49 protein-coding genes (1 of these 49 running past the window's edge) are annotated in these 57,671 nt (G+C 47.9%); 32 read left to right on the top strand and 17 right to left on the bottom strand.

What is annotated here, in order from left to right; translation table 11 throughout:
- The 11 genes from ygfK to ade all read left to right on the top strand — a co-directional run.
- Nucleotides 1-1,704, top strand: partial view of a putative selenate reductase subunit YgfK gene (gene ygfK / locus ACODJP_RS10910; RefSeq protein WP_422481413.1) — the 3' portion only. The gene continues 1,539 nt to the left of window position 1, outside the view; only the last 1,704 of its 3,243 coding nucleotides appear in the window; the start codon falls outside the window, past its left edge; it ends in the stop codon at nt 1,702-1,704.
- 14 nt (nt 1,705-1,718) lie between these two features.
- Nucleotides 1,719-3,056 (top strand): putative aminohydrolase SsnA, encoded by a 1,338-nt coding sequence (gene ssnA, locus ACODJP_RS10905; protein WP_422481411.1) that lies wholly within the window; start codon nt 1,719-1,721, stop codon nt 3,054-3,056.
- A 9-nt stretch (nt 3,057-3,065) separates the two neighbouring features.
- Nucleotides 3,066-4,343, top strand: coding sequence for a YgeY family selenium metabolism-linked hydrolase (locus ACODJP_RS10900; RefSeq protein ID WP_422481409.1), 1,278 nt, complete (start codon nt 3,066-3,068; stop codon nt 4,341-4,343).
- A 172-nt stretch (nt 4,344-4,515) separates the two neighbouring features.
- Complete coding sequence (locus tag ACODJP_RS10895; RefSeq protein WP_422481407.1) at nt 4,516-6,654, top strand: xanthine dehydrogenase family protein molybdopterin-binding subunit; 2,139 nt, start codon at nt 4,516-4,518, stop codon at nt 6,652-6,654.
- Entirely contained in the window at nt 6,651-7,127 is a 477-nt protein-coding gene (locus tag ACODJP_RS10890) for a (2Fe-2S)-binding protein (RefSeq protein WP_422481405.1), read from the top strand. The genes ACODJP_RS10895 and ACODJP_RS10890 overlap by 4 nt, the downstream gene beginning before the upstream one ends.
- Nucleotides 7,121-7,990, top strand: a complete 870-nt coding sequence (locus ACODJP_RS10885) for an FAD binding domain-containing protein (protein ID WP_422481403.1) — start codon at nt 7,121-7,123, stop codon at nt 7,988-7,990. The genes ACODJP_RS10890 and ACODJP_RS10885 overlap by 7 nt, the downstream gene beginning before the upstream one ends.
- 8 nt (nt 7,991-7,998) lie before the next feature.
- Nucleotides 7,999-9,387: an 8-oxoguanine deaminase gene (locus tag ACODJP_RS10880; protein WP_422481401.1), complete on the top strand. Its 1,389-nt coding sequence runs from the start codon at nt 7,999-8,001 to the stop codon at nt 9,385-9,387.
- Entirely contained in the window at nt 9,384-10,229 is an 846-nt protein-coding gene (locus ACODJP_RS10875; protein WP_422481399.1) for an FAD binding domain-containing protein, read from the top strand. The genes ACODJP_RS10880 and ACODJP_RS10875 overlap by 4 nt, the downstream gene beginning before the upstream one ends.
- On the top strand, nt 10,226-13,105 hold the full coding sequence (locus tag ACODJP_RS10870) for a molybdopterin-dependent oxidoreductase Mo/Fe-S-binding subunit (protein ID WP_422481397.1): 2,880 nt from the start codon (nt 10,226-10,228) through the stop codon (nt 13,103-13,105). The genes ACODJP_RS10875 and ACODJP_RS10870 overlap by 4 nt, the downstream gene beginning before the upstream one ends.
- 177 nt (nt 13,106-13,282) lie before the next feature.
- Nucleotides 13,283-14,482: a knotted carbamoyltransferase YgeW gene (gene ygeW, locus ACODJP_RS10865; RefSeq protein WP_422481395.1), complete on the top strand. Its 1,200-nt coding sequence runs from the start codon at nt 13,283-13,285 to the stop codon at nt 14,480-14,482.
- Nucleotides 14,483-14,636: 154 nt separating this feature from the next.
- A complete protein-coding gene (gene ade, locus ACODJP_RS10860; protein WP_422481393.1) occupies nt 14,637-16,361 on the top strand; it encodes an adenine deaminase in 1,725 nt (574 codons plus the stop codon).
- A gap of 68 nt (nt 16,362-16,429) precedes the next feature.
- Here the strand turns inward: ade and ACODJP_RS10855 are convergent, their stop codons facing one another.
- From ACODJP_RS10855 to ACODJP_RS10840, 4 genes are all read right to left on the bottom strand, one after another.
- Entirely contained in the window at nt 16,430-17,713 is a 1,284-nt protein-coding gene (locus ACODJP_RS10855; protein WP_422481391.1) for an NCS2 family permease, read from the bottom strand.
- Between the two features lie 217 nt (nt 17,714-17,930).
- The gene (locus ACODJP_RS10850) at nt 17,931-18,707 is read right to left on the bottom strand and encodes an ABC transporter ATP-binding protein (RefSeq protein ID WP_422481389.1); all 777 of its coding nucleotides are present in this window, start codon (nt 18,705-18,707) and stop codon (nt 17,931-17,933) included.
- Nucleotides 18,704-19,741 (bottom strand): FecCD family ABC transporter permease, encoded by a 1,038-nt coding sequence (locus ACODJP_RS10845; protein ID WP_422481387.1) that lies wholly within the window; start codon nt 19,739-19,741, stop codon nt 18,704-18,706. Before ACODJP_RS10845 ends, ACODJP_RS10850 begins: the two co-directional genes overlap by 4 nt.
- Nucleotides 19,741-20,856, bottom strand: coding sequence for an ABC transporter substrate-binding protein (locus ACODJP_RS10840; RefSeq protein WP_422481385.1), 1,116 nt, complete (start codon nt 20,854-20,856; stop codon nt 19,741-19,743). Before ACODJP_RS10840 ends, ACODJP_RS10845 begins: the two co-directional genes overlap by 1 nt.
- A 194-nt stretch (nt 20,857-21,050) precedes the next feature.
- Between ACODJP_RS10840 and ACODJP_RS10835 the strand changes: the two genes are divergently transcribed.
- From ACODJP_RS10835 to ACODJP_RS10820, 4 genes are read left to right on the top strand one after another with little or no spacing between them, the layout of a single operon-like run.
- On the top strand, nt 21,051-22,373 hold the full coding sequence (locus ACODJP_RS10835) for a glutamate-5-semialdehyde dehydrogenase (protein WP_422481383.1): 1,323 nt from the start codon (nt 21,051-21,053) through the stop codon (nt 22,371-22,373).
- Nucleotides 22,370-23,479, top strand: a complete 1,110-nt coding sequence (gene proB / locus ACODJP_RS10830; protein ID WP_422481381.1) for a glutamate 5-kinase — start codon at nt 22,370-22,372, stop codon at nt 23,477-23,479. Before ACODJP_RS10835 ends, proB begins: the two co-directional genes overlap by 4 nt.
- Nucleotides 23,469-24,380, top strand: a complete 912-nt coding sequence (locus ACODJP_RS10825) for a glycosyltransferase family 2 protein (RefSeq protein ID WP_422481379.1) — start codon at nt 23,469-23,471, stop codon at nt 24,378-24,380. The genes proB and ACODJP_RS10825 overlap by 11 nt, the downstream gene beginning before the upstream one ends.
- Entirely contained in the window at nt 24,377-25,159 is a 783-nt protein-coding gene (locus tag ACODJP_RS10820; RefSeq protein ID WP_422481377.1) for an N-acetylmuramoyl-L-alanine amidase family protein, read from the top strand. Before ACODJP_RS10825 ends, ACODJP_RS10820 begins: the two co-directional genes overlap by 4 nt.
- Here the strand turns inward: ACODJP_RS10820 and ACODJP_RS10815 are convergent.
- The 7 genes from ACODJP_RS10815 to ACODJP_RS10785 form a co-directional block, all read right to left on the bottom strand.
- Nucleotides 25,146-26,594 (bottom strand): nicotinate phosphoribosyltransferase, encoded by a 1,449-nt coding sequence (locus ACODJP_RS10815; RefSeq protein ID WP_422481375.1) that lies wholly within the window; start codon nt 26,592-26,594, stop codon nt 25,146-25,148. The two genes, ACODJP_RS10820 and ACODJP_RS10815, sit on opposite strands and share 14 nt — an antisense overlap.
- A 10-nt stretch (nt 26,595-26,604) precedes the next feature.
- Complete coding sequence (serS, locus tag ACODJP_RS10810) at nt 26,605-27,885, bottom strand: serine--tRNA ligase (RefSeq protein ID WP_422481374.1); 1,281 nt, start codon at nt 27,883-27,885, stop codon at nt 26,605-26,607.
- A 22-nt stretch (nt 27,886-27,907) separates the two neighbouring features.
- Nucleotides 27,908-28,807 (bottom strand): pyrroline-5-carboxylate reductase, encoded by a 900-nt coding sequence (gene proC, locus ACODJP_RS10805; protein WP_422481433.1) that lies wholly within the window; start codon nt 28,805-28,807, stop codon nt 27,908-27,910.
- Nucleotides 28,725-29,231: a tRNA (uridine(34)/cytosine(34)/5-carboxymethylaminomethyluridine(34)-2'-O)-methyltransferase TrmL gene (gene trmL / locus ACODJP_RS10800; RefSeq protein WP_422481372.1), complete on the bottom strand. Its 507-nt coding sequence runs from the start codon at nt 29,229-29,231 to the stop codon at nt 28,725-28,727. Before trmL ends, proC begins: the two co-directional genes overlap by 83 nt.
- Before the next feature lie 77 nt (nt 29,232-29,308).
- Nucleotides 29,309-30,472, bottom strand: coding sequence for a DNA polymerase IV (gene dinB, locus ACODJP_RS10795; RefSeq protein WP_422481370.1), 1,164 nt, complete (start codon nt 30,470-30,472; stop codon nt 29,309-29,311).
- Nucleotides 30,473-30,475: 3 nt separating this feature from the next.
- Nucleotides 30,476-31,612: a D-alanine--D-alanine ligase gene (locus ACODJP_RS10790; RefSeq protein WP_422481368.1), complete on the bottom strand. Its 1,137-nt coding sequence runs from the start codon at nt 31,610-31,612 to the stop codon at nt 30,476-30,478.
- Complete coding sequence (locus ACODJP_RS10785) at nt 31,602-33,122, bottom strand: Mur ligase family protein (RefSeq protein WP_422481366.1); 1,521 nt, start codon at nt 33,120-33,122, stop codon at nt 31,602-31,604. Before ACODJP_RS10785 ends, ACODJP_RS10790 begins: the two co-directional genes overlap by 11 nt.
- Nucleotides 33,123-33,140: 18 nt before the next feature.
- Here ACODJP_RS10785 and ACODJP_RS10780 point away from each other — a divergent pair, with 18 nt between their 5' ends.
- From ACODJP_RS10780 to miaA, 8 genes are all read left to right on the top strand, one after another.
- A complete protein-coding gene (locus ACODJP_RS10780; protein WP_422481364.1) occupies nt 33,141-34,865 on the top strand; it encodes a DNA adenine methylase in 1,725 nt (574 codons plus the stop codon).
- Nucleotides 34,855-35,949: a hypothetical protein gene (locus ACODJP_RS10775; RefSeq protein WP_422481362.1), complete on the top strand. Its 1,095-nt coding sequence runs from the start codon at nt 34,855-34,857 to the stop codon at nt 35,947-35,949. The genes ACODJP_RS10780 and ACODJP_RS10775 overlap by 11 nt, the downstream gene beginning before the upstream one ends.
- 71 nt (nt 35,950-36,020) lie before the next feature.
- Nucleotides 36,021-36,191: a hypothetical protein gene (locus ACODJP_RS10770; RefSeq protein WP_422481360.1), complete on the top strand. Its 171-nt coding sequence runs from the start codon at nt 36,021-36,023 to the stop codon at nt 36,189-36,191.
- 71 nt (nt 36,192-36,262) lie between these two features.
- Nucleotides 36,263-37,720, top strand: a complete 1,458-nt coding sequence (locus tag ACODJP_RS10765; RefSeq protein WP_422481358.1) for a UDP-N-acetylmuramate--L-alanine ligase — start codon at nt 36,263-36,265, stop codon at nt 37,718-37,720.
- 2 nt (nt 37,721-37,722) lie between these two features.
- Nucleotides 37,723-38,592, top strand: coding sequence for a YicC/YloC family endoribonuclease (locus ACODJP_RS10760; RefSeq protein ID WP_422481356.1), 870 nt, complete (start codon nt 37,723-37,725; stop codon nt 38,590-38,592).
- A gap of 13 nt (nt 38,593-38,605) precedes the next feature.
- Entirely contained in the window at nt 38,606-39,160 is a 555-nt protein-coding gene (gene cmk / locus ACODJP_RS10755) for a (d)CMP kinase (RefSeq protein WP_422481354.1), read from the top strand.
- A gap of 42 nt (nt 39,161-39,202) precedes the next feature.
- Nucleotides 39,203-39,400: a hypothetical protein gene (locus tag ACODJP_RS10750; RefSeq protein WP_422481352.1), complete on the top strand. Its 198-nt coding sequence runs from the start codon at nt 39,203-39,205 to the stop codon at nt 39,398-39,400.
- Nucleotides 39,384-40,298, top strand: coding sequence for a tRNA (adenosine(37)-N6)-dimethylallyltransferase MiaA (gene miaA, locus ACODJP_RS10745; RefSeq protein ID WP_422481350.1), 915 nt, complete (start codon nt 39,384-39,386; stop codon nt 40,296-40,298). The genes ACODJP_RS10750 and miaA overlap by 17 nt, the downstream gene beginning before the upstream one ends.
- Here miaA and ACODJP_RS10740 read toward each other — a convergent pair.
- The 3 genes from ACODJP_RS10740 to ACODJP_RS10730 are packed head-to-tail and all read right to left on the bottom strand — an operon-like array spanning nt 40,281 to nt 44,577.
- Complete coding sequence (locus tag ACODJP_RS10740) at nt 40,281-41,729, bottom strand: hypothetical protein (protein ID WP_422481348.1); 1,449 nt, start codon at nt 41,727-41,729, stop codon at nt 40,281-40,283. The two genes, miaA and ACODJP_RS10740, sit on opposite strands and share 18 nt — an antisense overlap.
- Nucleotides 41,717-43,201: an NFACT RNA binding domain-containing protein gene (locus tag ACODJP_RS10735; RefSeq protein WP_422481346.1), complete on the bottom strand. Its 1,485-nt coding sequence runs from the start codon at nt 43,199-43,201 to the stop codon at nt 41,717-41,719. The genes ACODJP_RS10740 and ACODJP_RS10735 overlap by 13 nt, the downstream gene beginning before the upstream one ends.
- The gene (locus ACODJP_RS10730) at nt 43,192-44,577 is read right to left on the bottom strand and encodes a bifunctional folylpolyglutamate synthase/dihydrofolate synthase (protein ID WP_422481344.1); all 1,386 of its coding nucleotides are present in this window, start codon (nt 44,575-44,577) and stop codon (nt 43,192-43,194) included. Before ACODJP_RS10730 ends, ACODJP_RS10735 begins: the two co-directional genes overlap by 10 nt.
- Nucleotides 44,578-44,791: 214 nt before the next feature.
- Here ACODJP_RS10730 and ACODJP_RS10725 point away from each other — a divergent pair, with 214 nt between their 5' ends.
- The 4 genes from ACODJP_RS10725 to ACODJP_RS10710 are packed head-to-tail and all read left to right on the top strand — an operon-like array spanning nt 44,792 to nt 49,226.
- Entirely contained in the window at nt 44,792-46,546 is a 1,755-nt protein-coding gene (locus ACODJP_RS10725) for an AMP-dependent synthetase/ligase (RefSeq protein WP_422481342.1), read from the top strand.
- A 9-nt stretch (nt 46,547-46,555) separates the two neighbouring features.
- Nucleotides 46,556-46,864, top strand: coding sequence for a YhbY family RNA-binding protein (locus tag ACODJP_RS10720; protein WP_422481340.1), 309 nt, complete (start codon nt 46,556-46,558; stop codon nt 46,862-46,864).
- Nucleotides 46,865-46,867: 3 nt separating this feature from the next.
- Nucleotides 46,868-48,040: an iron-containing alcohol dehydrogenase gene (locus tag ACODJP_RS10715; protein WP_422481338.1), complete on the top strand. Its 1,173-nt coding sequence runs from the start codon at nt 46,868-46,870 to the stop codon at nt 48,038-48,040.
- 22 nt (nt 48,041-48,062) lie between these two features.
- Nucleotides 48,063-49,226, top strand: a complete 1,164-nt coding sequence (locus tag ACODJP_RS10710) for an ROK family transcriptional regulator (RefSeq protein ID WP_422481336.1) — start codon at nt 48,063-48,065, stop codon at nt 49,224-49,226.
- A gap of 99 nt (nt 49,227-49,325) precedes the next feature.
- On the opposite strand, the gene ACODJP_RS10705 is transcribed toward ACODJP_RS10710, so the two are convergent.
- Together ACODJP_RS10705 and ACODJP_RS10700 are read right to left on the bottom strand one after the other, a co-directional pair.
- The gene (locus tag ACODJP_RS10705; RefSeq protein WP_422481334.1) at nt 49,326-50,075 is read right to left on the bottom strand and encodes a Rossmann-like domain-containing protein; all 750 of its coding nucleotides are present in this window, start codon (nt 50,073-50,075) and stop codon (nt 49,326-49,328) included.
- Between the two features lie 139 nt (nt 50,076-50,214).
- A complete protein-coding gene (locus tag ACODJP_RS10700; RefSeq protein WP_422481332.1) occupies nt 50,215-51,870 on the bottom strand; it encodes a diphosphate--fructose-6-phosphate 1-phosphotransferase in 1,656 nt (551 codons plus the stop codon).
- Nucleotides 51,871-52,005: 135 nt separating this feature from the next.
- Here ACODJP_RS10700 and ACODJP_RS10695 point away from each other — a divergent pair, with 135 nt between their 5' ends.
- Together ACODJP_RS10695 and ACODJP_RS10690 are read left to right on the top strand one after the other, a co-directional pair.
- The gene (locus ACODJP_RS10695) at nt 52,006-52,530 is read left to right on the top strand and encodes a YaiI/YqxD family protein (protein WP_422481330.1); all 525 of its coding nucleotides are present in this window, start codon (nt 52,006-52,008) and stop codon (nt 52,528-52,530) included.
- A gap of 141 nt (nt 52,531-52,671) precedes the next feature.
- Nucleotides 52,672-53,190 carry a helix-turn-helix transcriptional regulator gene (locus ACODJP_RS10690; RefSeq protein WP_422481328.1) on the top strand — a complete coding sequence of 173 codons (519 nt, stop codon included), beginning with the start codon at nt 52,672-52,674 and terminating at the stop codon, nt 53,188-53,190.
- Between the two features lie 5 nt (nt 53,191-53,195).
- Here ACODJP_RS10690 and asnS read toward each other — a convergent pair whose 3' ends face one another.
- Nucleotides 53,196-54,584, bottom strand: a complete 1,389-nt coding sequence (asnS, locus tag ACODJP_RS10685; RefSeq protein WP_422481326.1) for an asparagine--tRNA ligase — start codon at nt 54,582-54,584, stop codon at nt 53,196-53,198.
- Nucleotides 54,585-54,719: 135 nt separating this feature from the next.
- On the opposite strand from asnS, the gene ACODJP_RS10680 reads away from it, so the two are divergent.
- Genes ACODJP_RS10680 through ACODJP_RS10670 form a run of 3 tightly spaced genes read left to right on the top strand, consistent with a single transcriptional unit; the run spans nt 54,720 to nt 57,609 of the window.
- On the top strand, nt 54,720-55,058 hold the full coding sequence (locus tag ACODJP_RS10680; protein ID WP_422481324.1) for an arsenate reductase family protein: 339 nt from the start codon (nt 54,720-54,722) through the stop codon (nt 55,056-55,058).
- Complete coding sequence (locus ACODJP_RS10675) at nt 55,055-55,849, top strand: MBL fold metallo-hydrolase (RefSeq protein ID WP_422481322.1); 795 nt, start codon at nt 55,055-55,057, stop codon at nt 55,847-55,849. Before ACODJP_RS10680 ends, ACODJP_RS10675 begins: the two co-directional genes overlap by 4 nt.
- Entirely contained in the window at nt 55,846-57,609 is a 1,764-nt protein-coding gene (locus tag ACODJP_RS10670) for an AMP-binding protein (protein WP_422481320.1), read from the top strand. Before ACODJP_RS10675 ends, ACODJP_RS10670 begins: the two co-directional genes overlap by 4 nt.
- The last annotated feature ends 62 nt before the right edge of the window (nt 57,610-57,671 follow it).

Raw genomic sequence — 57,671 nt, 5'->3', positions numbered from 1 at the left:
ACACGACTCGACTACGAGGGAACTGTCCAGATCCGGGAGATGAAGAAGATTGCAGCGGAACAGGGGTTCGCCGAATATATTAAACGATGGGAAAAGCCTGAAGGCGCTACCGTGAAGGCCGCTGTTATTGGAGCAGGTCCCGCAGGACTCTCAGCAGCCTACTTCTTGGCTAGGGCTGGGTTTGCGGTTACTGTCTTCGAGCGTGAGGCGAACGCAGGCGGTGTTACCCGCAATGTTATACCAGGCTTCCGTTTCCCGGAAAGTGCTCTCCAGGCCGATATCGATTTCATTGCCAAGCATGGCGTCGCGTTTAAATTCGGCGTCGAAAGCTCCCTTGTCACAGTCGATGCTCTGCATGGAAACGGATTCGAACATCTGTTCTATGCGATAGGAGCTGAAGTCGATAACGAGATCCCTTTGCGTGGAGATCGTAGTAGGATCCGGCCATCATTGGAATTCCTCAATGCCTTCAGAAAAGATCCATCTTCCCTCTCATTGGGTAAGCATGTAGTAGTCGTAGGTGGCGGAAACACTGCAATGGATAGTGCTCGGGCAGCAACCAGGGTAGAGGGTGTGAAGAAAGTTTCTGTTCTCTATCGGAGAACCAAGAAAGAGATGCCAGCCGATCTTGAGGAATTCGACAATGCTGTCGATGAAGGGGTCGAGTTCCTCTTCTTGACCAACCCCGAGTCATATGGTGATGATGGAAAGCTTGTTTGTAGGAAAATGGAGTTGGGAGAACCCGATTCATCTGGAAGGAGAAGACCGGTTCCGACCGATGAAACCCTGAGTATAGATGCCGATACATTGATCACCGCTATAGGTGAGAAAGTCGACGGCGAGAAGTTGTCATGGTTTGGTGTTCCCCTTGATGCGAAGGGATGGCCTGCCACCGATGCCGCTACATTGGAGACCTCTGTTTCCGGTGTATACGTCCTTGGTGATGCACAAAGTGGACCCTCAACGGTAGTCCGTTGTATCGCTTCGGCCAGAAAGGCTGTCGAAGCCGCAATAGATGCTGTACTTGGTTCTATGGAGGATGATGGACACGAGCACCATCACGATGAGGATGGTTGTTCCTGTGGTCATGATCATGACCATGATGGCGATGACTGCTGTTGTTCTGCAGATGATGATGATGACGATGAACTTACCGACGAGGAAATCGACGGTATTGAAGCTGAAGAGGATGCATTCTTTAGCGAAATTCGGGCTAAGAAAGGAAAATATGTTAGCGCAGCATCACTCGGGAGCCCTATCAAAGCATTCGCTGAGCGAGAGGCTTCCCGTTGTCTCGAGTGTTCCTATATTTGTAACAAGTGTGTCGAAGTTTGTCCAAACCGGGCTAATGTAGCTATAGATATGCGATTCAGGAATGACCTGTTCGAGCATCCGTACCAGATTGTCCACCTTGATGCTTTCTGTAATGAATGTGGAAACTGCGCGACATTCTGTCCATGGGAGGGAGCTCCCTACTTGGACAAACTTACGGTCTTTAGCCGAAGTGACGATTTCGAGAATTCGGAGAATACCGGATTCTACTCGGAGAACGGTGCGGTTGTCGTACGGATCGATGGTGATACGAGCAAGCATACGATCCTCTCCGATGGTACGTTGGATGGAGATCTACCGGAAGAAGTCTCCTCGATCATTGAGGAAATAATTGTGAACCATGCGTACCTGCTCGGTACGGTGGGAGAATAAGGAGCGACATGCATATGGCTGTAACTGTATTTACCCATGCACGTGTCATGCAAACCATGGCTCCCTTCTCCGTTCAGGAGAATGTCGATGTCGTGGTAAACAATGATAGTATTGTGGCGGTTGGAAAGAATGCTGGTTCTCAGTATGCCGGGGCTAAGGTGATCGATGCTTCAGGCAAGACGATCATTCCTGGAATGGTCTGTTCTCACCATCATTATTATAGTGGTTTGTCCCGTGGTATGTTGGTCCAGGCAGGAGCTCAAGAGGACTTCATTCAGATTCTAAAGGAGTGGTGGTGGAGACTCGATAGGGCACTTGATGAAGAGGCTCTTTATTATTCCAGTCTCATCTGCTCCATTGATGCCATTGCGGCAGGTACCACTACCTGTATAGATCATCATGCCAGTCCTTCTTTTATAGAGGGATCGTTGGATGTCATAGCAAAAGGTATGCAAGAGGTGGGTGTACGCGGGGCAACCTGTTATGAAGTCACCGATCGCAATAACGGTATGGACGAAGTCAGATCAGGAGTCAAGGAGAATATCTCATTCGCCAAACAGGTCGATTCCCAACGAAAAGCCGGAAAGAAGCCACTTGTTGAGGCTATGATTGGAGGACATGCTCCATTCACCATTCCTAATGAGGGGCTGGAATTGATGAAGCAGGCCTGTGATGAGACGGGGCGTGGTATCCACCTGCATGTAGCGGAGGATAAGTACGATGTGGTGCATTCCCACCATACCTACCACAAGGATATCGTGAAAAGATTAGACGATTTCGGTCTTCTTAGCGATAACTCCCTCTTGGTGCATGGACTATGGCTCAATGAGCGCGAAATCGAGCTCATCAACGAACGCAAGAGTTATCTTGCCCACAATCCGAGAAGCAATATGAACAACCATGTAGGTTATTGCAATCGCCTCAGGTCGGTGGACAATCTTGTCTTGGGAACCGATGGTTGTGGTGGAAACATGTTCGAGGAGATTAAGATCGCATTCTTCAAGCATAAAGATGACGGTGGTCCATGGTGGCCAGGAGATTTCGCCAATGTCCTCGGTCGGGGAAATGCGCTATTGGAGCGGTACTTCGGCGAACGGTTCGGTCGGATCGAAGTCGGTTACAAGGCCGATCTCACTATTCTGGACTATAACAACCCGACACCATTGGTAGCTGACAATGCAGCTGGTCATATCGTTTGGGGAATGAGCAGCAATGCTGTTGAATCGGTCATGGTTGAGGGAAAGATGGTTATGGAAAACCGCTCTTTCGGATTCGATGTAAAGGAGATTTACGCAAAGGCAGCGGAAGTAGCCAAGCGGGTTTGGAAGAAGGTGGATACGATCACACCATAATTCGATCGGATGAATTACATACTGACTCCCGTGATTAGGGAGATAAGGAAAGCCAAGGAGCAAGCAATGGGTATTCAAGAAGACATTAGGAAGAAAGCGGCGGAATATCGCCAGTACACGGCAGAGAACCTTTCCAAGATGGTTAAGGTTAAATCCTATAGCAGTAAGGAAGAGGATGTCTGTCGTCTGATCGTCGAACTGTGCAAAGAGGCAGGATTCGATGAAGTCCGTATCGATGGATTGGGTAGCGTGATCGGCCGTGTAGGGTATGGACCGAAAGAGTTGGCTTTCGATGCACATATCGACACTGTCGAAGTAGGAAACCTCGACAACTGGAATTTTGATCCATTCAGTGGAGAGATCAAGGATGGGAAGGTTTTCGGTCGTGGTACTTCTGACCAGAAGGGTGGAGCAGCCTCTATGATCACCGCCGGAAGGATCCTCAAGGAACTCGGTTATGGTGGCGACTACAGTGTCTACTTTACCTTTACCGTAATGGAAGAGGACTGTGACGGCATGTGTTGGAAGTACCTTATCGAAGAAGAAAAGTTCAAACCGGATCTTGTAGTCTCGACAGAACCCACCAGCTGCCGTCTGTATCGCGGACACCGTGGTAGGATGGAAATCCGTGTATTCCTTAAGGGTATCAGTTGTCATGGAAGTGCTCCCGAACGTGGTGTCAGTGCCGCCTATAAGGCGTCTAGGGCTGCGTTGGCTATTGAGCAGCTGAACCAGGACCTTCAGCCGGATGAGGAAAATTTCCTCGGAAAAGGTACTATAACAGTCTCTCAGATGGATGTTCGCGGTCCTTCACAGTGTGCGGTTGCAGACTATGCAATGCTCTATCTCGACCGACGTCTCACATGGGGCGAAGATGCCGATCTGGCAATTGGCCAAGTCCGTGATTATATCGCAAAAGCAACCGGAGACGATCCCAAGGATATTAAGGTGGAGATGCCAATCTATGAGAAGCTCGGTTGGACACAAAAGGATTACCACCAGGAACTCTATTTCCCCACTTGGAAAATCGATGAAGACCACTATTTGGTACAAGCAGGTGTGGAAGCCCATAAGTCATTGTTCGACAAGGAACCCATCGTTGACAAGTGGACCTTCAGTACGAACTGTGTTGCCACGACCGGTAGACATAAGATTCCCGCGATCGGTTTTGGTCCTGGCGATGAGGCTCAAGCCCACGCACCCAATGAGATCAACAGGATCGACGATCTCGAAATTTGCGCAGCTTTTTATGCTATGTTGCCCTATAGTCTGGAGCAGAAGAACTAGAAACGCTCCTACTATCACGGTATACTAAAAGCATTCCGGATCTGGGAGACCTCAAGCTCCCGGGTCCGGCTCCTGCCATGATCACCTCTCCCATCATGGACGGGACTTCTCCAGGAGAGGCTCCACGGGGTACAGCCCCGGCGAATATGAAGAACGATCAGGAGGATCGCTGATGGCGAAAAAACCGATCGGAACTCCAATCCGCAGAACGGATGCCTTGGCCAAGGCTTCTGGAGCGGAGAGGTACCTGTCCGATATCCATTTCGAAGGCATGTTGCATGCACGGATGGTACGCTCCGGAATTCCCCGGGGAACCATAAAGAACATATCCCTTCCGCAGTTACCAGAGGGTTACCACTTCATCACCTATAAGGACATTCCCGAAGGGGGAAAGAATGAGTTGGTGATGATCAAGAGCGACTATCGTTGTTTCGCAGAACAGGATGTCCGCTATGTAGGTGAGACCATAGGGCTTTTGGTAGGGCCAGATAGAACTGTTCTTGCAGATCTGTTGGAGGCTGTTGAGATTACCTATGATGAAGGCGAGGCGGCTGTAACCATTGAAGAAGGACTGGCCTGTAAAGGCGGTGCGTTTGTCGGTGACAATAATCTCTTTTGTGACTTCACCATACATAAGGGTGAGATCGATTTAGTATGGGAACAAGCCGACCGTGTGGTCGAAGATGAGATAGTTACCGGTTGGCAAGAACATGTCCACCTAGAGACGAATGCAGCATTGGCTATGCCAGATGGCGATAAATTCGTCATCTACGCTAGCGCCCAATGCCCATTCTATGTACGCAAATCGATTGCAGGTCTTCTGGGTAGACCCTATGAAGATGTCATCGTACGACAAACCACCACCGGTGGAGCTTTCGGAGGAAAGGAACACTTCCCCGATGTACTTGCAGGACCACTCCTTGTAGCCGCTAATATCGTCAAGAGACCTATCCAGTTGATATTCGATAGGCATGAGGATGGTGCGTATAGTGTAAAACGGCATCCGAGTAGGACTCGATTCAAGACCGCACTCGATAAAGATGGAAATATCCTCGGGATGGACATCGATGTTGTCTACAATGCCGGCGGTTATGAAAGCTGTTCCTACGTTGTTCTCCAACGGGGCGTCTTCCATGCTACTGGTGTCTACAATATTCCCGTTTCGCGGGTACGAGGTAGGGCTGTAGCTACAAATACCTTCCCCAGCGATGCGTTCCGTGGTTTCGGAGCTCCCCAGACTCTCTTTGCTATAGAGACCCATATGTGCCATCTTGCCAGAGAAATGGGACTTGATCCTCTTGTGCTCAAAGAGCGCTATTTTCTCAAGAAGGGAGACCCTACAGTAACCAATGGACATATTTTCGAACAAGTAGTCCTTCCCGAGATGCTCGATCAGGTAAAGAAGGCCAGCGATTACGATCGAAAAGCATCCTCCTTTAAAAGAGGAAGTGGAAAGGGGATCGGCCTAGCATTCTACAACCATGGAGGAGCATTCACTGGAAATGGTGAGCAGATGATCATCAAGGCAAAAGCCCGACTGCACAAGAGGGCAGACGGTATGGTCGAGATTCTCATTGGTAGCACAGAGATGGGACAGGGCTTGCAGACCGCATTTACCAAAATAGTCGCCGATACCTTGGAGATTGATCCATCCAAGGTCCTTTATCCAAATCCCGATACCTCCCAGGTAGCCGATAGTGGTCCTACAGTTGCAAGCCGTTCTACTATGATCGTAGGTAAGATCCTCGAAAGAGCTGCCCAAAAGATGAAAGAACATTGGAGCGAACAAGAGGATTTCTTCACAGAAGATGAATATCAACATCCCGAGGGGCACCCATGGAATCAGAACACATTCCAGGGAGATGCCTATATTGCCTATGGTTGGGGTATTTGTGCTGTCGAAGTAGAAGTTGATCCCCTGACAAGAGAGGTGGTCACAAAAGGCATCTGGTCCAGTCATGATATCGGCGTACCGATCGATGAACTGGTGGTGCAAGGACAGATCAATGGTGGGATTATCCAAAGTCTCGGGTATGCCGCAATGGAGAAACTCGATTTCCATCCGAAGAAAGGTTTTAAACAGATTGGATTATCCGATTATATCATTCCCACGAGTATGGACTTCCCCGGCCAGAGTTGGGCTTTGGTGGAAAATCCCTATCCATATGGCCCTTCTGGTGCCAAAGGCATGGGAGAATTGGTCTTCAATGGAGCTTCCGCAGCATTCGTGGATGCTGTATCACGGGCAATCGATCTCGATATCGACTCGATTCCTATCCCCCCCGAAACTATTACGGAGCTGATGGCATGACAAGAGAAATACGATTTATATTGAATGGAGAAGAGGTCTCCATCACCTGTGATCCACTGAAGAGACTGCTAGATGTACTACGGGAGGATTTCGATCTTTTCGGTACGAAAGAGGCATGTGGAGAGGGTGAGTGTGGCGCCTGTTCGGTATTGAAGGATGGCAAGATCATAACCACCTGTATGGTTCCTATGGGAGCTGTCCAGGGTTGTGAGATTATGACCATAGAGGGATTGCGGGAGACTTTGCGTGGAAAGACCATCATAGAGGCTTTTGCCGATGGTGGAGCAGTTCAATGCGGTTTCTGCATACCTGGAATGGTTATTGCGGCGGAGAGCCTTCTTGCTTCCAATCCCCAACCAACCGATGATGACATTAGGCTGGGAATTTCAGGAAACCTGTGCAGATGCACTGGGTACGATCTGATCGTGGAAAGCGTTAAGCTGGCTGCGAAGCGGGGGAAAGGCTTATGGTAGAGACCTGTTATATTCCGAAAGATCTTGCAGAGGCATTGAGGATAAGGAAGGAGACGGGAGCCCGCCCAATCGCAGGGGGAACTGACCTCATGGTAGTTCATAGGCGGGGAACAGGTATCGTACCAACGTTTCCTTGGCCGGTGATGATTGTTACCCAACTTGATGAGCTAAAGGGAATTTTCGCCGAGGATGGACAGGTGAGTATCCTTAGCGGGAGCACCTGTCATGAACTGGAAAGTTCTGAACTCCTTCCTTATCAGGTCCGCAAGGCAGCAAGTCTGATGGGAGCACAGTCTTTGAGAAATCTAGCCACGATTGGAGGCAATGTGTGCAATGCATCTCCGAAGGGAGATCTGCCCGTTCCCCTAATCATGTTAGATGCTAAAGTCGAATTGGTCAGCGCTACCGGTAGCCGCCAGATGCTGCTTGATGAATTCATAACTGGGCCTAAGAAGACCGCGTTGCAAGATGACGAACTTTTATATCGAATTATTATTCCCACACCCAAACAACCATTTTGTTACCTCTGGTATAGGAAAATCGGTACCAGACGAGCGAATGCTATTAGTAAACTCAGTATGAGTGCAGCACTGACTGTCGATGAAAAGGGGAATATTATCGATTTCCGCTGTGCGAACGGTGCCTCAGGTCCAAAGGTCGCACGGAGCAGGAAAGTCGAAGAGATGGTGATCGGCACACATGTAGATGAACTGGAAGCAAAGTTGGAGTCTATACTCGATGCATACGATAGTATCCTTTCACCTCATGCTATGCCACAGTATCGTCGTTCTTCCACACGAAGGATGTTAGCCTATTTCTTGACTGAGGTTTCCAAGATGCCCGATCGGACGATTATCGAATAGGAGGATTCATGCACGACCAGATTGTGTTGAAACAGATATTTTGCCTTATGACCGACCCTGCCAAACCAACTCTTTCAGGAGCCGATATGCTCATCTCGGGCGGCATAGTCGAAAAGATAGCGCCTCAGGGAGGATTGGACATTCCACAAGGCGCTAGGGTGATCGATTGTTCCAAGCATGTGGTTATTCCCGGATTAGTAAATACCCACCATCATTTCTATCAGACACTCACCAGGAATCACCCGGCTGTTCAGGACGCCGAACTATTCGATTGGTTACGTTTTTTGTACAACGTCTGGAAACATATCGATGCCGACGGTGTCTACTACTCATCTCTGCTGGCGATGGGAGAACTATTGAAAACCGGATGTACCACTACGACAGATCACCACTACCTCTATCCACGTGGGTTCGAGGGTGATCTCATGGGTATCCAGTTTGAAGCAGCCGATACACTCGGTATGCGATTCAGTCCTACCAGAGGATCCATGTCCTTAAGCCAGAAGGATGGAGGTTTGCCCCCCGATTCCGTTGTGCAGACAGCTGACGAGATTCTTGCCGATAGTGAGCGGGTGATTACCCGATACCATGACAGTTCTCCAATGGCTATGCATAAAATTGTATTGGCACCGTGTAGTCCATTCAGTGTAACCAAGGAACTGATGCGAGATAGTGCACGACTGGCTAGAGCCCATGGGGTAAGATTACATACCCACTTGGCAGAGACTAGAGATGAGAATGACTTCTGCATAGAAATGTACGGTAAGCGCCCTGTAGCTCTTATGCAAGAGTGTGAATTGATCGGTCCCGATGTCTTCTACGCCCACGGTATCCATTTTAACGATGACGAGTTGCGTATATTAGCCGAGACCGGAGCCCACATAGCCCATTGTCCCTCCTCTAACATGCGGTTGGGAAGCGGTATCTGTAGGGTCCAGGAGATGCTGGGAATGGGAATAAATGTAGGGATTGCGGTCGATGGATCAGCCTCGAACGACTCTTCCGATATGCTTGGAGAGGTAAGAAATGCTCTCTTGCTACAGCGAGTGGAGAAAGGAGCGGCTGCATTAACTGCGAGGCAGGCTTTCGCCATGGCAAGCGAGAATGGTGCGAATATGTTGAATTTTTCCAATGTCGGTAAACTGGAAGAGGGTTGGGCAGCCGATGCCGCGATCTTCAATGTACATACATTACCTTATGCAGGCTCACTTTCTGATCCAGTTGCAGCATTGTTGTTTTGTGGCGATGATCACACTACCGATTACACCATAGTCCATGGGAAGGTAGTTGTGGATAACCGTCGCTTAGTCGGTATCGATGAAGAGGAGTTGGTGGTAAAGGCCAACGGAATAAGTAAGCGCATGCTCGCAAAGGCCGAGCGCAAGGAGGAGGCATGATTACTGAATTCATTCAAGCCAAATCGCCCAAAGAGGCATTGGAAGCAATACAAAAGGCTGGTGAGGGAACGGTATTCCTTGCAGGCGGAACAGAACTTAATAGGCTAGGCTCATCAATTACCTGTAGTCGAGTTGTTTCTTTGAAGAAATTAGGTCTCGATCGTATCGAAGAGTCCAACGGTGTCGTCTCGATTGGTTCCATGGTGACATTCCAACAGGCTTTGGAGAGCGACGTCGTTCCCGCTTATTTCAAGGAGGCTCTCCGATTCTGTGCATCGCGCACACGCCGAAATATGGCCACCATTGGCGGTAATGTAACCCTCAGTAGGGATGATTCCTATCTCTTGCCGACTTTAATTGCGGCGAAAGCACGATTGGTTCTTGGGGATATTACCCATGAAGGTAAATATAATGAAGAGGATGTGCCAATTCGTGAATACCACGCATTCCGTGAGCATTTTACAGGAAGTCTTATACTTAAAATCGTTTTGAACAAAGTCAACCGATTCGTTGCATCTGACAGATTCTCAAGAACCGCACAGAGCCCCGCCGCCGTAACCGTCTCTTTTGGTGCTGACCTTTCTAGTGGAGCACCACACGATGTACGAATTTGTGCAGCAGTAAAGGGAAGTGGGATAACGCGTCTCATACAAGTTGAAGAGGGAGTTTCCAATGGACAGTTCGAGACTCCGGAAGATGCCGCAACTCAAGCGGGCAACGATATCGCATTTGTCGATGATATTACTGGATCCGCAACCTATAAGCGTTATCTGCTTGGGACCGCGGTTTCTGAACTATACCGGGTATGCCTCGGAAAGAAGAGCAAAGGAGGTGCCCAATGATCGTACGATGCACTATAGATGGTAGGCCAGTCTCAACACAAGTGGCTCCAGGGGAGACTTTGAGAAGCATGTTAGTGAGCCTTGGCCATTTCGCAGTACGTGATAGTGACGACAGGGAAGGCTTCGCAGGGAGCGATACAGTTCTCGTCGATGACGTTCCCGTCTATGCTAATCTCCTTCTCGCCGCAGAGATGGAGGGTGTCGAGATCCGCACGTCTGATTCATTGGCGCATGGAGCTCAGTTGTCTATCGTACAGGAGGCTATGATCGATGCAGGAATCGTGCAATCAGCCTACAACGCGCCGGCAGCCGCCCTCTTATTAACCTGGTTGCTTGAACACAATCCAAAACCAAGTCGTGAAGAGGTTAAGGACGTCCTTAGTGGTATTTTTGTACGAGATACGGGATACGAACACTATTTCCTAGCGGTGAAATTAGCAAGCGAGAGGATGGAGAAAGGTTCCTATGAGAGCAAGATTGCTCCTGAGTTCCGCGATAATCTCTCGTATGTCGGTAAAGTGAAACCAAAAATCGATGGTCGCCAGCTTGTGGCGGGATGGAAGTCCTTTGTTGAGGATAGAGTGGAACCGGGAGCCTGTACCATGGTAATGCTCCGCAGTCCCTACGCTCATGCTTTCATCACCAAGATTGATACCTCTGAGGCTGAAGCAATGCCCGGTGTTGTATCGATCATAACTGCTGATAACTGTCCCGATGTATTCTATATGTCGGCAGGACAGGGTAATCCCGAACCTTCACCCTACGACAGGAGACTGTTCAACTGGAAAGTCCGTCATGTGGGTGACCGTGTAGCTGCCATCGTTGCCGAGACCGAGGAACAGGCTATAGCCGCGCGTTCCAAGATCAAGGTGGAGTATGAGGTGTTGAAGCCGATTTTCACCGTTGAAGAAGCTATGGCTCCTGATGCTCCTATAGTCCAAAATGGTGCTGCCGAGTACCTCAGTGGAGCCCCCGATAATCTCGATGAATACAATAAAGGTGTCGATCCAAGGGAGGGGAAGGTAATCTATCCATTCCCTCTGCATGCCGACAACCGGCACAACGTGGCTGCTGCTGCCCATGGAGCGATCGGTAATGTGGACAAGGGGTTCGAAGAGTCCGATGTGGTGATTGAAAGGACCTACCAGAGTTCACAAATCCAGTGTACTCCATTGGAACCCCATATCGTATACTCCAAGATCGACAATGATCGGCTGGTAATACATGCATCGACACAGGTGCCGTTCCACCTTCGCAGGATTGTAGCGAAAGTCTGTGGAATCGACGAGAATAAGATCCATGTAGTAAAAGAGAAGGTCGGTGGAGGCTATGGCTCAAAGCAGGATATCCTTGTCGAAGATGTTGCCGGTTATGCGACATGGTTGACCCGACGTCCTATACTCTATCGTAATACACGAGAAGAGGAGTTCATCGCCAATAGTACCCGACATCCCATGCGGGTAACGGTAAAAATGGGCGCAAAGAAAGATGGCACATTAAGTGCCGTATACATGGATGTCCGTGCGAATACTGGACCATACGGAAACCATTGTCTCACTGTTCCCATGAATGCGTGTTCCAAGACACTGCCCTTACTCAGCTGTCCGAATATGAAGTTCGATGTCACAACCTATTACACGAATATTCCTCCCACAGGGGCATACCAGGGATACGGAGCTCCGAAAGGCTCCTATGCCTTGATGACTGCAATGTCAGAGATGGCTGATGCCCTTGGTATCGATGCGCTTGAGTTCGCCCGAAAGAATCATGTTGAACGAGGTTTCATGTTGGAGATCCTTAAGAGTCTTGGAGAAGGTCGAGAGGGGACAGTAGTTCCAGTCGGTAGCTGTGGACTCCGTAAATCCCTTGACCAGGGAGCCGAGATGATCGGCTGGGGTAGGGAAGAGACCTCAGCGGATCCCGATTGGAAGATCGGGAAGGGTTTTGCCATGATCCAACAGGGTTCGGGATTGCCCGGACTGGATCACTCGACTTGCGATGTAGTGATGAATACCGATGGTACGTTCATGGTGCATAGTGGTGGAAGCGACTTGGGTACAGGTCTGGATACCATTAGTGTCAAATGTGTCAGCGAAGTCTTGTGTGTGCCAATGGACAAGGTCTCCATTCTCTCAGGTGATACCGACAATACGATGTTTGATACCGGTGCATATGCTTCCAGTGGAACCTATTTCTCCGGTAACGCGACTCTCAAGGCTGCACAGGATTTGAAAAAGAAGGTATTGGCGGAGGCGGCTTTGCAAATGGATGAGGACGTTTCGAATCTCGAGCTGCAGGCTCCCGGTAAAATCGTATCCAAGAAGAGTGGAAAACATCTCTCTTATGCTACCCTTAGCCATGATGCGCTGACCGGAGTTGGTAGAGGACAGTTGGTAGGTTACGGTTCATTTGTGACCAACAATGCTGCCATTCCCTATGGAGCCCATTTTGCCCAGGTCGCTGTGAATGTGAAGACCGGACAAGTGAAGGTTCAGAAATTCTATGCTCTTCAGGATGCAGGAACACCAATCAATCCTGAATTAGCCCTTTGTCAAATGTATGGAGCTGCGTTCAAATCGATCGGACATTCATTATATGAGGACATGGTGCTCGATAGCGAAGGTGTCTGCAAAGCAGCCAATTTCACTACCTATGGTGTTCCCATGACCAGCGAACTGCCAGAGGAATTTAAAGCAGTGTTGATTGATGAGGATGATGAATTCGGACCGTATGGAGCAAAATCGATAAGCGAGATCGCTACCAACGGAGCAGCTCCAGCAATCGCGAATGCTATTTACGATGCAGTCGGTGTATGGATCCGTTCCTGGCCATTTACTCCGGAAAAGATTCTTCGAGAACTGGGTAAGATTTCATAACCAGACATACATTTACTACATTTCATTGGACGCCGGGGCTCTCTTTAGAAGGGAGTCCCGTTCTATAAGTAATTTGCAACAAACTGCAACAAAATATCTGGACAGCTCGTTTAGGCCATGGTATACTTGCCAACAATTGGATTGATATTCCCGACATACAGCCATACGGAGGTTTTTATGAAAGACACAGCCACGATCAAGAAAATGATTGAGGAGCTTAAGGGGTTGAAAACCCAGAACATGTACCTCAACGATTTCTTCCACACCTGGAAAGAGAGCGATGATGAGGTCGCCGCTACTTTCGCAGTCGCCGAGATCCTTCGCGCCATGCGCGAGCAGAACATCTCAAGCAAGGTGTTCGACAGCGGATTGGGTATCTCTATCTTCAGAGACAACTCTACCCGAACCCGGTTCAGTTTCGCCAGTGCCTGTAATATGCTTGGCTTGGAAGTCCAAGATCTTGATGAGAAGACAAGCCAGATTGCTCATGGAGAAACCGTACGCGAGACTGCAAACATGGTCTCCTTCATGGCTGATGTCATTGGAATCCGTGATGACATGTATATTGGTAAAGGCCACACCTACATGAAAGAGGTGGCAGATGCAGTCCAGGAGGGTTATGAAGACGGCGTACTTGAACAGCGCCCGACTCTGGTAAACCTCCAGTGCGATATCGACCACCCGACCCAGTCGATGGCTGATATGCTCCATGTTATAAATCACTTCGGTGGTGTAGAGAACCTCAAAGGAAAGAAGGTTGCCATGACTTGGGCATACAGCCCCTCGTATGGAAAGCCACTCTCTGTTCCCCAGGGAATCATCGGCTTGTTCACGAGATTCGGAATGGATGTCGTGCTTGCTCATCCCGAAGGCTACAATGTAATGAGTGAAGTTGAAGAAATCGCACAAGAGAATGCAAAGAAGAGCGGCGGTAGCTACAAGCGAGTGAACAGTATGGAAGAGGCTTTCCAAGATGCCGATATCGTGTATCCCAAGAGTTGGGCACCGTTTGCAGTCATGGAAGAGAGAACCCAGTTGGTCGGAGAAGGCAAATTCGACGAATTGAAGGATCTTGAGAAGCGCTGTCTCGTTAATAATGCTAATTTCAAGGATTGGGAATGTACTGAAGAGCTCATGGCAAAGACAAAAGATGGCAAGGCTCTGTATATGCACTGTCTCCCAGCCGATATCACTGGTGTCAGCTGCAAAGAGGGTGAAGTAGAGGCGTCGGTATTCGATCGTTATCGGGTTCCTCTCTATAAAGAGGCTTCATTCAAACCCTATATCATCGCAGCTATGATTTTCCTGGCAAAGTTTAATAACCCTGCAGCAAAGCTGGCAGAGCTGGTAGATGCTGAGACTAATCGGATCAAATAATATGTAATAATTCCATAAAAGGATGTATCGGTAAGCCCGGCAACAACATGCCGGGCTTCATACTATCTGGGCAAGTGTTGACTGTTGCCTTTTGTTGCAATTGGCTTGTCCACCCGTTAGGTGCATGGTATCTTGGTAGAAGGGGGATTTTTCTATGGATATTGGTGAGAGCAAGAAGTTGATTGATGTTTCTGCTGGAAGAGAATTGGCCGATCTGGTCATTACCGGTGCAAAGATCGTCGATGTCTATAATGCGAAAATCATAGAAGGGGATGTCGCCGTTGTAGCTGGTCGCATAGCTGGGATCGGTTCATACAAAGGAAAAGAGCGTTATGATGCCAAGGGCTCCTATCTCTTACCTGGTTTGATCGATGGTCATGTACATATCGAATCCTCCATGGTCGATCCCGTATCGTTTTCCCGACTGGTACTCCCCCATGGCACTACCACAGTGATCGCCGATCCACACGAAATTTGCAATGTATGTGGCTTAGATGGCTTGGATTACATGCTTCAAGCCTCCGAAGATGTCCCGTTGGATGTTTTTATGATGATTCCTTCGTGTGTTCCATCCACCCCTTTTGAACATGCTGGAGCAGTCTTGGATGCACGGGCTTTATCGAAAAGAATTGATCACCCTAGAGTACTAGGACTTGGCGAAATGATGGATATGGTTGGAACCGTTGCGGGAGAGTCGAGGGTACTTGAAAAGTTGGCAGTGGCTCAGAGGGCAGGAAAACTGGTCGATGGTCATGCTCCCGATGTCTTTGGTATGGATTTGAATGCCTATGCAGCAGCACATATCCATACTGATCATGAGTGTGCCACTGTTCAGGAGTTACAGGATCGGATCTCGCGTGGCATGTACGTCTTGCTTAGAGAGGGCTCGGCTTGCCATGATCTGCGCAACCTGTTACCAGGAGTCACTCGTGAAAATGAGCACATGTGCCTATTTTGTACTGACGATCGCCAACCAAAGAGCATTCTTTCTGAGGGTCATATAGATAACCATCTCAGGATTGCCGTACAAGAGAGACTTGATCCCTTTATCGCTATCAGAATGGCGACTTTGAATGCAGCGCAGTGTTTTCGCCTCTACGACAGAGGCGCAATCGCTCCGGGCAAGATAGCCCATATGATATTGGTGGACAATCTTACCGATTTTTCTGTCCAGCAAGTATTTTGCAATGGCCAGATTCTAAAACTTGACGAAAGTGTAGAGACAGAGGTGGAGATCGATCCTCTAGTCGCAGGTCGGGTAGACATTGGATCATTCAATGCATCTTCCCTTTCCATGAAGCTCTCTTCGCCGCAGGTGCGCCTTATTGGAATTCTAGAAGGATCTGTTGTGACCGAATCTGCTACCGGTGTGGTGGATATCGATGAACACGGCTATTATAGGAATAGAGTCGGACAGGATATTGTCAAACTTGCTGTCGTAGAACGTCACAAGGGTACTCATAACGTTGGTCTGGCACTTATTAGAGGCTACGGAATAACCGATGGAGCGGTCGCGACTACCATTGCCCATGATTCCCATAACATCATAGTGGCAGGCGACAACGATGCCGATATGGCTTTGGCTGTGAAGACGGTGGCTGGAATCGGAGGTGGAATCGTTATGGTATCAAAAGGTGAAGTAATCGATACCTTACCCTTGCCGATTGCTGGACTGATGACTAATAAGGGTGGGCGGTTTGTCGATGCGAAATTCGACAAGATGCATGCATTGGCAAAAGAGAGGCTAAAGATACATGATGGTATTGACCCTTTCATGACGCTGAGTTTTATGGCTTTGCCCGTGATACCACACCTGAAAGTTACCGATATGGGACTATTCGATGTAGATAAATTCTCTTTCGTGGACATCGAAGTATAATTGGACAACACTTGGACCAAAAAAAAGACCGCTCCGAACAGGAGCGGCTTTTTGTGTTACAGAGAACGTTAGCCCAACAGAAGTTTGAGCAAGAGGAGAACTGCGATAATCACCATGGTAGGACTGATTTCCTTAGCCTTCTTGGTGAAAAGCTTCAGAAGAATCCAGCTGAGTGCACCGTACATGATACCATTGGCGATTGAGTACGATGTGACCATCAAGAGGATGGTGAGGAATGCTGGGATAGCCTCGGTAGCTTCCTCGAAATCGATATCCTTGACCGGCGATATCATGAACAGACCGACAAGAATCAATGTCGGGGCAGTCGCTGCGCCAGGAATAGAGATGAACAATGGGGAGAGGAAGAGCGATACAAGGAAAAGAACTGCAACGGTAAGGCTGGTAAGTCCAGTCTTTCCACCCTCTGAAACTCCTGCTGAACTCTCAACATACGTAGTTACAGTAGATGTACCTAACATTGCTCCGACGGTGGTTCCGATAGCATCTGCAAACAGAGCTTCCTTACACTTGGGAATGGTTCCGTCTTTCTCAAGGATTTCGGCCTTGGTTGCACAGCCGATGAGTGTTCCGACTGTGTCGAACATATCGACAAAGAGGAATGTGAACACGATAACAATCATATCGATGCTGAAAATGTCAGCAAAGGAGAATGCAAGGAATGTTGGTGCCAGTGAAGGAGGAAGGAAGCTTCCACCTGCCCAGGAGGTAACTCCGAAAGGAATACCGACGATCGTTGTGGCAACGATACCGAGCAACAAGGCTCCACGAACTTTAAAAGCGACAAGAACGCTAGTTACTACCAAACCGATCATCGCTACGAGTGCTGCACCATGGGTGATATCACCAAGTTCTACCAAGGTTGCTCCATCGACAATGATTCCGGCATTCTGCAAACCGATGAAGGCTATGAATAGACCGATACCGACACTGATAGCTTTCTTCATATTGACCGGAATACTATTTACGATAGCTTCGCGAATATTGAAAGCGGTCAATAGGATGAAGATAATACCTTCAATGAATACAGCTGTCAGAGCCTGCTGCCAGGAGTAGCCCATGGTAAGTACTACCGTGTATGCGAAGAACGCATTAAGACCCATTCCCGGTGCGAGAGCGAAGGGAAGGTTCGCCAAGAACGCCATAACCAATGTCGCTATAGCTGCCGATAGTGCGGTAGCGGTAAATACCGCGCCGAAATCCATGCCTGCATCCGCCAACATTAATGGGTTGACGATTAGGATATAAGCCATCGTGAGAAACGTGGTTACACCTGCAAGCACCTCGGTGCGCACGTTCGTCTTGTGCGCTGAGAGCTTAAATAATTTTTCCATCTGATCACTCCTTTACAGTGGATACTTCATTGTATCCATTCTACAGCCAGAAGAGTAAATTGTACAGAAAAAAATGCGTTTTCGCTTGGTTCCACACAAGAATTTTGCTTGATTTCCCAACGAAACGAGGGTAGCGGAACAATCACTATTGGTCCATTACCGAGAGAGTGCAGGAAACGAAAGCTTGCTTGCATACCATTCATTCCAAAATCGTAAATTAGTGGATCCTTGTTACCACAAGATTACCTGAGTGAAGGAATGTTTCCATGGGAGTTCCATACAATTTCGAGAGTGTGGAGGAGGAAAGTCCGTCCTCCACCCGACCGCTAAATAGGAGCGAACTTTTAGCAATCATTGCTATCTGATGGGCGCACTCAGCTGCTACCGATGGATCGTGTGTTGTGAAAAAGAGGGTAATGCCCTGCTGCGAGAGATGGCGGAGAATTTTCACCACTTTAGCTGTATTTCCCGGATCCAGACTACTAGTCGGCTCATCTAACAGCAGGACCTTTGGTTGTTGCGCAAGAGCTCTCGCCAAGAGCAACAGTTGATGCTCTCCTCCGCTGAGCGTGGTGATGCTACGGTGGGCGATAGATTCGATTCCCACTTGTCGGATCGAATCATAGGCAATCCTAATGTCGCCCTTGGTGGGGGAAGCTAATTCATGCAGGTATGGTGATCTGCCGAACAGTACATACTCCAAGACGGTGAAAGAGAATCGGGACCCCTCCTCTTGCGGAACGAGACTGACAGTTTGTCCCAGTTTTCTCTTTGTATAGGATTCGAGCTGTTGGCCAAAAAGGGTAATGCTTCCCGTCTCCGGTTTTCGCCATCTCAGCAAGAGGTCCATCAGGGTAGACTTGCCTGCACCGTTGGGACCGAGGAGAACGGTTGTCTTCCCTTCTAGTATCTCGAGAGAGAGGTCGAGTACCGCTGGCTTATCCCGACCTGGATAGGTATAGGTCACATGATCGAGGACAAAAGCATGACTCATAGTCGGACCTCCGTCTGCTTTCTGGACAGGATCACCACGAAAAGTATCGCACCGATGAGACTTGTAAGTACTCCTAAGGGAATTTCGCTCGAAAGCAAAGTCCTGCCTATCGTATCGCATGAGAGGAGAAAAAGGGCTCCCATCACCATCGATCCAGGCAGTGCGAAGCGGGCATCGCTACCTAGAAGACGGCGGGCGATATGAGGAACAATAAGACCGACCCAACCGACCAGTCCAGCAACCGAAATGATAGCGGTAGTAGCCACGGTTGCTACGAATAGCATGAGCGATTTCTCTCTGGAAACCGCTATTCCTATCGTATGAGCAGTCCTCTCATCCAATGAGAGTAGGTTGATCCTCCAGCGTAGAGCTACAAGTATGAGAAGAGCTATCCACATCACCGGCATGACACTCCAAGCACTTTTCCATGTGCTGTTCCACAATCCACCCATCATCCAGAACGTGATATCCTGTAGGCTAGTGGTAGGATCAGCCACCAATTTTATAATCGATAGACCAGCAGAGTATACAGCACCTATAGCAATACCGGATAAGATCAGACGGAGTATCCACCCTCCGAATCTAAACTGTTTTGCTAACCAATAGGATGCTACGAGAGCCAGCAGACCAAAGATCGTTGCGCTGACCTGTACCAGGAGGGCAGAGAAACCGAATCCAGCTATCGCAAGTGCGGCACCGAAAGCAGCGCCCTGGCTTACCCCGAGAAACCCCGGTTCTACTAGAGGGTTGGCGAAAAGCATTTGGAATACGAATCCAGCTGCAGCCAGTGAAGCTCCACCGGTAATTGCTAATAGGATACGGGGTAACCGTACATTGTATACCACTTGAGCAAAGACTGCGTCATCTAATAAAGCGAAAGGGTTGGAGAATCCCGCCTTAGGATAACGACCTGCTAACAGAGCTATCATCGTGACAAGGACCAACATTATGACCGATAATCCCAACCTTCTCCTGTAAGTCCGAATTACCAGAGCATATCGGGGGCTAGCTTCGACAACTGGACGACTCTCCATTATTCAAGACCTACTGATTGGCGGTATTTTTCAACCAAGGTATCGAGGACTTGTTTCGATTCGATTCCGTAAAATTCGGTATAGAAAGATCGGATTTCGTCTTCCATTGAAAAAGCGGGGAAGAGCTGAGGATGCAATTGTGCCGACAACCATTGGAGTGCGAGTATCCAACGACTGTCGGATTGGAAGTAATTTAAGACATCTGCGGGGGCCGCAATCAGGTTGTCTTCTTTTACAGACTGGAGCTGTTGCCACTGTCCGCTTTCCTCGATCATCTGGATGAAAGGCTGTGCTGGAGCTTTGTAACTGATAAGGATTATCTGCTGTGGTGCCCAAGATGCGATCTGTTCGAATGAGACCTTCCTCCACGAATTTTCAGCAAGCTCGACATTGGTCCACACAGGGATTCCTCCCGCTCGACTAGTTAGTGTACTCTGTATCCAATCTTTTGGTGATACGCTGAAGGCGGTAACACCATCACTCGAGGCAACTTGCATCATGAGAACAGAAGGCTTGTCCGATTCTTCCAGTGTAGAAATCTTGGAATCTACCATGGTCTCTCTCTTTTCGAAACCGGCTATCACCCGTTGGGGTGTCTGTTCATCGCCAAGTAGTTTGCCCAGTTCGACTATTTCAGATTTCCAAGCCGTTGGAGTCTCGAGATCCATGACGAATACGGGAATTCCAAAAGGTTCCAAAAGCGTTACGATTGAGTCGTAATTACTTGATTTCGTCAGAACCAAATCGGGCTCATAGGCTAAGATCTCCTCTGCTCCCACCTGCTGACCGAGACGGTTTGATTGACTGAACTCTGGCCTGATCAGATTGAAGAAATCTCCAAGACCTTGGTCAGTCTTGGCTAGAACAATCTCCATTTCCGCCACTGATGGAAAAAGAAAGAGTGCATCGGCTGGCATTACTGCTGCCCGACCTGCCACAAGGATCCGTTCGATTGGCCCCGATACGGTAACCTCTCTTCCCAAAGCATCAACCGCAGTCTTGGATATGTCCTGAATAGGAGTTTGAGCCCTGCTTCCCTGAGCTGAAACCGGCAGTATGATACAGAGTAACGATACCAAAACTATGATTGTGATTCTTCTACGTGATGTTTTCATGATTCTTCCTTTGCTCAATGGTATTATTCACGAGACCATAGTACCATTATGTTTATATAAATACAACGGAAATCAGTGATATAGATAACCTTGTTTTCGGTATCCAGGGGGAAGATGGATGCTGACTATGCGACCTTGCATCAGTGGGCGATTCGGAGTAATCTGATATCCAACGAGACACGAGTGAGGCATGTATGGAAGATCGTCGAATTATGGAACAACTGGCACATATCACTACCAGCCAACGGATTCTGGGCTCTCTCTCTCACGATGAGAGAAACGCTATGCTTGAAGCTATAGCTTTATCGCTCGAAGCAAAGAAGAAGAGGATTTTTCAAGCTAATGAAAGAGACTTGGAGAAGGCTGACGAGGAGCATCTGGCAGGACCCCTCCGGAAAAGATTGGTTTTCGATGAGGTAAAACTGAAGCAGGTTTGTGAAGGGTTGCGTCAGGTCGCAGCATTGCCGGATCCCATAGGGAGGGTCCGTGAGCGGAGAACCTTGGATGAAGGTCTTCTTCTGGAACGTGTCGATGTCCCCATTGGTGTAATCGGTATGGTGTTTGAGTCCAGACCCGATGCATTGGTACAGATTCTATCGCTATGTCTGAAAAGTGGGAACGCTATCGTGCTCAAAGGGGGAAGGGAGGCCTTGGAAACCAATCGTGAACTGGTATCGGTTATCCGAGAAGCACTCTCCGACTATACGGCGAAAAGCGGATGGATCGTGCATCTGGAGAGCAGGGAGGATGTCCATCTCCTGCTGGGTATGGATGACGTGGTCGACTTGCTTATTCCCCGTGGGTCGAACGAATTTGTCCGGTATATCATGGAAAATACGAAGATCCCTGTTCTCGGTCATGCAGATGGTATCTGCGCCCTCTATATCGATTCCTCTGCCGATCTCGCTATGGCGGTTCCCATTGCTGTGGATTCGAAATGTCAGTATCCGGCTGTATGTAATGCTGTGGAGACCATACTAGTGCATGCCAGCGTTGCCGATGCTTTTATTCCCCGATTCGCTGAAGCTGTGAGACCTTGGTCAGTGGTGATCCATGGGGACGATCGTGTGTGCGATATCATCGATTGTATTCCCGCCCAGAGTAGGGATTGGGATACCGAGTATCTCGATTATGAAGTTGCAGTAAAGGTGGTGGATTCACTCGATGAAGCCATAGAGCATATCGCCAGGCATGGATCGTCACATACGGATGGAATCGTAACTTCCGATGAAAATGCAGCAAGAATATTTCTTCGCAAAGTCGATTCAGCCGATGTATTCTGGAATTGCAGTACTCGTTTTGCCGATGGATTCCGCTATGGACTTGGTGCCGAAGTAGGTATCAGTACCCAAAAGATACATGCTAGAGGACCAGTTGGTATGGATGGATTGGTGATCGGAAAATGGTTGCTCAAAGGTAATGGCCATATAGTCGATACCTATGCCAAAGGAAAATCCTTTGCTTTTAAAGAACTGTCTGTCGATGGCGCCAACCTCTTCCAGGAGGATGATGCATGAGTCGCGATTTTTCGATGGTCCGTACCCTCGTGGTGAAGATCGGTAGCAATCTCCTGAGCGATTCGAGTGGGATCAATGTGCAGAGGATCAAGTCTGTGGTTTCAGAGCTCGCAGCATTGAAGGAGAGAGGTTTCCAGGTATTGTTAGTCTCCTCCGGTGCTGTTGGTTTGGGAGCCAAGGAACTGGGGAGGAAGAGTGCAGTAAAGCAGACTACTATGCGTCAAGCTTGTGCCTCTATCGGCCAACCGATACTGATGAGCCACTATCGGGAAGCTTTCAAATCCCATGGACTCACCTGTGCCCAGGTACTCATAACAAGAAGTGAATTGAACGAGAGACGTACATTCGTGAATCTGAAGAATTCGGTCTCAACGCTCCTGGAATTGGGGGTTGTTCCGATATTCAATGAGAACGATGTCGTAAGTACCGCCGAAGTGGGCACTGCAGTAGGGGACAACGATAGACTTGGGGCTTTTGTCGCAAGTAAAATCGATGCCGATCTTTTTATTATCCTAACCGATATCGAAGGACTGTTTACTACTGATCCAAAGAAAGATCCTGAGGCGAAGTTGATTTCCGATGTCCCAAAATTGGACGATACGGTATTCTCGTTTGCCGGGTCGGCTGGAAGTGTGTTCTCAACAGGAGGGATGAAGACTAAATTGCTCGCCGCCAAGATTGCTGCAACCGGTGGATGCAAAACGGTGATCGCTAGCGGTTATGGGACTGATGTGCTGCAACGGATCGTAGACGGACAAGATTTGGGAACCTATATCCATGGTGACAAGCGTTTGAGCCAGAGGAACCGTTGGATCATCAACAGTGCTCCAAAAGGTACTATTTGGGTGGATGAGGGAGCCGAAAAGGCACTTCGAGGTCATAAGAGCCTCTTGCCCTCTGGAGTGGTTTCTGTAACAGGGGTATTCCAAGCTGGTGATGTGGTCATGGTCAATAAGATCGCTAAAGCGGTTCCCTATTACAATAGTACCGAAATCTCTGGTATGGCTGGTTGCCAAAGTAAGGATATGCCGAAAGTTTTGGGAAAGGGGAAGGCCGATGTCCTGTTTCGGCCAGAGGATATAGTATTTTTGGATTATGAAGAGTAAGTATCAGATATTCCATAGAAAACAAGATATTGGTCGGCGGATCAGTCTCCTTCACCGCGAGGAGACCCTCTCGATCGGTGTACTGGCTCAGGAGAGTGGAGAGGCTTTGGCGAGTGCCATTGAGTCTCTCTCGACTTACGCCAATTGGCCATTGCATGTATTGATGTACGAGGAACAGGGACGTATTCCGGAATTACGTCTACGATTCCCCTTCGTGACCTTTATTGTTTTCTCTCTCCCTGCGACTTTTGGCGCTATGGCCAATGCGATGGCGAATGAGTGTTATACGACATTTTTCTACCTTATCCGTAGTGACCTTCGTTGCGATGTATTTGATACCACTGAAGCTATTGAGTTGCTCCATAGGAGCGATAAACCTGCTGCAGTGACTCCTTTTCTGGAGAATCGTAACCATGAACCGATTCCCGTCATACAGGCTCCCATGCTCAAAGATGGATTAATCGATCCTGTTCCGTTCTTTGCAACAAAGGAGATTAGTCCCACGCTCTATCCCTATCTTGGTCTAGGGATTTATGAAAGGGCACTTTTTCAACGGCTTCGTGGGTTCGATGAACAGATCGAGGGCGACTATTGGCAGATCCTTGATTTTGGTCTTCGCTCCTGGTTATATGGGTATCCGATATTTAATCTTCCCTCGTTATCCTGCCGATTCCACCACAAACAATCCATCATTGAAGACAGATCCCTTCGAGAAGGACTCAAACGATTACACACGAAGGCCTTGGCTGTGAGACAAATGAATGGAAAGAACTATCCAAAAAGGGCAGGGAAGTACCATGATCCACACGTTCATGCCGAGGTGAAGAAGCGTCTTGCCCTCTACAAGACCGATTTCCAACAGTTGGTAGACCAGTGGCAGGCTCCAGGAGATGTGCTATGAGGCCGTTGCACCGGTTTTTTGCCGCTCTCCTCTGTTGTATAGTCGTCACTACTACCCTTGGATCTGATGGTTTCGATCCCACCATTTCTCCCTTTTCTCTTCCCGTGGGAAGTGTGATCCTCGATGCAGGTCATGGGGGACATGATCCTGGCGCTACGTCGGATTATGGGGAAGGGGAAGAGTTTGTTATCCAAGAAAAGGATATCGTACTCGATGTCATGCTCCGAGTGACAGATCTGCTTACAGCTTGGTTTCCCGATATTGTAGTGGTAACTACCCGGGATGATGACCGTTTTATTTCCTTGGAAGATCGCGCAGCGATTGCTGCTGCAACAAACCCGGGAGTAGGACGATCTTCGCTACTAGTCTCCATCCATGCTAATTCAACGGTGGGAAATGGAGCAAGTGGCATGGAGTTGTTGATCAAGCAAACCGATAAACAGGTACGCTTTCTTGATCCTCAAGTTCCCGATTGGGCTATTTCTCGATTCGCGAACCATACGAGTGGTGATCTGAATAGACTCTTGAACCGGGAAAATTTGTTACTAGCATCCTATATTCGTCAGTCGCTTGTAACCCGATTCCCCTCTGTGCGATTTAGGGGAATAAAAGAACAGGATGTATGGGTGCTCAATGCGAGCAGAGTCCCCTCGATATTGATTGAGATCGGGTTTGTCAGCAATCAAGAAGAGGCTCTCCTTATGCAGGATGAAGGTTGGAAAGCTGAAATGGCAGAAGCTATCGCGCACGGGTTGGCCAATTACATCAATCGCGATTGAGTTTGACTCTCCCCTCCATTACCAGATCTGTTTTTAGTGTCTTCAATTTCTTTGAGAGAGATACTTTATATATATGCGGGTTTATCATACGCTGGTAAGTCTTGTCGAATGTGGCCAAGTTATCGTGGACCCGTTTCTGGATTTTTTTGAGCGGAATGGATTGCCCGACCCGTTTACCTTGTACCAATTGTGGTTTCAGCAGGGGAGTGATCTTAGCGAATCTGCCATGTTTCATCGTAAAATAGTCGGCCTGATTGAACGGGTGATGGAATATGAAGTCACGTCCGATCTCTAGCTTCTCATCTTCCAATGTTATGAGATCGCCTAATGCAGAGCCCTCCTCATCGGTGAAACGCCAGACCTGTTTCCTGCCTGGATTTGTCGCCTTTTCGAAGGAGTTGCTTATCTTCATGGTGGGCAACCAGGAGCCATCGGGCAATTGACGGGCAGCCAATTTATAGACTCCGTTGAGCGAGCTTTGGGTACCTCCCGTAACTAAATGGGTACCGATTCCCCAAGAATCGATCGGAACTGCATCATGGACCATATTTTCTATGATCTCCTCGGTAAGGTCATTGGATACATAGATTCTGGAGTCTTCCAGTCCAGCCTTGTCCAGCTTCTTACGGATAATCCGGGATAGGTAGCTCAGATCACCACTATCGATCCTCACTCCCATGGTATGACCACTCGTTTTCAACTCTTTGCCTACTATGATGGCATTCTCTATTCCGGAGCCTAATGTATCGTAGGTATCGATCAGTAGAATACAATTATCTGGATAGATCTCTGCGAAGGCACGGAATGAGTCGAGTTCGGATTCAAAGGACATTACCCACGAATGTGCCATGGTACCCGCCACGGGAATACCGAATACTTTACCAGCGAGCGTATTGCTTGTGGCACTACACCCTCCTATGAAAGCTGCTCTTGAAGCCGAGATCGCACCATCAGGCCCCTGAGCCCGTCTAAGACCAAATTCCATGATTTGCCCACCGCCGGATGCCTGAAGAACCCGTGAGGCCTTTGTTGCAATAAGAGATTGGAAATTGATGGTATTGAGGAGCATGCCTTCTATGAGCTGCGCCTCCATCATGGATGTTTCGACACGGATCAAAGGTTCGCCGGGAAAAACAACGGTGCCTTCATCCATGGCGTGTATTGTTCCAGAGAATTTGAAGGTGGCCAAATAATCGAGGAAATCCTGATCGAATCTGCCCAAGGATGCCAAATAGTCCATATCACCCTTGCTGAAGGTAAAGGTCTCTACTCTCTTGAGAAGATCGTTGAGACCGGCAAAAACTACATACCCTCCATTGAAAGGGTTGCTCCGGTAGAACATATCGAACACTACCTGAGGATTATTCTTTGTCTTAAAGTATCCCTGCATCATGGTAAGTTCGTAAAAATCTGTTGATAGTGCCGATAGTGTCATGGCAGCCTCCTTATCGATCCCTACGGATTTCGGAGAATCCGGTATAGGGAATCAGTTTTTCTGGAATGCCTACCGATCCATCACTTCTTTGGAAATTCTCGAGCAAGGCTACCAGAGCCCGTGAAATTGCAATAGCGGTTCCATTGAGTAGGTAGACATGGCGAATTTTCCCTTGCCCATCGCGATAACGAATATTCAGTCTACGGGATTGGTAATCGGTACAATTGCTGGTACTCGTCACTTCACCATATTCTCCCGATTCTCCACGACCGGGCATCCATGCCTCAATATCATATTTTCGGAAGGCAGGGGCTCCTAAATCTCCTGTACAGGTATCTACTACATGGTAGGGAATTCCCAAACCCTGGAATATTTCCTCTTCGATCGCTAGCAATTGTTGGTGGATAGTCTCAGCATCCTCTGGAAGGCTATACACGAACATTTCCACCTTGGAAAATTGGTGAACTCGGTAGAGGCCTTTAGAATATTGTCCTGCGCCTCCGGCTTCCCTTCGAAAACAGTGTGACAATCCAGCCAACTTGATCGGCAATTCACTCTCAGAGAGGATTTTCCCCGCGTGGTAACCTCCAAGGGTAATCTCGGCAGTCCCAACCAGACAGGTATCGGTACCCTCGATCGTATAGATATTGCTCTCTTCTCCCCGGGGATTGAATCCGATTCCCTCAAGCACCTCTTCTCTTGCTATATCGGGGGTAATTGTGGGGGTAAAACCATGCTTTACTAGGATATCGAGAGCGTATCGTTCCAATGCGAGTTCCAAGATTACCGCTTCGTTTCTCAAGTAATAGAATTTTGCTCCTGATACGCGAGTTGCAGTATCAAAATCGATAAGATCCAGTTCCTCTCCCAGCTGGACATGATCCTTAGGTGGAAAATCGAGTCGGGTAGGTTCACCCCAACGACTGATTTCTAGATTGTCGGTATCCAATTTTCCTACCGGTGCATCCGGATGAGCGTAGTTCGGGATAGTTTTCGCAAGCGAGATGTAGGAGCTTTCGACCTGTTGCAATTGCTCCTCTCTTACGGCGATTTCTTCCTTTATGGATTTTCCTTCCGCTATGAGAGTAGCTCTGGTTTCGCTATCCATCTTTGACTTCATCTTAGTTGCATTTTCGTTCCGTCTAGCCCGAAGTGCTTCTGTCTCCTGCAAGAGGACAGATCGTTGGTCCTGCAACGCTATGATAGCTTCAAGATCGATCTGCATTCCCCTGTTGGCGATATTAGCTGCGATCTCTTGTCGTCTCGATTTCAAATCCTTCAGATCAATCATGGTTTTCCTCGTTGGTTTTAGGTCAGTTCTTATTCTTCTCTTCCATGGCAATTGCACCCTGGCTTGCCGCTTCTACCGATTCCATCAAGGTACCGGCGAATCCATTTTCATACAATACCTGCATAGTCTTCACCGTAAGACCACCAGGAGAGCAGACTTGGGTCAGCAATTCCTGAGGATGTCTCTTTGTCTGCCGTACTAATGCGGTCGCACTCTCCACGGTATCACAGATGAGACCGAGAGCAGTGGTGTAGGGAAGACCTTCATGGACTCCTCCCATAGCTATCCCGTGTAGGAATTCGAAAGCTGTCGCTATAGCAGATCCCGAGGCTCCTATAAATGCTGAGAAATACTTTTCAGGAAGCGCATGCGCTGAGCCGAATGTCTCGGCGAAGGTCATCACGATACGGGAAAGTTCCTCTTCTGCCTCCTGATGGACAGCTACGGCAGTTACAGCCTTCTTCACTGCAGCTGCGATATTAGGCATGATCCTTGATACACTCGTAGTACCCAATTTCTGAGCTAATGTATCCAGATCGATACCAGCGGCCATAGATATGTACATCTTATCATTGTATGAGGCGAGTTTTTCATAGAGCTCAGGCAATATCTGGGGTTTCACAGCCAATACCACGATGTCCGACTGGATCATTAAATCATCGAAATTGCGGTAATCGGCTCCCGTTTCCTTAGCAATAGCTTTCGCCAAATCGGTCTGGAGATCGTAAACCAATACATCCCAAAGTCCAGCAGGTGCTACACTTCTGATGATAGCTCCTCCCATATTTCCACAACCGATGAATCCCATTTTCTTCATAGCTATTCTCCCTCTTTGATGATCATACAGATTTTTCCCATGCCAAATGGTGGAGATTTCCAGCCCTCTTGAGAGCCGCAAATTCCTGCTGACGGGCAACCTCATAGGCACCTATGGCTACACTATTGGACAGATTGAGCGATCGGGCTCCTTCTCGCATGGGAATACGAATGCACCTATCGGGGTAGCGGACAAGGATAGATTCATCGATGCCTGCACTCTCTTTTCCGAAGACAAGATACGCATCTTCCCCATAGGTGACATCGGCATAGGTATGAGTTGCCTTTGTCGTGTAAAACCACAAAGGCCCATCTTTATACAGCGATAAGAAATCCTCCACCGAGTCGTGGTGGTGTATATCCAGTAGATGCCAATAGTCGAGACCTGCTCGTTTGAGTTTCCTATCGGTTATAGTGAACCCCAAAGGATGTACCAGATGCAAAGTGGCTCCGATCGCAGCACAGGTCCTCGCGATATTTCCCGTATTCTGCGGTATCTCAGGTTCAAACAATACGATATGGAGCCCCATGGCGACATCTCCTCCATTTGCAGATTCCTAGCTACTTTACCACCATTGCAAACCCCCTGCAAGGGGAGTCCAGAGGCCTATTCCTTCGGTTTTAGGAGACTGGCCTTTTGTAACGGGCGTCCTTTTGAGCGGAGTGCAAGTATGGCCTCCTCCAACTCCCGCTTTTTCTTGTTGGGATCGTCGAACAATTCTTGTTGCATCGGAATTGATGATCCGATCACATTATGCAGTCCAACACCCAAGAGGCGCACAGGTTGCCCTTCATGCCATCGGCTCTTCAACAATTCCTTGGCAAGGGTGTATACCTGCATCGCAGAGTAGAGTGGATTATCCAGAGTCGATTGTGCGCTGATGGTAGAAAAATCGGAAAATCGGATCTTTATCGCCACTGTTTGACTAGTTAATTTTTCCTTCAATGCGCGGAACATGATATCATGGCTCATTCCTAGAAGATTCTGTTCCAAGACCGCTCCCTCTGTGATGTCTACAGGAAATGTTGTCTCTGTGCTAATGGAGCGGGATTTCGTTTCACCAGTGTGGACGCCTGGATCGATGCCATGGCTTACTTTATGGAGGTAGGAGCCGGTTGCAGTACCAAAGAGCCGTTGCAGATGTGTGACCTCATACTCCCGCAATTGTGCTGTGGTTGCGATTCCATGCTTGGAAAGATTTTTAAGTGTGCTGTCGCCAATTCCCCACAGCTTCTTCAAACCGACAGCATCCACGAAAGCAATCTCTTTTCCGGGAGAGACCCTGCATAGGCCGTCCGGTTTATCGTAGTCACTAGCCATCTTCGCGATGAACTTGCTTTGTCCGATTCCGACGCTAATAACCAGTTTCGTCTCATTTTTTACCCGATTCTTGAGAAGCATAGCAGCTTGACGTGGAGTTCCGAACAGTCGTTCGGTACCACTCATATCCAAAAATGCCTCATCTATCGATATTTGTTGTACAACAGGGCTGAAGGAGTGCAGTATTTCGATTACTTGTCTGCTGATCTCACTATACCGTTCCATATGGACACCTGTACGGATAGCATGTGGGCACAATCGAAGAGCCTGATACATCGGCATTGCCGAGTGGACTCCGAATTTCCTTGCCTCATAGGAGCAAGCTGATACTACTCCACGATTTCCCGTGCCGCCAACGATAACAGCCTTACCACGATATTCGGGATGATCGAGTTGTTCAACCGATGCGTAAAATGCATCCATGTCAACATGGAACCAAACCGTTTGCATCGATTACTCCACTGCCACCGTATCGCAGGCATGTTTTCGTTGGTGGGAAGACAGTCCCTCCTGGATCAGGGTTTGGAGCAAACGGTTCCAATCATACCCGATAGAGTTAGCTAGGAGGGGGAAATGGCTCTTTCCCGTCATTCCTGGAAGTGTGTTGATTTCATTGAAATAGATTGCTCCGTTGGATGGATCTTGGAAGAAATCGACCCTCGCATACCCCTCTATTCCGATACTCTTGGCTACTGCTATGGCATATTGGCTTATCTGTGTCGCTGTTTCTGCAGGTACTGGAGCTGGTATCTGTATATACGCACAATCCGTAGCGAGATATTTTTGTTCGTAGGTCGTAATGTGCTCATGTTCCCGCATAGGATCAATCAGAAGTCCCGGATCACTTGCTTCGATAGCATCACCATCGGTCAATACAGCTACTTCCAGTTCCTTAACATGATCAATCCAAGGTTCTAACATGATGTTTTGGGAGTATCGTCCCGTCTCTTGCATCGCCTTAAGGAGATTCTGTGGAGTAATAGGATGGAGGACCGATATCCCGATAGACGATCCTCCGTCTTCTGGTTTTACCACGATATGGTTGGCCAGTCTGAGAGCGATCTCCTGCACGAGATGCCCAAGATAGGGGTCTTCACTGTCTTGGATGAGATCGATTCTCCTCTTATCCAGAACCATTGCCGGCAATGTCGGTACACCTACCTCTCTAGCTAGGATTTTTGAGAAATATTTGTGCATACCATTGGAAGATGCTGTACAACCACATCCTACATAGGCAATACGTCCTAGATCGAGAAGGCCCTGCAATCTTCCGTCTTCACCATTCGTTCCATGGGTTACCGGGAAAACGATATCGATTCCCAATGCTTCTCTTTTAGCCATGAGATGCAATCCCTTTCCGGGACGTATGCAAACCTCTTTAGATTCGTTGAATCGGATACGTGGATCATCAGGATCTTCAAAATCGCAGTCTTGGACAGACCACCTTCCATCACGTGAAATACCGATAGGTATCACGGTATGGCCAAGTGATAGCAGATTCCTGCAGATCGTGGCTGCAGAACGGCAAGATACTGTGTGTTCAACCGACTCTCCTCCGTACACTACCGCAACACGTAAACTATCTCTCATAATCTGCTTCCTTTTCGCTGATCAATTTCTCTACAACCATCCTCTCATCCCAATCGATACTATGATCCTTGTAGGCTATCGATTTCTCATGGCTTTTAGCTAGTAAGAGCAATACATCACCTGGCTTACAAAATTCTAATGCTTTCTGTATCGCCTTCTGTCTGTCATGGATACGCAGTACGGACAGGGATGCGTTTACCGAACGTATGCCCATTTCCAAATCGTCCAAGATAGTTGAGGAATCTTCTCCCCTGGGGTCCTCATCAGTTAGGAATACCGCATTACAGTATTTCCCAGCAACAGATCCCATGGGAAATCGCTTTGACTTATCACGCTCACCGGCAGCTCCGAACAACGCTATGATACGTGCTTGTGGAGCGTGATTGCGTACATGGGTGAACAATAATTCGAAAGCGTTTGCAGTGTGAGCAAAATCGACAACGATAGTGAAGGGTAGTGCCGACTGGACAATTTCAAACCTCCCCGGGATAGCCGGCAAACGAAGTGGACGGGAATATCCGGGTGTCTCCCATAATCCCGATTCAATGAGATAGAGGTATGCTCCCATGGCATTTTGGGTGTAGCACTCTTGCCCAAAGGGAATCGTGCATGTAAGGGATTCGGCTTTCGGATGGATAGCGTGTACTTTTCTCTCATCGATAGCCACTGCCAGGCTCTCGTAGCGCAAATCGGTAGGGTTTTGATAGGATTTTCCTGCATAGCTATGGATCGTTACGTCCTCTTTCACGTTCTGCTTGAGTTGTTTCCGATAGGAAAAATCAGCTGGTATGACAATATGGCCAGAACTGCCTACTTGACGGGCAAGGTTCATTTTCGCATCAACATACGCTTCCATCGTACCGTGAAATTCAAGATGTTCACTGGTAATAGGGGTGAAAATGGCTCCTGCAAAGGGTATATCGACGAGGCGAGCAGCTTGTTCCGATAACCCATGGCTGGTTGCTTCAAGGATCACGATCCGGATACCATTGGCCTTGCATCGGGAGAGAAAGTCGTAGAGTAGGGGCACCTCTGGGGTACTCTGGCGGTAGGGGCTCGGTACTTTTCCAGTTCCGTCATCCATGGAAATGGTGGAGAGAAGACCGCACTTGATGTGGGCCTCATTCATGAAATGGTACAAGAATTCACAGGTGCTCGATTTTCCATCAGTCCCTGTTACCCCGATAATATGCTCTGGTAAGGGATCTGCCAATGCCCTGCAAAAAAGAGATGCGATCCTGCGTGGATTCGGATGCTGTATATACACTACCGTACTGTCGTATGAAGCGAGCTCCTTCTCATGCACGATTACAGCAGCACCGTGTCCGATCGCTTGGTCGATAAAGGTATGGGCATCGATATGTATACCTGTGAATGCGATGAATACCGAATGAGGGGTACACGATTGCGAAGAGAATGTAACCTTTTCAATGATAGGATCCGCATTACCATGGATTCTGCATTCAGAACGGACCTTGCCTTTTGCCCATAACACTGATAGTCTTTTCATCGGGTACCTTTAGGATGCATGGTACCAGTGTTCACCTCGATTGGCAAGTCGGGATGGAAAAAGGAGACTTCCTTGTCACTTTCGCTTCCCCGGTATGAAACGGACCAGCTGATCTCACTGGTAGGATCGAAACGCTCTTTGGGAGATCAATTAAGGCTTATCATATCGTCATTAGCCCCATTAACCGGTACACCGGTATTCCTTGATCCATTCTGTGGTTCGGGCGCTGTTTCCAGGATAGCAAGAAGTCTTGGTATGGATGTTCGTGCCAACGATGTCGAACCTTTTTCCTATATTCTGAACCATGTCTACCTGACTATGCATAGTGGGCATCTTACCCGTATGTTTACCGAAATGGGCGGGATCGATGCCTATCTGTCCATGTTGCATCTGGAGGGGCTTTATGCTTCACAGACCGGCAATAGTGTGAAAAAGCCATATATAAGTAGATACTACGCTCCACAGTCCGATACTCACTACGATGCAAACAAAGAGAGACTCTTCTTCACTGCGGCGAATGCCAGGTATCTCGATGTAGTGAGAGAGGAGATTGAGGAGAGTTGGTTGGAGGGAAGGATCACTGCACAGGAAAAGGCTGTCGTGTTGGCCGCGATATTATTTGAAGCATCCCGGAAGGCCAATACCTCTGGAAGTTTCACCTCTTACCATAAACAGTTCTATACCGCTACCAAGGCTGTGAGAACGAGGATAGTCGAACCCTGTATGCTCCAAGCACCGCTCTTACCCGATGAACATATTCACTGTGGAGAGATGCACCTTGGCGATGCCGCCGATTTCGTCAGTCGGTCGAGTGCTGATATCTGCTATCTCGACCCTCCTGCAACCGTGCACCAGTATGGTAGTTCCTACCATATGCTCAATTCTATTACCCTCTGGGATAATTACAAACCTTCACAGAAGTTGGATGAAGATGGAAAACTGACCGATCGTTCTGGGATACGGAAGGACTGGAAACAGACATATAGTCCATTTTGCAGTATTAAACATGCTGATAAGGCCTTTATCCATCTTCTTGAGCGGATTGACGCAAGGCATATCGTATTGACCTATCCTACACGATCGGTGGTCGATAGCGACCGTATCCTTGAGTTGCTCAGTGTTCGGAATGCACCGGTAACAGTAGTTCCTCTCGTGAAAAGAAATCAGGGAGGGCGGCAATCGGCCGATGGGAAACGACATATTGAGCAGGTCTTCATTACAGGAAAGCCTAAAGGGTTTTATCTTCCTGTCGGTAACGGATTGGATTTGCTCCCCATGGTGGAAAGGCTCGATTCTCTACTCTCTGCTGTCTTTAGGAAAGCCCTTGACTACCCCCCATTCTCTTTCATAGGCGGCATCGTGCTCGATGGGTTGCCAAATACAGAGACGCTCATGGGATTCTCTCCCGATGAGCTGAATGAGAAGGTAGAGTTCTTGGAGAGTCAGGTATGTAAAACCGAAGAGCAAGGTCTCACAGTATTGCTTCTCTCTTGTGCGAACGGTACTACGCTAGTCGATGGTATTGGTAGAGCTAGATTGGAAAAGAGGTTGTTCTCTTTGTTGCGCCGCATGGTAGCATCGATGGAAAGGTCTCAGGTCAAGGATCTCCAAAGCAGACTCGTCGGTCTGTTGGAGCATCTTGGGCCTGCCGATTCTTCAACAACCCTCCTTTCCAAACGATTGTCATCCTTCTTCACATTGGCGTATGATAGGGAAAGGGAGGCAATAATTGGTGAAGCGTAGGTGGGGAATACCGATACTTTGGATGTTCATTTTTCTTCTATTCGGCGGCTTTATTGGAGCCGAGAGCGCATCCACAGAACAGTCAATTGACCGCTTCTCTAACCTCCGATTTCTCGCAATGGGTTCGGCGGGCATTGCTTCAAGTGAGACCTCTGGTGCCTTCTTTGCCAATCCGGCAGCACTTTTCAGATCCGATATTTCCCAGTTCAAGATCGGTATGAGGTACGGGGAGTCTTTAGGCCAGGAGGGTGATGCACCCAATCCGATACCTTGGATACAACAACCTGGAGCTAGCTTCGATCTCCTATTCCACAATCGATATGTGGCACTATCCATCGGTTTGGGAAATGTCCTTATCAGAGATGAGGATGATACAGGGGGTATACTTCCCTCGGACAGGGAATCCTACACTGCAAACAACCTTTCACGTATCCAGCTTACGGGAAGCTATGGGTGGAATTCTATCTCACTCGGTTTCTATGCCAGTGGGGGAACTATGACAGAACGGGACGTCGAAATACGACAAGAACGTCCATTGTTGGATTATCTTAGCCGGACCTATCTCGAACGCTACGATCCGGCTACCGATACCGGTGGGCTTTTCTCCTCTGGTATTGGTATGCTCATCTCCTATCCATGGTTATCAATCGGTATACTGTCAAATTCTCTCTTCACCATTGATGAGCAGACCAATCAACTGGTCCTCGATATTACCGATATTTTTAGGGGCTCAGCGGTCGGTCTAGCCTTTACCTCTCCGAAATTCGATGCTAACAATGAGTTGAATCTCGTGGTGGTCAATGCAATGACCGATTTCGTCGATCTCGGGGATTCCGACAAACGATCGGTCAGGATGGGTGTGGAGGCAAAGGTACAATTCTTGGATAATCTTTGGGTCGCTATTCGTGGTGGATACTCCGAATATCGTCCTGTGGACGAATCGTTGTTCTCGCTCGACGGTAATGGAGAGGTCACTACTGGAATCGGAGGCCAAGTGGGAGACTTCGGCTCCGATATCGTAGTCGCAATACCCTTGGGTAGCCAGCCGGTACGACTCACGGCCGGAGTTCACTGGAAACTATGACTGTGCTTGACAATCTTTTCCTTGCTCACTATAGTCATACCGTATTGAACACATGTCGCAAGGAGTAATTCATGGCAAAAGCACATAGAGGGTCAGGTATCAGGGATCAGGTTTCCAGTGGCCGTGGAACATGTCCGGTCTGTAAGAGAACCGGTATCAAAGTCGTATATGAACACGAAGTCGACGGTTCCAAGGCAATGATCTGCAAGCAGTGCAACGCAACGTACAAGAACGCTAAATAAGTACGATTGTATACCTGCATGAGACTGTCACAATCGGGCAGTCTTTTTTTTCGCATAGTGAGGTAGGCTCCATGGGTTTCGATTCTTTCATTCATCAAAAGAAATTGTTTCTTGTCGGAATAAAAGGAACCGGTATGGCCTCACTTGTGCGCGCATTGGTAGGTTGGGGCGCCACGGTAGTCGGCTCCGACGTTGCTCAGCGGTTTTCTACCGATGCCTTGTTAGAACAACTGGGAATTAAGATCTTCGAATCATTTGAGCCTCAACTGTTACCACAGGATTGTGATATCCTTATTCATTCGGCTGCATATCCGAAAGAGACACATCCCCAAATATGTTTAGCTGCTCAGAAGGGTATACCTATCTATAGTTATCCCGAATGGTTGGCTCTCATGAGCAGTAGAATGCATAGTTATGCTGTTGCTGGAACACACGGCAAAACTACAGCGACCGGTTGTGCTGAATGGGTTCTCAAACATACCGGATTGTCCTACTGTTCGTTGTACGGTTCCCACCTCAAAGGGGAGCCTGTGGGGCCAATGAATACGATCCGTACACACAAGAGTACTGTAGCTCTATTCGAGGCATGTGAGTACCACGATCACTTTTTGGATTATCAATTGCAGGGATTGCTCGTCACTACCATAGAACATGATCATCCCGATTGGTTTGGAACTCCCGAAGATGTATTGTATTCATTCAAAAGGTTAGTCGAAAAACTACCGATAAAGGCACCTTGTATCTGTGGTACCGATTCTCCATTGAGTCGAAGTTTGATTGATTGGATAAGACAGCACAGGAGTGATCTTCTGCTGATCACATATGGTGAGGATCCCTCCAGCATGGTGAGATTATCGGGTTTTTCCGACGATGGGTATGAGTCGTCATTCAGCCTCTCTCCTTTGGATGGGTTTTTTCATGGGCGGCCAGGTTCTGTCGCGCTCAGTCTGGACACTGTGGGTTCGGCATTGCTCGCCAGTTGCATGGTAATGGCCGATTCCCACATTCCAATCGCGCATGCAATGGATGTGGTGACAAATCCAATTTTCCCAGCATTGCAGAGAGAATCCGAATCGTTTCCCGGAACCGCAGGTCGACTAGAGGAGCTCTTTAGCGATAATGGAATCGTATATATCGATGATTATGCCCACCATCCTACCGAAGTGACCGTTGCCTTACGAACATTGCGATCACGATATGGGGAGAGAAGGATACTGACTATCTTCTACCCCCATACGGTATCTCGCACAAAGGCGTACTTTGATGGATTCGTCGAGGCTCTCAGTGTTTCGGACCTCCTCATAGTGCGTCCAGTGTATGCCTCTGCAAGAGGTGATGGAAGCCCTGCCGAATCTATCGACCTCGGTCGTTCCTTGGCAGGATCTACAGAGGGTTACTTTGCACAGACCGAAGATGAGGTTATTGATATAGCTAGCGGGTTGTTGCGCCCAGGTGATGTCTGCGTTACGATGGGAGCCGGAAACAATAATGGCCTCGCCAAGCGTATAGCCGCGAGGCAAAGGAGCTGATTATGCTGAGCATGACCGGGTATGGCTATGCCGAGCGACTTACCGACGATTTTTTGCTTACCGTTGAAGTCAAATCGTATAATAATAGATATTTGGAGATTGTCCATACCTTGCCTAACAGCCTATCCCGATTCGAACAGGAGATGGATCGACTGATCAAGGAGGTTGTCAGTAGAGGAAGGGTTGAACTGTCGGTGCGGTTGAAACAGATTAACATCGATCTTAATCTTCATGTGGATGAGGGAGTCCTTCCTCAGTATCGGCAGGCTTTCGAGAGGATTACACGACTTGTTGGGTCAAAACAGGAACCAAGCCTTGGTGACTACTTGGCAGCTGAGGGAGTGGTAGTCTCTGTCCGGGATACCGAAGTCTCCCGTTATGAGGCTCCTTTGATGGAGTTGTTGGATCAGGCTTTACTACAATTTCGGGAATCAAAGGAGCGTGAAGGTGCAGCTACGAGGGATGATCTGACCAGATTGGCTAGACAGTTGGAGGAAGGCCTTGGTGTGGTAGCATCCTACGCTGGTACTTTGGAGCAGAAACTTAAGGACAATTTGATTACGCGTTTCGACGAAATGCTAGGCTCAAAAGGATATGATGAGAATAGATTCATGCAAGAGGTGGCAATCCTCTTGTCCAAGTATTCGGTAAATGAGGAGATCGTTCGTCTGCAGACGCATATTGAGGCACTCAAAAGTCTCCTCAATGTAGCCGAGCCTGTAGGAAAACGACTTGACTTCTTGTCCCAAGAAATGAATCGGGAGATTAATACAATCGGAAGCAAGAGTATACTCGTCGAGATCAACCAACAAGTGGTACAGATGAAGGACAGTCTCGAGAATATACGAGAACAAGTGAGGAATATCGAATGATGCGGAGCATTACATGAGAATAGCGATTTCGGGAAAGAGTGGCTGTGGTAACACAACAGTCAGTACATTAGTTGCTGAAAGGCTTGGATATCCGTTGATAAACTTCACTTTCCGTAATTTAGCCCGGGAGAGGGGAGTCGACTTCTGGGATTTCTGCCGGATGGCACAGGAAGATGATTCTATAGACCGGGAATTGGATGCACGGCAAGTGGCAATGGCGCTAGAGCAACCTAACTGCGTATTGGGTAGTAGATTGGCGATCTGGATGCTCAAGGAGGCCGATCTGAAGGTCTATCTCACCGCATCTACAGAAGAGAGAGCTTCTCGGATTCTTAGACGAGAGGGTGGGACCTTTGAACAGCGCCTTCGGGAAACTGAAAAACGTGATGAGAACGATACGGGACGGTACCTTCGTATCTATGGGATCGACAATACCGATCCCTCGGTCGCCGATCTGGTGATTGAAACCGATGAACTCTCATCAGATGAGGTCGCATCATTGATTCTAGCTGAGGTCGCCAAGCTCTCTGACCCCTCTAGGCAAACAGATAGAAATACTCTATTATAGTGAAGTTACGATTGAAATCATATCGTTCTAAGGAGAACCACTTTGAGCATTCCGTTAGATGTACTTGTAGACAAAGAAAACAATGTGTACGAGATGACCTGTGTAGCCGTCAGTCTCGCCAATGTCCTCGCCGCGAATGGGGATGAGGAGATTGAAAACAACAACGGCAAAGTAGTTTCCACAGTTCTCGAAAGGGTGTTGCTGGAGGATATCGAATATTCCGTTGACGACAAGGAGTAGACGACTGCTCTTTCTCTTTGGTCCCACCGGCGTGGGTAAGACTGCACTTCTTGAGCAGCTTTTTGCCCAAGGCTATGAGGTGGTCAACGCCGATTCCAAACAAATCTATCGCCACTTGGATATAGGCTCGGCTAAACCCGAGCCTGGACTTATGTCCCGGATCCCCCACCATCTCATAGATATCAAAGATCCGTGGGAGCAATTTTCAGTCGGAGAATTCGTCAATCTGGCCGACCAAGCATGTGCTTCTATCAAAGAGAAGAAAAAGGTTCCTATTATTTGCGGAGGAACAGCCTATTATTTCAAACACTTCTATTTTGGCCTTCCCGAATCACCGAAAAGCGATCCCGAAATACGAGCAAAGATAGCTCAACTGGCATCCGATCGTGGATTGGCTTGGTGCCATAAACATCTTTCTGAAATAGATCCTATCTCTGCAAGCAGGATACATCCGGCAGACGGATACCGGATTACCCGCGCTTTGGAGGTGTATGAGAGCTCTGGAAGACCACTTTCAAGCTACCACGTCCCCACGAAAGCGAGAGAAGGTTTGGATCCGGTGATAATTGGTCTTCAGCGTGATAGAAGCGAGCTTGATGAGAGGATCACAGCCAGGGTTCAACAAATGTTCTCCCAAGGCCTTGAGGCAGAGTTCGAAAAGCTGTTGGCTATGGGAGCTCAACCCGATTGGCCAGGTATGCAAGGGATTGGGTATCGAGAATTTTTCATTGGTGCAGAACATCCTTCCATGGATAGGGAAGCTATAGCCCATCTTATCGTTCGAAACAGCAGACTCTATGCAAAACGTCAGATGACCTTTTTTAAGAGCCTTCCCGGAGTCCATTGGGTGCACCCAGATAATTTGGACACGATTCGCAAATTAATCGACAATCAATAGATCTCTTGGGTGGGTCGTTAACTTTTCGACACCAATCCTGGTTGCTTCGATGGGAGTAATCTCTTCTATCTGCCAAAATCCCCGATCCTGTGTAAGTTGGAAATCGGTCACCCGTTCAATCACATCCACCGTTGTGGGAAACCCCTCCTCATCTGGTTCTGCCGAGGGATAGTAGATCAGGTACGTTGCCCTGTAGCGGTTGTCCTCTTTCGCCACTATATCGAGATTAACCACACCGTACACTAATGAAGATTCTGGTATGGGAGGTCTCCCCTCTGCAATCCACTGATCTGCACGAATTACCGCATTGAATCCTTCATAGGCCTGCCTGACCTTCGTATTTACAAATAGGGAAGATACTTCTGTCTCAAATGGGTTTCTGGCAGAGCGGGTGAGGCTTGCATCCATCTTCGTAAGATCGAGATTGTTCTGGGAAGAAAAGAATTCCTCAACCACTTCATATGCCGACATGCTGGCAGTATAGGGTGGTTGTAGCGCATCATATACCATATTTCCAACGGTTGTGAGTACCAAGATGGAAATCAGTGCAATGGTAGCCAATAAAGCTCCGCGTCTTCGGAGGAATCTTCTTCGGTCGGCTCGTTTCCTCTGTTGTTGAACAAACGTACCAACAGAAGGAGATTTTTCTACGACATCTTCCCAGGCAACCGTATCATATTGGGGGTCCCAACGAAAGGTCGCAGTCGAATCAAGAAACCAAGTCAGATTATCCTCAGCACTATAGGCGGCAGATACGGTCTCCCGTTGTTCTTTAGGTTCCATGGAGAGAGTATGATCTATCCATTGTGCTAAATTGGCATCTATACCACTAAATCCGGTTGAGAGGGGGAGATGGCGGAAGTGGTCCTCCCTAACGTCTGGAGCCTCATAAGGAGCGAAACCAGCGCATGCGAGGTAAAGGAACTGCGAGAACTGGTGGCACAGGCCGAACGGAGGCTCAGTGTCTGGCTTCATATATCGACTCACATGGGTGAATTTAGTCTCTTCCGATACGCTATAGAGCATGATCTGTGAAAGCTCTACGGGTAGGATGAGCACACCTTCCTTTTCAAGGAAAAAGATACGCCATGTTTCTATCATCCCGCCTGAGGGACGGATGAAATTTGCAGGTACCTTCATAAAAGCCGTCGCCAATTGATGTAATCGTTGGAGCGCTTCATTTCGGAGGGATTTGGACAATTCAACGAAAGGGATCAATGGCAGGGCAGGACCGTCGATATACCGTTTCCCATCCCGATCTCTGATTGCCTCCCAAAGCCACGGTTCGACGGTGTCTCTATGCACAATGAGGCCGACAGCTTTTTCTCCCGTCATGAGATGGAGGGGGAGGTCGCCAGAGGCTTCTCCTATGCAGATCGATGTCATCTTCTTTCCATGTATGGTAGTTTGGCAAATACTTATGTTGTCCATGTTTCAACTCCTACCTCGCTGTCTGAAAACAATCTTCTGATGCGCCCGTCATCCAATTGGACAAAGAGATTTTTCTCTTGAGTGGGTAATACTAAGCCCTGTTTGCCTCCCTTCGGTCGTTTAAGATATTTGACCTGGGTATAATAGAGATCAGCCTTCCGCGCTCCTTTCGCCTTCGAGAAAAGAAGAGCGAGGTTGCCTGCATCCAAGAGAGTCTCAAGAGGGACGGTCTTTCCGGCGATATGTTTTATAATCACATAACCTCCTGGAACATCCCTGGTGTGGAGCCACCAATCATTACCCTTTGCATACCTTCTCAACAGTGTCTCATTCTCTTTTGCATTCCTACCTACAAGGATCGTGAAAACTGAAGATGTAAATCGCAATCCAGGGGCATCTGCATAGGGATCTCTCTTTATAACACCTTGATCTGTCTTTGGAGGTTTGAGGACCTCCTTCAACTTTTTCAGATCGGGATATTCTTCTCCCTCTTCGGGTGTAAGAAGATCTGAGAAATAATCAACAGTCTTCTGCAGTTGAGCTTGAATTTCCTCTTGCTCGCGTTTAGCATGTTCCCATGCCGATTTCCCCTTCTGGTACTTTTTGTAATAATTAGCGATATTCTCGCCAGCAGAGAGGGTGGGATCAAGTGCAATAGTTGCAATTGATTGTTCTTCCGTGCTGGTATAATCGGGAACCTCGACCCATTCCATTTGCGGTTTTACCAGATGCGTTGCACCCGATAAGAGATCCCCGCTTATTCGATAACTGTCAAAACCACCGCTTTTTTCTACTCGAAAGTCCGCCTGACGTAATTGAGCTTGCAGTTGTGCCACCTTCGTATCCCGAAGGTTCTCTACTTGTTTGATCAGTTGTTGCGGACTCTCCTGCTGTTGTTGGGTTCCATAGAGGTGTTCCATATAGGCATTGAATGTGTTCTCTCGTGGGTACTCCCGCACGGGGAACCGACCATCATCCTCTTCTTTCTGTTCTTCGGGCATTTTGAACAGATGACCAGCAGTCTCCTCCCGATTTGGACGACGATACAACAGTTCCTTGATCACCATCTGGTCATCACAGACGAGTACGTTGGCTCCAGGACCGCTATAGAATCGGAATATCAGATTCATGAATTCTCCCGAGTGGGTGACTTTGAGCTGTACTACTCTGTCACGGTGAGGTTGGGAGACCGCGACAATTCTGCCCCCTTCGATATGGGCACGCATATACTGAATGAAACGTTGAAGTTTAGCAGTCTTCTGCTTGCGGTAATAGGTGGCGGCTCCCGTGAGACGATGGATTCGTGAGTCTGGCGTTCCTACTTCTACATAGAGCTGCCAGAAACCCTCTTTCGGGTGGTGAAGCTCAAAAGTAAGCGCATGGAAGCCTATCTGGTTTACCCGTTGTATGAGGCTGCCCTCCATAGGCAGTTCGCTCAAGATTAATGCGATCTCACGCCAATTCATGGACATGGGAGAACCTCACCGGCAGCATGAAGCTGCCTTTCCTCAATTCTGCGATAGGCTCTCGCCATTTCTCCACCGAGATAAAAAGATCCCGTACAGAGGATGGCATGCCGGTCATCGGTCAAGTCAAGGGCAAGTGTGAGAGCTTTTTCAGCCTCCATTTCCAGATACAGTCGGGGAGGATCGCGCATTTCGCCAACCTCCTGTTGCAGAAGCACGAAGAGAGCCTCTGGATCACTTTTTTTGAATGTTCCTGGTCTAGATACAATGATATGGTCGAACAATGGGAGCAGAAGCTGGGTCATGTGGAGATGATCTTTGTCCTCCAATACGCCGTACACTACGGTATTTCCTTGTTTTCCATAGAGTTGAGAGAATGAATTGAGCAGATGTCTGAGACTTTCCACTGTATGGGCTCCATCTAGAACAATTGCAGGAGATTGACTGATAATTTCCATCCTTCCTGGTAGTTTTGCTTTCTCAAGAGCTTTTTCTGTATCTCCTTCACGGTATAAGCCAAGAGTCTTCAACACCAGAAGGGCAAGGGCACAATTCTCTGCTTGTACTTCTCCGGGCATGGCGAGAGTGAGTTTTGTTTTCCCTCCATGGGTCCATTGTACAGTCACTAGCTCACCTTCTGTTGCTGTTCTAGTAGCCAAGGATTCCACCTCTGCTTCAAGGTCATACAAGTGGCTTCCTTGTGCCAAGGCCTCTTCGACGAAAACGTTTCGTCCCTCCTCTTTTTGGCGGGAAATGAAGACAGGGATACCAGGTTTTATGATTTTCGATTTTTCTGTTGCTATTTGCCTTATCGTATTTCCCAGAATTGCCGTATGTTCCAACTCAATGGGTGTGATTACCGATGCGACGGGCAAAATGGTGTTAGTAGCATCTAATCTTCCACCGAGCCCAGTCTCTATTACAGCCCATGAGCAACCGGTTGAAGAAAACAATGTGAAAGCGAAGGCTGTATACAGCTCAAAGGCGGTAGGTTGGGCGGTCCCCCATTCATCGGTGAATGTAAAACCTTCTAGTCGTCTTACCAATATATTGGCCGCTGCGATGAGTTCCTCTTCGGAAAAAAACGTTCCTCCGAGGGTAAAGCGTTCCCGGTAATCTATCAGATGGGGTGAGGTATAGAGCCCCGTCTTGAATCCCATGGCCTCCAAGCCCTTGGCAAGGAAGGTTGCAGTAGAACCTTTCCCCTTCGAACCAGCTACATGGATTGTCTTGAAGGATTCCTGGGGATTGCCTATATGGTCCAACAGCGCCCTCATCCGATCCAGACGATAGAGTCTTACCGTATAACCGCTATTCTTCTTTTCGAGATTGATGAAGGATTCCATATAGGTGCAGAACTGATCGAAATCGTTGAATTTCATGCGGTAACTGTAATGCAGGGACCACCTTTGGTCAATAATTGGCAACCTAAGAAACAACCTTTGTACCGAAGCAGCATGAGGAGGATATTTTTTTACAGATTGACGGATAGCGACACTTTGTAGCGTTCTGGACTTGTTTTTCGTGTTGCTTGGTCGTATGATATTACCAAGACAATTTTTACCCATGAGAGGGAAAGAAGATCGAGGAGGCACTATGGCGGATACTGGAAAGAAACAGGGCAATCCCTGGGATTTTTTGCAGCAATTTAAAGGAACCGAATTCAACGGTGAATGGCCGACGCTTCCCCAAATGTTCAATATCACTTGCAAACGGTACCCCGAAAACAAATGCTTTACCGCATTCAGTCCTTCGGAGTTGAGTCTCACCTATGCTCAAGTACAGGAAAAGGTACTGCAAGTTGCGGATTATCTGGTGGAATCGGGTGTTGGTCCAGATAGTAAAGTGGCTGTGACAGGAAAAAATAGTCCCGAATGGGCTATCGCCTATCTGGCTACACTGTATGCAGGAGCGGTAGTCGTCCCACTCGATTACCAATTGACCGATGGAGAGATTGATTTCCTCATGACATTCGCAGGGGTGAAACATCTTTTCGTCGATGCCGAGAGGATTGATGCCATAGATGCTTCGGGCAAGGTCGGTCTGAAAGAAAAAATCTCCCTTGAGCCCAATCATCCCGATTATATTTTCAAGAAGAAGGCTGGAAAGAGACAGCAACGTCATGATGTAGCAGAGTCAGATCTGGCAGCAATCCTGTTCACCAGCGGAACAACCGGTAATCCCAAAGGTGTCATGCTAACGCATGCAAACCTGGTTTCTGACTGCTATTTGGCCCAAACCTATATGACTCTCTACCCATCGGATGTCTTCTATGCCTTGTTGCCCATACACCACTCCTATACCATGTTGGCAGTATTCATCGAGGCTATTTCGGTTGGTGCCGAGATCGTATTCGGCAAGAAGCTCATTGTCACTCAGATTCTCAAGGAATTGAAGCAGGGAAAAGTTACTATGTTCCTCGCCGTGCCCATGCTCTTTAACAAGATGCTAAAGGGACTCATGAATGGTATTCGTGAGAAGGGGATCGTTGTATATGGTTTGATCCGATTCCTCATGAGCGTTAGCGGACTGATCAAGAAAGTCTTTAAGGTGAATCCAGGACATAAAATGTTCAACGGAATCCTTTCCAAACTCTCTATGGAGAATATCCGTATCTGCATTAGTGGAGGTGGACCATTGCCATCCTCTACTTTCAAGAGATTCAATCAGTTGGGTATCGACTTCGTACAGGGTTATGGGCTCACGGAGACCAGCCCAATCATCACTCTCAACCCCGTATATGCATACAATGAGAATTCAGTAGGAAAGATCCTGCCTAGGACGGAAATGAAGATTCTTGACCCCGACTCTCGAAAGATCGGTGAGATTGCAGTCAAGGGACCTATGGTGATGCAAGGCTATTACAAGAATCAAGAGGCCACCGATGAGGTTTTGGACAAGGATGGTTGGCTTCATACTGGTGATGCTGGTTATATCGATGCCAACCGCTATGTCTATCTTACCGGTCGCAAAAAATCGTTGATCGTGACCGAGGGTGGAAAGAACGTTTTCCCCGAAGAGATAGAGGACATGTTCCAGCTCTATGATGAAATTGATCAGATTTGTGTCCTAGGGTATCTCGTGGATAAGAAGAATAAGAGTGAGGGAATTCGGGTAATCATCTATCCTACAGAAAAGTTTGTTGAAGGGATGACCAAGGATTATCCAGACGAGGGAGAGCGCACCACCCGGATACAAGCTCATATGCAAGAGGTTGTCGATAAGGTGAATAAAGAGATGTTGCCATACAAGCGAATCACCCGATTGACCATAGCAGATGAACCACTGGAAATGACCAGTACGAAAAAGATTAAGCGCCATGTAGTTGCCGAAGTCTACAAGGATCGTTAGAATCGAGCTATGAATAGCGCAACGCGAAATTTTTTACGAAAGCGGGCCCACGATCTGAAACCAATAGTGATGGTGGGCAAACAAGGTGCGGATGAGCGGGTCTCCCAAGCATTGGATGAGGCTCTCTCAGCGCATGAATTAATCAAACTTAGATTTCAGGATTTCCATGACGAACAGCGGCAGTTGGCAGAAACCCTTGCGAGCGGGGTAGGAGCACAAGTTGTCTCCATTGTCGGTCATGTGGCCATTATCTTCAGACAGAATGAAGACAAGGACAAACAGCTAATCCACATACCGAAGACCATTACCCGGGAGTAGATTATGGATGCCCGTTTCTCTATTGCTGCAACCGGTTCACTCTCTTTTGGTGCAGGTGTATTCGATGATCTGGCCTCACATCTTGCTAAATTGGGGTATCATACTGTTGCGTTGGTAGCCAGCAAGACCTTTTTACAGGGGAGTCGATGCAGTGCATTTCTCCAACAGTGTAAGGATTGCGAAGTCTCCGTACTCACATATCCTGTCTCAGGGGAGCCCTCGGTTGGTTCTATCGATGAATTATCACATAGCTGCCTCTCCGATGGTTGTGATGTTGTAGTCGGCGTAGGGGGAGGAAGTGCCCTTGATAGTGCCAAAGCTGTTGCAGTCATGGCGAAGTATCTTGCTAGAACAACAGAAAGAATTTCTGTAAAGCGTTTCCTAGAAGGAGTGGGTGATCTTACCCCTCCACCCGGTCGATTGCCTCTATTTGCCGTTCCTACTACTGCTGGTACTGGAAGCGAAGCAACAAAGAATGCAGTAATAGCCCAAGTAGGACCGAATGGCTTCAAGAAATCGTTGCGTCACGATTCCTATATCCCTGATCTGGTGGTAGTGGATCCTTCACTGGCCATTACCGTACCACAAACAGTAACAGCGGCATCTGCCTTAGATGCACTCACCCAACTCCTAGAGGCCTATGTATCGGTGAAATCGAATACATTCATAGACTCGCTTGCATTGGAAGCTATTGCTTTGGTTGGTAATGCCTTACCAAAATTGTTGGAAGGTAATCTGGATGATCTCGATGCACGTTCCGATATGGCGTATGCAGCATATATATCTGGAGTTGCGATAGCCAATGCAGGTCTCGGCTATGTCCATGGCTTTGCAGGACCGATCGGTGGTCTCCATAGTATTCCCCATGGGGTGATCTGCGGTAACCTCATCGTTCCTATCCACAAAGCTATGGTATTGGCTGCAAAGGAGCATGGTCAGGACAGTAGCTTTTTACAGAAGTTGACCAAGATAGCAGCCTTGTGGCATGTCGATGGACCTGAAGGGGTTATTGAACATATGGCTCAAATGGTGCGTTTGGCAAAATTGCCACCACTGCGTGATTATGGTTTCACTAAAGAAGAGCTGGTCGCTATTGGATCGAAGGATGCCAGTCGGAATTCCCCCGTGAAATTAACACAAGAACAAACGATTTCCCTACTTGAAGCACTTCTTTGATGGTATGATGTGTTGAAAGCCTATGGGAATCAACAATAACAAATACCAAAGGAACGCTAATACCGCGCTTATAACCAGAACTATCTGGCAGAATCCAGGTATCAGTCGGGTCGAAATTGCCGATATGTTGGGACTTTATCGTTCCACGGTTACCAATATCGTCAGTTCATTGATAGAATCACAGGTACTCTATGAAGGGCAATTGCTGGCGGGAAGTGATAAAGGTGGTCGTCGCAGAGTCGGCTTGCAGTTGAATGCCCAATTTGGCTGTGTTATTGGTATTGATTTACAACCGGGCGTATTCCATCTCGTAGTGATGGATATCGTTGGGAATGTCCTGCATACCCATTCAGGAAATTTTTCGAAGATCGACCTGGCTAAGGTTGTTCTCGGAATACTAAAAACGGCAGGTAGGGTTCTGGAACGACTCCGTAGGCCGATATTGGCTCTCTGTCTTAGTGTACCTGGTGCGGTAGACTCTTCTGCGGGTATTATCATTCATTCTCTTCCTCTCGATATTCACGACTATCCACTGGGAGAAAACCTGGCGAGTAGGCTCTCCTTTCCCATCTTGGTAGACAATGATGCCAATTGTTATACGTGGTTACAGTTGGGAATCCATAGAAAAGAACAGTTGGAGGATTTTCTGTGTATTTTCGGAGTCTACCATGAGCCGGGAAAGGGATACGTAAAAAGCGATAGTCTGGGAATAGGTATAGGAATCGCTATCCAAAATCGGGTATATGCTGGACATAATTGGAATGCAGGTGAGATGGTTACCAATTCCTGGAGGACTGGACTTGAAGGTCAAAGTGGGCTACCAGGTGATCTCTATTCGCATATCGCGAAGAACCCAGTCGGTTATCGGCTGTTTATAAAGGATTTCTTTTCCTCCCTTGTTCCAGTGGTTTCGACACTGGATCCACAGAAGTGTTTTATCCAAGGTGAGCCGTTTGCCGGTTATACGGGATTCATCACGGTATTAGAGGAGGAGGTTCCCCAATTCTTGGGAGCCTTAGAAAGGATTGGTTGTATCTTGGATGTAGAGCATTTCGACCCCCATTCAGCGGCCAAAGGGGCTGCAATGATGTTCCTGCAGAAACTCTATTCCGTACCCAAGCTCTCTGCTGAAAGAACAGATCATCTTTTGCTTTGGGACCAAATCATCGATATCGCATCGAACTAGAGTTCTGTAACAACATAAACGCATGGATGAGCTTGGAGCGGATTGGTCGAAGGACAAGAAAGTGAAGATGTCGAGATGTCTGAATAAAAAATCTGTTCGCTATCCGAGATTCAGGTAGACCTTTTTTGCCTGGTGATGGATATCCAGAGTCCCTCGTCCATTCCGTACGGCCTTTAGCATATCGTTTTTTGCAACGACAGCACTTCCTGCAAGATAATTGATCGGCAAGTCTTCATAGACCTCGGGATGGAGAATGGTTGACGGTCCCATCAACAATACCGGGAGAGTTCTCTCCTTGAATCTGTCGAGAATCTGTTCTAGTGTACCGTTCACCAAGCTGGTTGCAGTGACCGCAAGAAGGTCGGCTTCCTTGATTGCCCAAGGATAGAACTGATCTGGATCTCCGATGTTTCTTCCAAGATCCAATATCCTGACCGTGCTTCCAATCTCCTCGAATCGCATTGATACCGGAGAGAAATGTCCGATCATGGCAACTGCAGCCCCTTCTCCCAGATCAAGCCTCTTAGCCCAATCATGCGGTGTCTCAGGAAGGCTGGCGGCGAATCGTTGATTCAACGCATTTACCAAGGCTATAGCCATCATTCTACTGAATGGATGCTCTCCATCCTTGATATGTCGAAGCAACTGTAATGCCGAACGCCCTTCATAATCATTTGGGTCGGTATTTACCATATACGCCCGACTCTGGTCGCACCAGGTGACACATATACCACTTCTGCCGTCCTGTAAAGTTACCATTGTGTAGCCTAAACCCATATGGATCTCATCGATTAAGCTACGGTCTGCCTCTTCGGCGAATACGGAAAAGATCTTTTGATATAGTTCCATAGTATTCCCCCTAGGAATATGGTAGCACCAACTTCATCGTAAAGCGATAAAATTTTATCAAATAGATATTATCCGAAAAAAAACCTCCGCAGAATAGACTTATATCCTACGGAGGTCGATATTAAACACGTGTTTGAAGCTACTCTTGCTCAAGAACTAGCGTCTTTGTGGTAAGATCGCATACTTCGGAAGGGCCGAAGTACTGAATAGCTCCAGGGAAGAGGAAAGATGTCTCTTCTGCCCATGTGTCTCTGTGGGAAGCGAAATAACGGAAAGGAGCACCGTCGAGTTCTACGAGGGCTTTCTTGATTACCGGTTTCATCTCCCCATGTCGCTTTTCCATGTTCATCATCATCGTAATGGGGAATCCTCCCGCCTTCCATTCATTCGCCGGAGCGGTAAGGTTGGTAACCGATGAGATATATCCACTGCAATCGTTAGCCAAGAGCAGATATGCATTGTAACCAAGGCTATAGCAATAGTCCGCATCGAAATTCGAGGGGAACGCACAGCGGCCTTCATAACCGAAGAAATGATTCAAACCAGTGAACTTGCCCTTGTAGGTACCCTCTTTTTTCAACTTTGCAAGTTTTGCATCGACCATCTGGATAAGCATCTTTTCAGTCTCGATACGGGAGACTTGAACATTTCCATGAGGATCTCTATCCATAAGAAGTTGTTTCTGGATGTCGACTGGTAACGATGAGAATGCTGCCTTTGTAGCGTCTCCCAATCGGTCGGCTACAAATGCATACTGTTCATTCCATGTCTTCAGATCGCCGTAAGCGGAGGTCTCTTTTGCCAGAAGTGTATTCAGCTCAGCAATCAAGGCTTTGACTTCTGGGATGAATTCCACAACACCTTCGGGAATCAAGATGATTCCGTAATCGAGTCCATTGTCCGCTCGCTTAGCTATGATATTGACCAAGTAATCGACAACTTCCTCCAAACTGCTTGCATTTGCCTCGATCTCTTCACTGATTAGACAGGCATTGGGTTGGGTTCGTAAGGCACATTCCAAAGCGATATGACTGGCGCTGCGTCCCATTAATTTAATGAAGTGCCAATATTTCTTGGAACTATTGGCATCACGCATCAGGTTTCCGATCAACTCACTATAGGTTTTTGTGGCAGTATCGAATCCAAAGGAAATCTCAATAAATTCGTTCTTCAGATCGCCATCGATAGTTTTTGGACAACCGACGACAGATATTCCTGCATCGGTCTGCAAAAAGTATTCCGCGAGGACTGCCGCGTTTGTGTTGGAATCATCTCCGCCGATTATCACCAATGCACTGATATCGTGTTTATGGCACACTTTAGCACATATGGCGAATTGTTCCTTGCTTTCCAACTTGGTCCTACCGCTTCCGATAATATCGAATCCTCCGGTGTTGCGGTAACCGTCGATGAATTCATCGGTGAATTCCAGTGTCTCGTCATTGAGTATACCGGATGGTCCTCCAAGGAACCCAATAAGTTTGGAATCTTTGTTGGCTCCCTTGATAGCATCGTAGAGACCGCTTATGACGTTATGTCCACCGGGAGCTTGTCCTCCTGAGAGCACAACACCAACATTGATTTTTTTGGTGGTAGCATTACTGTCACCCTTTGCGAAGGAAACTCTTGGAAGACCGTACGTATGGGGAAACAGGCTCTTGATATCCTGTTGGTCAGTAGCAGAAGCAGTCTTCTCTCCCTTTACGATCTCAAGGGAGGTGATCTTCTCGCGAAGGATTCCGGGAAGCTTTGGCTGGTACGCATAACGCGCTTTTTGTAATGGTGATTGTTCCATCGATGCACTCCTATGGTAGGTTAAGGATAGGTATGTCCCAAAATTATATAATTTTTACGCAACGAGATTCAAGAGCACCCATCGGTTTGGCTCCTGTGGATTGACGTATGAAGGTAAGACCGGTAAGGTAGTCGCATGGTTGAACACAAGACACCCCTGGCAGCTTTGTATGTCGATGCGGACTCCTGTCCCCGTCAGCTGAGAACAATTATCCTCAAGGCTGTGGTTAAAAGGAGGGTATCCTCCATTTTTGCAGCAGATCGTCCATTGCCTGATGTGGTTGCATTGGAGAAGAAAGGTCTATTGGATCCTGATGGTATTCCCCTAGTCAAGATGATTGTGGTGGAGAAGGGTGATGATAGTGCCGATGACCTATTGGTGGAACTCGGAGGAGAGGGAGCTCTTGCCATTACCCGTGATATACCATTGGCTACACGACTAGCTGAACTCGGCATGGTGGTTATCGATGATCGTGGGGGATCCTATACGAAGGAGACAGTTAAAGAACGCCTATCTATGAGAAATCTTATGACAGAATTGCGCGAGTATGGAGTGTTTGTTGAGAAGACAAGACCAATGGGGCCTCGCGATATCCAAGCGTTCGCCAATGCACTCGATAGGGAACTGACACGGATGCTCAAGGTTCGTGGAACCGATTAGCTGAAGCAGAATCACCTTTGTTTCCGTTAATGGGGTGTGCAAGAAAGACACCTTATGATATCAGCTAGCAATAGGATTATATTGGAAACATTCCGGTATTGGTTCCTCCCATTCTTTCGTGGGCAAATCACGATAGAGACCATGGTATTCGGAAACGGAGCGCCTATACAGATAAGGCAAGAAGATTCCATTTCGGTATGGGTACCTATCATCTGCTCTAAAAATGATCTGGATTCTTTCAATCGTGACTTGGAGGACTCTCATATAGCAAAAGCGGTAAGTCAATCCATCGTAGCGGTTGTGTCTCCGAGTGTCCGCATAGGTAGTGGTTTGAAAAGTCCACAAGGAATACCTGTCATCACAACGATACTCACCGGTTGTATGCAAACCATAGGACGTGTTTTGAATCTCAATGCAGTGTATGAACATAGTCCACTGTTCATGGGAGTATCGGAAAAATCCCCTCATCCTATAACAATGCGGGAGAGGGAGGTCCTCGAGAGGATTGCCTGTGGAGATTCGGTAAAGCAGATAGCCTATGGAATGGGCTTATCACAACACACAGTAATTACCTATAAGAGAAATCTCTATATGAAAACGGGAGCACGGTCGCTACAGCAATTGGCTATCTATGCTGTGTTGAATTCCATGCTCCCCTAGAAATCCTAGAAGTCGGCTTGTTTTGCCGCCCGTGGGTAAGGAATGACATCTCGAATATTCTGCATTCCGGTAATGTACTGGATAGCCCGATCGAAGCCGAGTCCGAAACCCGCATGAGGAACACTACCGAAACGTCTGAGATCGAGATACCACCAGTAGTCCGCGGGATCGAGATTCAAGGAGACCATCCTCTCGGTAAGTACATCAAGACGACTTTCGCGCTCGCTGCCTCCGATAATCTCGCCAAGTCTGGGAACCAAGACATCCATTGCCCGTACGGTTTTTCCATCATCATTGAGTTTCATATAGAAGGCTTTTATCTCCTTCGGATAATCGGTCACGATTACGGGCCCCTTGCACACCACTTCTGTGAGGTACCGTTCATGTTCTGTCTGCAGGTCACTGCCCCAATGGACAGGATAGTCGAATGATTTATTGTTTTTCTCCAACTCTGCAACCGCATCAGTATAGGTCATGTGGACAAATGGTTTTTCGACCACACTCCTTAGTGTGTCAGCGACACCCTTTTCTACCCATTGGGAAAAGAAGGCCATATCTTCGGAACAATTGTCGAGCACGTGGGCGAAAATATATTTGAGGAAATCCTCCGCTACCTGCATGTCCCCTTCAAGGGTGCAGAATGCCATTTCCGGCTCAATCATCCAAAATTCGCTTAAATGACGTTTGGTGTTTGAGTTCTCGGCACGGAAGGTAGGTCCAAACGTGTAGATGTTTTTCAAGGCCATGGCGTAAGTCTCTCCCTCTAGCTGTCCGCTGACGGTTAATGAGGCCTTTCTTCCGAAGAAGTCCTTGGCATAATCTACCGCACCCTCCTCTGTTCGAGGAATATTGTCCAGATCGAACGTGGTGACTTGGAACATCTCCCCAGCACCCTCTGCATCGCTTGTGCTGATAATCGGTGTATGCACATAGGAAAATTGGCGGTCGTGGAAAAATGAATGTACGGCGTATGAGACTTCGTTCCTGACTCTTGCCACGGCACCAATCATATTAGTTCTCGGTCGCAGGTGGGCGATCTCCCGAAGGTATTCCAAAGTATGGCGTTTCTTTTGCAGTGGATAGGTATCTACTGGCGCCTCACCATGCAAGACAATCGATCTTGCCTGCAATTCGACTGCCTGGTTTCCACCTGGAGAGGCCACCAACTCACCAGTACAAGAAACAGCGGCACCGGTGGTGACCTTTGCAAGCAGTTCACTTTGGTCAAAGGATTGAAGATCGATCACAACCTGCAATCCTTTAAGGCATGATCCATCATTGACTTCAAGGAAACAGACGGTCTTACTCTCTCTTTTGGTTCGTACCCAGCCCTCTACAACAACAAGTTCAGAGCTTGGGGCCCTTTTTAGCAATTGGGATATCCGGTCATTCATCGGGAGACTCCTTGTGATAGCGCAACTATTCCATGCCTGGCATATTCTTGTCAACCAAGTATGGTCCTAATGCTACATCGGGCAACTGGACGTTGCACAGCCAAACCAGTATAGTATCCACTATAGGAGAAGCGTGTGCTGCAGATCATAGGAACCAAAAAGTGTACACAAACCCGGAAAGCACTGCGATATTGCAAGGAACGTTCGATTCCCTATCAATTTGTCAATCTTGAGGAACGATCTCTTTCCGATGGAGAGTGGGCGAAGGTGTTCAACTCCCTGAATGCCGAATCTTTGATAGATGAAGAGTCGAAATACTATAAAAAGGGTGGATACTCCTGGCGGGAATATGATCCTGAGGAGGAGTTGATGCTCCACAGCGAATTGTTGAAGACACCTTTGTTGAAATTGGGACAGCGGGTTGTGCAGGGAGTCGATACCGACTTTTTGGAAGCAAGTCGGGAGCATGCATGATACGTTACGGTGTCTTGGGAAGCGGATCTTCGGGTAACAGTTATATGATCCAATCGGGAGAATCGGCAGTGATGTTTGATGCTGGTTTTTCTGTGCGCCAATTGCAACAGCGGGCAGAGTCGGCTTCTATGGAGTTTGGTGCGATACAGGCTTTGTGTATTACTCATCTCCACCCTGACCATTGTAGGGCTGCTGGAGTCTTTGCGAGGAAGACGGGCAAACCAATATATATACACAAGAAGATTGTAGAAGGATCTTTTCCTGAGTTGGAGAAGTTGGGCATTCCCTCTGGACAATTGTACCTATTTGATTCCTTAGAGCCCTTTTCTATTGGCCCTTTCACGATTACCGCATTTCCCACCAGCCACGACAGTCCCTCTCCCGTAGGGTTTCATCTGGAATCGGGGGGTCGTAGATTTACCTTACTTACTGATACCGGTCGTCTCGATGAGATTATGTCACGCTTTGCATTGCAAGCCGATATCTTGTTCCTAGAGGCGAATTATGATGAACCTATGCTGGATAATGGACCATACCCCATCTGGTTGAAAAAGCGGATTAGGGGAGAATCGGGGCATCTTTCCAATACTGATGCAATTGGATTATTGAATTCGTGCCGGACAGATGTGCCGACACAGGTCTACTTCTGCCATATTTCCAAGACTAACAATCGTCCAGAAATTTTAGAATCTTTATGCACAAAATACCTGAAATGGGGAGGCAAACGGGTAGTTTGTGCCCATGGAGAGGTTTATAGTGGGTCTCTAGACCCGAGGGAGTTATGCTCATGAAACATGAATTGGAGACTTTTACTATACGTCACATACTGGAACGTTCGGCACAGCGTCATGCACAACGGTTATCGATGACCATCATAGGTGATGACGAAAGTGCGATTACTTTCGGAGATCTCAAACGCAAAGTCGATGCCATGGCTACATACCTCATGCAGGAGGGGATTTCTTCGGGAGACAAGGTTGCTGTACTGGGAGAGAGCCAACCCATGTGGGGTGTAGCCTTCCTTGCCGTAGTCTCCGCAGGTGCGATTGCCGTACCCATACTGCCCGATTTCTCATCACGTGAGATAGAGACGATCATCAATCACTGCGAAGCAAGGGCATTGGTGGTTTCTACAAAGATGTTTGAAAAGGTCAGTAGTTTTTGGACGAAAGAAGATTCCCTTCTCATGAGGATGGAGGATCTTTTTCATATCCCATTGCCGATATCGACTACGATTACGACAAAACGTGACTTTCAACACGCACCAGGCAGGGACATGTTACGTACAAAGAGTGATCCCAAGGCTATCGAGGGCAGAACCAGAGGCGAAGATGAATTGGTATCGATCATCTATACCAGTGGAACCACAGGCATGTCCAAGGGAGTAATGCTCACCAATAGGAACCTTGCAAGTAATGCCTCAGCATGTGTGAAGCAATTCTTCACCATTAAGACAGGTATGCGATTCCTCTCCATCCTTCCTATGAGCCACTCATACGAATTCAGTCTAGGGTTTCTCCTCCCGCTTATAACGGGTGCAGAGATCCACTACCTAGGGAAAGCTCCAGCAGCAAGTATCTTGCTTCCTGCAATGAAAAAGATCCGTCCCCATGTCATGCTCTCAGTTCCCCTGCTGATTGAGAAGATCTACAGAAGTTCGGTCGTTCCCCAGATTGCAAAGAATCCTCGGGTCGCCAAGCTCTATGGAAAGGCTCTGCTGCGACGCTTCATAAACAGTATTATCGGTAAAAAACTGAAGCGGACTTTCGGTGGCAAACTCAAGTTTTTCGGAGTGGGAGGCGCTGCCTTGGATAATGAGGTAGAAAAGTTCCTTAAAGAGGCCAAGTTTCCTTATGCAATCGGTTACGGGTTGACTGAGACCTCTCCGCTTCTTGCAGGGTCGGGACCGAAACAGACTAAACCGGGGACAGTGGGGTATGCAGTTAAAGGTGTACAGTTGAAGATCTATGAACCCGATCCAAAAACCCATGTGGGAGAAATCGTGGCGAAAGGTCCCAACGTCATGCAAGGCTATTACAAGAATCCTGATCTTACCGCTGAGGTTTTCACTGAAGATGGTTGGTTCAAGACAGGAGATTTGGGGATCATTGAGAAACACAGACTCTCCATTAAAGGGCGGAAGAAGACGATGATTCTCGGCCCAAGCGGTGAAAATATCTATCCAGAGTTAATCGAGAATATTTTTAACAATCTGCCGTATGTCCAGGAATCCCTTGTCCTTTCTGGAGAGGGAGGTCTCGCCGCACTTATCAAACTCGACTTTGAGCTTATGGCTGAAAACCTCAAACTTTCGGTAAACGATGCCAAGGAGAGTGCAGCAACGTATCTTGCTCATGTACGTGAAGAGGTGAACAAGGAACTCAGTTCATTTAGTCGTATACGGGATGTCTCTTTGCAGGATGAGCCCTTCCAACGGACTCCTACACTCAAGATCAAACGATATCTCTATTCTATAAAACAGACCTTAACTGGGCATCGTGGTGAAGACACGAACGCAGGAAAGGAAAATGATGGAGAGACTAAAGAGTAGCCGCGCTGCTTGTCGGTGACTATCCATTATGGTATACAGGGGAGGGAGGCCCCCGACTCATC

Source organism: Pleomorphochaeta sp. DL1XJH-081, from assembly GCF_049310885.1.
Lineage (GTDB): Bacteria > Spirochaetota > Spirochaetia > Sphaerochaetales > Sphaerochaetaceae > CAYZJV01.
This window is presented reverse-complemented; position numbering and strand designations above follow the sequence as displayed.

What these genes read in the sequence shown, in the direction of transcription:
- ACODJP_RS10710 (WP_422481336.1), top strand. Translation starts at nt 48,063, where the DNA reads ATGGGAATCAACAATAACAAATACCAAAGGAACGCTAATACCGCGCTT.
- trmL (WP_422481372.1), bottom strand. Translation starts at nt 29,231, where the DNA reads ATGGGGCTCCATATCGTATTGTTTGAACCTGAGATACCGCAGAATACG.
- ACODJP_RS10740 (WP_422481348.1), bottom strand. Translation starts at nt 41,729, where the DNA reads ATGGACAACATAAGTATTTGCCAAACTACCATACATGGAAAGAAGATG.
- ACODJP_RS10715 (WP_422481338.1), top strand. Translation starts at nt 46,868, where the DNA reads ATGGATGCCCGTTTCTCTATTGCTGCAACCGGTTCACTCTCTTTTGGT.
- ACODJP_RS10760 (WP_422481356.1), top strand. Translation starts at nt 37,723, where the DNA reads ATGCTGAGCATGACCGGGTATGGCTATGCCGAGCGACTTACCGACGAT.
- dinB (WP_422481370.1), bottom strand. Translation starts at nt 30,472, where the DNA reads ATGCAAACGGTTTGGTTCCATGTTGACATGGATGCATTTTACGCATCG.
- ACODJP_RS10900 (WP_422481409.1), top strand. Translation starts at nt 3,066, where the DNA reads ATGAATTACATACTGACTCCCGTGATTAGGGAGATAAGGAAAGCCAAG.
- ACODJP_RS10855 (WP_422481391.1), bottom strand. Translation starts at nt 17,713, where the DNA reads ATGGAAAAATTATTTAAGCTCTCAGCGCACAAGACGAACGTGCGCACC.
- ACODJP_RS10895 (WP_422481407.1), top strand. Translation starts at nt 4,516, where the DNA reads ATGGCGAAAAAACCGATCGGAACTCCAATCCGCAGAACGGATGCCTTG.
- ACODJP_RS10820 (WP_422481377.1), top strand. Translation starts at nt 24,377, where the DNA reads ATGAGGCCGTTGCACCGGTTTTTTGCCGCTCTCCTCTGTTGTATAGTC.
- proC (WP_422481433.1), bottom strand. Translation starts at nt 28,807, where the DNA reads ATGAGGTTGCCCGTCAGCAGGAATTTGCGGCTCTCAAGAGGGCTGGAA.
- ACODJP_RS10850 (WP_422481389.1), bottom strand. Translation starts at nt 18,707, where the DNA reads ATGAGTCATGCTTTTGTCCTCGATCATGTGACCTATACCTATCCAGGT.
- asnS (WP_422481326.1), bottom strand. Translation starts at nt 54,584, where the DNA reads ATGAATGACCGGATATCCCAATTGCTAAAAAGGGCCCCAAGCTCTGAA.
- ACODJP_RS10765 (WP_422481358.1), top strand. Translation starts at nt 36,263, where the DNA reads ATGGGTTTCGATTCTTTCATTCATCAAAAGAAATTGTTTCTTGTCGGA.
- ACODJP_RS10880 (WP_422481401.1), top strand. Translation starts at nt 7,999, where the DNA reads ATGCACGACCAGATTGTGTTGAAACAGATATTTTGCCTTATGACCGAC.
- ACODJP_RS10785 (WP_422481366.1), bottom strand. Translation starts at nt 33,122, where the DNA reads ATGAAAAGACTATCAGTGTTATGGGCAAAAGGCAAGGTCCGTTCTGAA.
- ssnA (WP_422481411.1), top strand. Translation starts at nt 1,719, where the DNA reads ATGGCTGTAACTGTATTTACCCATGCACGTGTCATGCAAACCATGGCT.
- ACODJP_RS10790 (WP_422481368.1), bottom strand. Translation starts at nt 31,612, where the DNA reads ATGAGAGATAGTTTACGTGTTGCGGTAGTGTACGGAGGAGAGTCGGTT.
- ACODJP_RS10675 (WP_422481322.1), top strand. Translation starts at nt 55,055, where the DNA reads ATGATACGTTACGGTGTCTTGGGAAGCGGATCTTCGGGTAACAGTTAT.
- ACODJP_RS10845 (WP_422481387.1), bottom strand. Translation starts at nt 19,741, where the DNA reads ATGGAGAGTCGTCCAGTTGTCGAAGCTAGCCCCCGATATGCTCTGGTA.
- ygeW (WP_422481395.1), top strand. Translation starts at nt 13,283, where the DNA reads ATGAAAGACACAGCCACGATCAAGAAAATGATTGAGGAGCTTAAGGGG.
- proB (WP_422481381.1), top strand. Translation starts at nt 22,370, where the DNA reads ATGAGTCGCGATTTTTCGATGGTCCGTACCCTCGTGGTGAAGATCGGT.
- ACODJP_RS10720 (WP_422481340.1), top strand. Translation starts at nt 46,556, where the DNA reads ATGAATAGCGCAACGCGAAATTTTTTACGAAAGCGGGCCCACGATCTG.
- ACODJP_RS10705 (WP_422481334.1), bottom strand. Translation starts at nt 50,075, where the DNA reads ATGGAACTATATCAAAAGATCTTTTCCGTATTCGCCGAAGAGGCAGAC.
- ACODJP_RS10835 (WP_422481383.1), top strand. Translation starts at nt 21,051, where the DNA reads ATGGAAGATCGTCGAATTATGGAACAACTGGCACATATCACTACCAGC.
- ACODJP_RS10885 (WP_422481403.1), top strand. Translation starts at nt 7,121, where the DNA reads ATGGTAGAGACCTGTTATATTCCGAAAGATCTTGCAGAGGCATTGAGG.
- ACODJP_RS10735 (WP_422481346.1), bottom strand. Translation starts at nt 43,201, where the DNA reads ATGTCCATGAATTGGCGTGAGATCGCATTAATCTTGAGCGAACTGCCT.
- ACODJP_RS10870 (WP_422481397.1), top strand. Translation starts at nt 10,226, where the DNA reads ATGATCGTACGATGCACTATAGATGGTAGGCCAGTCTCAACACAAGTG.
- ACODJP_RS10840 (WP_422481385.1), bottom strand. Translation starts at nt 20,856, where the DNA reads ATGAAAACATCACGTAGAAGAATCACAATCATAGTTTTGGTATCGTTA.
- ACODJP_RS10700 (WP_422481332.1), bottom strand. Translation starts at nt 51,870, where the DNA reads ATGGAACAATCACCATTACAAAAAGCGCGTTATGCGTACCAGCCAAAG.
- ACODJP_RS10695 (WP_422481330.1), top strand. Translation starts at nt 52,006, where the DNA reads ATGGTTGAACACAAGACACCCCTGGCAGCTTTGTATGTCGATGCGGAC.
- ACODJP_RS10730 (WP_422481344.1), bottom strand. Translation starts at nt 44,577, where the DNA reads ATGAAATTCAACGATTTCGATCAGTTCTGCACCTATATGGAATCCTTC.
- ACODJP_RS10815 (WP_422481375.1), bottom strand. Translation starts at nt 26,594, where the DNA reads ATGACACTATCGGCACTATCAACAGATTTTTACGAACTTACCATGATG.
- cmk (WP_422481354.1), top strand. Translation starts at nt 38,606, where the DNA reads ATGAGAATAGCGATTTCGGGAAAGAGTGGCTGTGGTAACACAACAGTC.
- ACODJP_RS10875 (WP_422481399.1), top strand. Translation starts at nt 9,384, where the DNA reads ATGATTACTGAATTCATTCAAGCCAAATCGCCCAAAGAGGCATTGGAA.
- ACODJP_RS10780 (WP_422481364.1), top strand. Translation starts at nt 33,141, where the DNA reads ATGGTACCAGTGTTCACCTCGATTGGCAAGTCGGGATGGAAAAAGGAG.
- serS (WP_422481374.1), bottom strand. Translation starts at nt 27,885, where the DNA reads ATGATTGATCTGAAGGATTTGAAATCGAGACGACAAGAGATCGCAGCT.
- ACODJP_RS10825 (WP_422481379.1), top strand. Translation starts at nt 23,469, where the DNA reads ATGAAGAGTAAGTATCAGATATTCCATAGAAAACAAGATATTGGTCGG.
- ACODJP_RS10725 (WP_422481342.1), top strand. Translation starts at nt 44,792, where the DNA reads ATGGCGGATACTGGAAAGAAACAGGGCAATCCCTGGGATTTTTTGCAG.
- ACODJP_RS10690 (WP_422481328.1), top strand. Translation starts at nt 52,672, where the DNA reads ATGGTATTCGGAAACGGAGCGCCTATACAGATAAGGCAAGAAGATTCC.
- ACODJP_RS10890 (WP_422481405.1), top strand. Translation starts at nt 6,651, where the DNA reads ATGACAAGAGAAATACGATTTATATTGAATGGAGAAGAGGTCTCCATC.
- ACODJP_RS10770 (WP_422481360.1), top strand. Translation starts at nt 36,021, where the DNA reads ATGGCAAAAGCACATAGAGGGTCAGGTATCAGGGATCAGGTTTCCAGT.
- ade (WP_422481393.1), top strand. Translation starts at nt 14,637, where the DNA reads ATGGATATTGGTGAGAGCAAGAAGTTGATTGATGTTTCTGCTGGAAGA.
- ACODJP_RS10670 (WP_422481320.1), top strand. Translation starts at nt 55,846, where the DNA reads ATGAAACATGAATTGGAGACTTTTACTATACGTCACATACTGGAACGT.